We start from the raw sequence: 57671 nt of genomic DNA on the forward strand, positions 1-57671 counted from the left end.
GAATTTGGTGGTGCATTCATACCAGAATTGCTGTATCCAAATATTGAAGAACTACAGGAAAACTACCTGAAAATTGAGAAAAGTGAGGAGTTTCAGACGGAATTTCATCAGCTGCTCAAGGATTATGTAGGTCGTCCTACACCTCTTTTTTTAGCAAAAAGGCTATCGGCTAAATACGGTGCTGAAATATGGTTAAAGCGTGAAGACCTCTGCCACACTGGTGCTCACAAAGTGAACAATACTATCGGACAAATTCTACTTGCCGAAAAATTAGGTAAGAAAAGAATCATTGCCGAAACCGGCGCAGGCCAGCATGGCGTTGCTACAGCTACCGTTTGTGCCTTGAAAGGATTAAAATGTATCGTCTATATGGGCGAGAAAGACATCGAGCGTCAAGCGCCTAATGTTGCCCGCATGAAAATGTTGGGAGCGGAAGTTAGACCTGCGATGAGCGGTTCAAAAACGTTGAAGGATGCCACCAACGAAGCGATGCGTGACTGGATCAACAATCCTGAAGACACGCATTACATCATAGGATCTGTAGTTGGACCTCATCCATATCCAGATATGGTGGCGCGTTACCAATCTATTATTTCCAAAGAGATAAAAGAACAAATGCAAGGCCTGCCAGATTACGTTATCGCCTGTGTTGGCGGTGGATCAAACGCAATGGGTGCTTTTTATCACTTTCTGGACGATCCATCTGTCAAGCTAATTGGTGTTGAAGCTGCTGGTTTAGGAGTTGACACAGATAAAACGGCAGCTACTTTAACTCTGGGAACTCCAGGAGTTTTACACGCCAGTCGTTCTATTATGATGCAAGATAAAGATGGACAAGTTGTAGAGCCGCATAGTATTAGTGCTGGTCTGGATTATCCAGGTATAGGCCCAGCACACGCTTGGTTAAAAGTATCTGATCGTGCCCAATATATGGCGGTAACCGATGCAGATGCATTGAAAGCAGCAGTAGAATGCAGCCGACTAGAAGGTATCATTCCAGCATTAGAGACTGCTCATGCATTTTCGGTTTTGAAAGATCTAGATTTAAAACCTACCGATCGTGTGGTCATCAACCTTTCAGGTCGTGGCGATAAGGATATGGATACGTATATGAGAGAGCTGGATCTTTGAAAAACTTGAATCAGAACTTGAACTCGAAAGCGAAAAATTAATTATAACTACTGCTATTTTCCCCTTTGGGGAAATGTCCGCAGGACAATGGGGCTCACATGCAAAACAAACTAACCCAACTATTCAACAGCAAGCCTAAGAATTTGCTCAATATATTCTTTACGGCTGGCTATCCTAAACTGGAGGACACAACAGTGATTCTAAAAGCATTGGAAGATTCCAAAGTGGATCTGGTAGAAATCGGTATTCCATTTAGTGATCCACTAGCTGATGGACCAACGATACAAGAAAGCAGCAAAAAAGCACTGGAAAATGGGATGTCTATTGAAAAACTATTTACTCAGTTAGAAGAATTCAAATCTGCAAATCCAGACTTCAATACGCCGGTATTACTTATGGGTTACTTGAATCCCGTGATGCAGTTTGGTCTGGATAAATTTTGTGCGCGCTGCGCATCCGTTGGTGTGGACGGTTTGATCATTCCAGATTTACCCATGTACTCCTATCAAATGGAATTCAAGGAAACTTTTGAGAAGCACAATATTTCAAATGTATTCTTGGTCACACCACAAACCTCAGAAAAGCGCATACGGGAGATTGATGATAATTCTACCGGTTTTATATATGCGGTGAGTAGTGCAAGTACTACAGGCTCTAAAGCAGATTTTTCAGCAGCGGCAGATTATCTGGGTAGATTGCATAACATGAATTTGAACACTCCAGTATTGACTGGTTTCAACATCAAGAATGCGCAAAATTTCAAGGATGCATGTAATTACGTGGATGGAGCGATCATCGGTAGTGAATTTATACGTCAGATTTCTGCGTCTTCAGAAATTTCTAGCACGGTGCATGAGTTTGTAAAATCGGTTAAAGGTTAAAAAAACGTGATTATTTATGAGTTCGCTTTCGCGAAAGCGTAACTCCGCTTACATTTGCATTGCAATGAAATTAAACAACGTACATCACCATCATTTAAACACTTCCCGCAAGGCGAGCTAAAAATGTATTGATGTAACTCAACATATTTAAAAACCCGTCTTTTCTAGGCGGGTTTTTGCATTTCCATCAGGAACAAAAAGCGACCTAAAAGAGACTCAAAACGCTGAAAAGCACGAACAAATGATTAGAATAGCAGTACAAAAGTCAGGAAGATTATCAGATAAATCCCTTCAACTCTTAAAGGATTGTGGGATCAAGTTTGATAACGGCACACGCAAATTGAGCTCGAAGGCAAAGAATTTCCCTATCGAGATCTTGTTTTTACGTGATGATGACATCCCGCAATATGTAGCACAAGGTGTTGCAGATCTTGGGATTCTAGGATTGAACGAGGTGGAAGAAAAAGACCAGAAAGTAGATGTGATCAAGCAACTGGGTTTTGCTGGTTGCCGTTTAAGTCTCGCGGTTCAAAAAGATGTGGACTACACAGGTCTTGAATGGTTCAACGGTAAACGTGTAGCGAGTAGTTATACGACTATTGTCAAAAAGTTCTTTGCCGATAAAGGCATCAATGCCACCACCGAAGAAATAGGTGGATCTGTAGAGATTGCTCCAGGCATAGGCCTTGCAGAAGGTATTTGCGATATCGTGTCTACAGGCTCTACATTGATCATGAATGGCTTGAAAGAGGTAGAAACGGTAATGTATAGTGAAGCGGTTTTGATATCGAACCCATCATTAAACAGTGAGAAGAAAGAATTGCTGGACAAATTGATGTTCCGCATGGAGGCTGTGATGAACGCTGCTAAAAACAAATACATTTTGTTGAATGCGCCTAACGATAAGATCGATGAGATCTCAGCTTTATTGCCAGGAATGAAAAGCCCAACGGTACTTCCTTTGGCAGAAAAAGGTTGGTCGAGCTTACATAGCGTGATTGAAGAAAATGACTTTTGGAATGTCATCGATCAATTAAAAGATGCTGGTGCACAGGGAATTCTTGTAAGCCCAATAGAAAAATTAATCGTCTGATGGAACTCATTATCAACCCATCGCAAACCCACCAAGAGTCTTTGTTGGAACGACCGCTCAAGCAGCGTTCTGAAGTAGATCACGCGGTAAAGGAAATCATTCAACTCGTGCGCGAGAATGGTGACGATGCGCTTATTGCTTTTGCAAAGCAATTCGATGAAGCAGAATTGACTCAATTGAAAGTAACGCCTGCAGAAATTGCACAGGCATCTACTCAGGTTGATGGAAGCCTCAAAACTGCCATCCAAATAGCCTACGATAATATTTACAAATTCCACAAGGCATGTTATACGCAGGATTATCCTGTGGTAGAAACGATGCCGGGCATCACTTGCTGGAGAAAATCATTACCTATTCAAAAGGTAGGATTGTACATTCCAGGCGGCTCTGCTCCTCTTTTTTCAACAGTTTTGATGCTGGGTATTCCAGCAAAAATTGCTGGAAATAAGAAAGTAGTTTTATGTAGTCCAACAGATGCGCAAGGCAACATTAATCCAGTCGTATTACATACCGCAAACCTATGTGGTATTACCGAAATCTACAAAGTTGGTGGCGCTCAAGCCATCGCCGCAATGACTTATGGAACAGAAAGTGTTCCTAATGTCTACAAGATTTTTGGCCCTGGAAATGCATTTGTTACGAGAGCAAAAGAATTGGCACAACAAGAAGGTGTCGCGATCGATATGCCTGCTGGACCGTCAGAGGTTTTGATAATAGCAGACGCAAAAGCAAACCCTGCATTTGTAGCTTCAGATTTATTAGCTCAAGCAGAACATGGTCACGATTCGCAAGTAATATTGTTAACCGATTCTCAAGAACTTGCCAATGCCGTTAATGAACAACTAGAGATTCAATTAAATTCGCTTTCGCGAAAGCAAACTGCCGAGGCTGCCCTAGAAAATAGCAAGACCATCGTTTTAGAAAGTATTGATCAATGTGTGGAATGGTCTGATGTTTACGCGCCAGAACACTTGATTATAAATGCCATAAATTCTGATGAGGTTGCCAATCAAATTACCGTTGCTGGATCGATTTTTATAGGTTCTTATACCTGTGAAAGTCTAGGCGATTATGCGAGCGGTACCAACCATACGTTACCAACGTATGGCTATGCTCGCAATTACAGCGGCGTATCGGTAGATAGTTTTGTGAATAAGGTAACCTATCAAAAAGCAACCGCTCAAGGAATTCAAAATTTAGGCCCAGCCGTTGAAGCAATGGCTGCTGCAGAAGGGTTAGATGCGCATAAAAATGCAGTGAGCGTGAGGTTAAAAAGTTTAAATAATGATTAGATCGTACCTGAATGATTTTCCCCTTTGGGGAAATGTCCGCAGGACAAAGGGGCTTGGAGCATGAGTACATTCAATTTAGAACATATAGTTCGCAAGAACATTTGGAATTTGAAGCCTTACTCTAGTGCGCGTAGCGAATTCAAACTCTACGGCAAAACTGATGGAGCAGAGCTGACTTTGCTAGATGCTAATGAGAACCCAAACGATCCAGCTATTTTGGATATGGATTTACAAATCCGTAATCTGAACAGGTACCCTGATCCATTACAAAGTGATATCAAGGAAATCTTGAGTGAGCAAAAGGGGATTTCTACAGACCAAATTTTCGTGGGTAATGGCAGCGATGAAGCAATTGACTTGCTTTATCGCATTTTCTGTGAACCAGGAAAAGATCAAGTCATCACGTGCCCACCAACTTACGGAATGTATGAGGTGAGTGCTGCTATTAATGATGTTAGAAATATTGAAATACCGTTGACATCAAGTTTTGAATTAGATATCGAGCAGATCTTGAAACAAGTTCAGGATGACAAGTCGATCAAACTCCTGTGGATCTGTTCGCCTAATAACCCAACGGGAAATGCATTGCTAAAAGCCGACTTACAACACGACTGGCAAGCAGAGAATTATACTAAAGGCGGAATGATGGATATGCCGTATGCGCCAGAATTTGATCAAGAACTTAGAGAAAATAAAGAGAAACTTGATCGGTTAATTGGAGGGTTTAATGGAATTGTAGTGGTTGATGAGGCCTATCAAGACTTCACAGAAAACCAAAGCTTTATACGCAGGTTAGAAGATTATCCAAACCTTATAGTGTTACAAACCATGTCTAAAGCGCACGGTATGGCTGGTGCTCGCACTGGTTTTGCCTTTGCGTCTCCAGAGATTATTGCATTGTTCAATAAAACAAAGCCACCCTACAATGTCAACGAATTGTCGCAAAAAGCGGTGTTGAAAGCTTTGCAGCTTACCGATCAAACCGATCAGCAAATTGGCGAAATCAAGTCCAACAGAGAGATGTTAAGCACGATGCTGGAAGATCTGGATTATGTTGAAGAAGTGTATCCTAGCGAGGCTAACTTTATTCTAGCCAAAGTGAAAGATGCTGCTGGTGTTTATAATTACCTAAAAGATCAAGGCATTATCATACGCAATCGCAGCAGCCAGATACCAAATACATTAAGATTCACGGTGGGAACGACTCAGGAATGTGAGGTGTTGATGGAGACGTTGAAAAAATATAAAAGCATTTAGTTTAATTAAAAGCGAAGCCGTCCTACGACGGCTTGACTTATGAAAAAAGTACTATTTATAGATCGTGACGGGACCATCGTCAAGGAGCCACCGACAGATTATCAACTGGATAGTTTTGAAAAGCTGGAATTCTTACCTATGGCAATTACCCAGTTGCACCGCATTGCGAGAGAGTTGGATTATGAGCTGGTGATGGTGACCAATCAAGATGGTCTGGGAACAGATAGTTTTCCGGAAGACACCTTCTGGCCTGTCCATAACTTGATGATGAATGTGCTGGAGAATGAAGGCATTAATTTTAGTGAGGTATTGATCGATCGTTCTTTTCCAGAGCAAAATGCTCCAACCCGTAAACCTCAAACTGGTTTATTGACACATTACATTAAAGGCAATTATGACCTTGCTAATAGCTTTGTCATAGGCGATCGCAATAGCGATATGCAGTTGGCAAAAAACCTGGGTTGTAAAGGAATTCAGTTGCCGTCAATTACAGACGACTCCAATTTTGAAGATGAGTTGGTGGTTTTGAAAACCGACTCCTGGAAAGAAATCTTCCAATTCTTGAAAGGCCAACCGCGCAAGGTTTCGGTCAATAGAAAAACAAATGAGACTGATATTAAAATCACACTCGATCTGGACGGTTCTGGAAACGGGACGATCGATACCGGTTTGAAATTCTACGATCACATGCTCGAGCAATTGCAGCGCCATGGTTCGCTGGATTTGGATATCAATGTAAAAGGAGATCTAGAAATCGACGAGCACCACACGATTGAAGATACCGCTATTGCGCTGGGTGACGCTTTCGCGAAAGCGTTATCCACTAAAAAAGGAATTAATAGATATGGCTTTTTGCTACCTATGGACGATTCACTTGCGCAGGTTGCGGTGGACTTTGGAGGAAGACCGTGGATCGTTTGGGAAGCAGAATTTAAAAGAGAATATGTGGGCGATATGCCTACGGAATTGTTCTACCACTTCTTCAAATCCTTCAGTGATGCGGCAAAATGCAACTTGAACATGAAGGTAGAAGGTGACAATGAACACCACAAGATTGAGTCGCTGTTTAAAGCTTTCGCGAAAGCGATTAAAATGGCAGTCAAACAAACAGGCGACGGTAAGTTACCTAGCACCAAAGGCACGCTATGATTGCGATCGTAAAATATAATGCAGGAAACATAGGTAGTGTGACAAACGCGCTCAACCGATTAGGTATTGAAAATAAAGTTACCGACGATCCAGCAGAACTAAAAGCTGCCCACAAAGTGATTTTTCCAGGAGTAGGCGAGGCTGGAACGGCAATGAAATATTTGCGAGAACGTGAACTCGATCAAGTATTGATCAACTTGAAGAAGCCATTTCTAGGGATCTGTTTAGGAATGCAATTGATGTGCAATCACAGTGAGGAAGGCGATACAAAGTGTCTCGGAATTTTTGATACAGATGTGAAACTGTTTCAATCTAAGGACTTCAAGGTGCCGCATATGGGATGGAATTCTTTAAGTTATGAGTTAGGAGTTCAGAATTCAGAGTCACTCTTGACTAACATTGAGCGTAATAGTGACGTGTACTACGTCCACTCCTATTATGCGGAGGTTTGTGATGACACCGCAGCAGTTTGTGATTATCTTTTACCATTTAGCAGCGTGCTGCAAAAGAATAATTTTTATGCGACCCAGTTCCACCCAGAAAAGAGCGCTGGAGTTGGAGAGCAATTATTGAAGAACTTTATAGGCCTACCCTAAATCCCTTCCAAAAGAAGGGACTTTGACAGGTTTTTAGAACTAGCATTAGAAGTAAACGAATTTGCGGTATTGATTTTCCCCTTTGGGGAAATGTCCGCAGGACAATGGGGCTTACGCCCTGTGAGTATAACAAATAAATCAGTCGAAGGTGTTGGACTCACAGAGATCTCCGCCTTCGCGGAGAATTATGAGAATAATACCAGCAATAGATATTATCGACGGGAAATGTGTGAGGCTTTCACAAGGTGATTATAACCAAAAAACGGTTTACAATGAGGATCCGCTTGAGGTAGCAAAAGAATTTGAAGCCAATGGTATTCAATACTTGCACCTTGTGGATCTTGATGGCGCCAAAAGTGCTCATGTGGTAAATTGGAAAGTTTTGGAACGCATCGCAAGCCAGACGAGTTTAAAAGTAGATTTTGGCGGTGGCGTCAAAACCGATGAAGACATAAAGATGGTTTTTGAAAGCGGTGCCAAACAGGTTACTGGTGGAAGTATAGCCGTTAAGGATTCGGATACTTTTGAGGGTTGGATTGAGAAATATGGCAGCGATAATATCATTCTAGGCGCAGATGCTAAAGATGGAATGATCGCCACACACGGCTGGCTAGAAAGTAGCGAGCTTGAAGTGGTTCAGTTCATAAAACAATGGAACAAAAAAGGCATTCAATATGTTATTTGCACTGACATTGCAAAAGACGGAATGCTTCAAGGTCCCAGCTATAATTTATATAGAAGGATCCTTTCTATAGAAGCAGGGAAAGCGGCTGATCAAATCATACCGTCTGCAGTAGATAATGATATTAAATTAATTGCTTCTGGTGGTGTGGCCTCAGTAAAAGACCTGCATAGCTTGAGAGAAATAGGTTGTGAAGGGGCGATTGTGGGCAAAGCCTTTTATGAAGGCAGAATTAGTTTTAAGGAGTTGAGAGAATTTGTATGAGCCTGAAAAAAAGAATTATACCGTGCCTGGACATTAAGGATGGTCGCACCGTTAAAGGGATCAACTTTGTTGGTTTGCGCGATGCTGGCGATCCTGTGCAACTGGCACAGCAATATGCTGATCAAGGCGCTGACGAATTGTGTTTTTTAGACATTACAGCGACCGTTGAGAAAAGAGAAACATTAGTACCGCTTGTTCGCGAGATTGCTGCGGTATTGAACATTCCATTTACCGTTGGTGGTGGCATCAATGACGTGAAACTCGCCAAAGAAATCATCAAAGCTGGAGCCGATAAAATTGCAGTCAACAGTGCCGCAGTTCATAGACCAGAATTGATCAATGAGTTGGCAGCGGAACTGGGAAACCAATGTGTTGTAGTGGCGGTGGATACGAAACGAATCTCCTTAAACGACCAACAGATCCCGGATCAAGCCCGGGATGACAAGTTTATCAACAAGGTATTTGTGTCTGGTGGAAGAACGGAAACCGATAAAGAAACGATTGCCTGGTGTATAGAGTGTGAGCAGCGTGGCGCTGGAGAAATCTTGTTGACCAGTATGGATCACGACGGTACTAAAAATGGGTTTGCGCTGGAGATCACAGATACGCTTTCGCGAAAGCTGAACATTCCTATAATCGCCTCTGGTGGTGGTGGAACGGCTGCTCATTTTGAAGAATTATTCAAAGACACACATGCGAGTGCTGGTTTGGCGGCGAGTATTTTCCATTTTGGAGAATTACCCGTACCAGAATTGAAGAAGCAATTGGCTGAAGCTGGAATCGCCATCCGTATTCCTGCTAAAATAGGAGTCTAAATTTGAGTAAGTAAAATAGCGAGACCGTCCTGCGACGGCTTGACATATTAAAAACATTGTAGTCGGAACCAAAACATTTCCGCCTGCGCGGAAATTGGAGTTATGAAACTAGATTGGAATAAAGGAGAAAACGGATTACTACCTGTCATTGTTCAAGATGCAACCAGTAAACAAGTACTGATGCTGGGCTACATGAATGAAGAAGCGTTTGAAAAAACCACAACAGAAAAGCGTGTGACTTTCTACTCGCGTAGTAAAAAACGTCTGTGGACAAAAGGTGAATCTTCCGAAAATTATTTGGATGTTGTTAGTATATCTAATGACTGTGACAAAGACGCCATCCTCATCATGGCAAATGCTCATGGACCAACTTGTCACACAGGAGAAACTTCGTGTTTTGAAGCAGGAGATGAGATTCATTTTAAAGAAATCGATACACCATCAAGCTTTACTATAAACGATTTAGAAAAAACCATTCACCAAAGAATTGATGATAAAGTAGAAGGTTCTTATACGTATTCATTGATACAAAAAGGTATCAATAAAGTTGCCCAAAAGGTAGGTGAAGAAGCTGTTGAAACGGTTATCGATGCCATTAATGGAAAGGAAGAAGATTTCTTATACGAGGCTGGTGATTTAATGTATCACTATTTAGTACTGCTTAAAGCAAAAGGTTTTTCACTTGCTGATATCGAAAAAGAACTTGCTAAGCGACACAAAAAATAAGAGCCTCTACAGCCCTATTCTCTTAAAATCTGTCAATTAACGTCAGCTTAACCGCATTTAATTGTACATACAATAACTTTGATAAAAACAGAAAAATGAGCGATAAGCAAGAGTTATTACAACCTATAAAAATTGGAGCAGTACAACTAAAAAACCGTGTCATCATGGCGCCGTTAACAAGATGTAGAGCGACAAACGAACATCAAGCTCCAGATCAAAAACATATAGATTATTACACGCAACGTGCAGGTGCGGGATTGATAATTTCAGAAGGTAGCGAGGTATCTGAAAAAGCGAGAGGTTATCCTTTTGTAGCAGGAATTTTTAATGAGGCCCAAGTAGAAGGATGGAAAAAAGTAACCGAGAGCGTACACAACGCAGGCGGTAAAATCTTCTGCCAGTTATGGCATGTAGGAAGAACTTCTTTACCTGATTATCATGATGGACAATTACCATGGGCACCAAGTGCGGTTGATCCAGAAACCGAACTACGCAACGCCAAAGGCGAGAAAAAACAAACAGTTGCGCCACATGCAATGAGCAAGGAGGAAATCAAGCAAACGGTAGCAGAATTTGGCCATGCAGCGGCTAACGCTAAAAAAGCTGGTTTTGATGGAGTAGAAATCCATAGTTCTAATGGGTATTTGATTCACCAGTTCTTTAATAATAAGTCAAACGTGCGTACCGATGAATACGGCGGTACCAATGAAAACCGAGCTAGATTTTTCTTTGAAGTACTGGAGGCTGTTAAAGAAAGCTGGCCAGAGAATCACATAGGCTGTCGCTTGAATCCATCGCTACATGGCGTATTTGGAATTGAGGGAACACCAGATACGATTCCATTTTTTGATTATTTGGTGAGTCGCTTGAATGATCATGACTTGGCTTATGTTCATATGTCTGAGCCGTTTACAGATGTTAGTGACATCGACTTTTTAGAAAGCGATATTGCAAAACATTTCCGTCCTATTTATAAAGGTAATTTGATGATCAACAACGAGTTTGATCGTGAATCGGGAAACAAGGTAATTGCAAACGGTAATGCAGATTTGGTGGCTTTTGGAAAACTATTTATTTCTAATCCAGACCTACCACATCGTTTTGAATTAAAAGCCGAAACCGCAGACTGGAATCAGGATACGTTTTATTCCCAAGGTCGTGAAGGATACACAGATTATCCAACACTGGAAGAGGAAAAGGCCAACTAGGATCTAAGTCCCGTCAACAAAATATTGGGTAATTCCTTTTTAAGATCAGCTACTTCGGTAGCTGATTTTTTTGGTATCCACAGGTAGATGGATCGTAGTGTGCTCAATAGATTAAACAGCATGGTTTCCACACTCAAGTTTTTGAATTCGCCGCTGTTGATTCCTTCATGAAGGATTTGTTTAAAATCCAATTCGTATTTCTTGCGCGATGCGATGTATTCTTCATAGGCAGCTCCTTCTAGGTGCATCCAGTCTGTGTTTAAGACCGCGAGAGCATCGGTATTTTCGACAGCTATTTTTATGTGTAAGGCTATGAGTTTTTCCGCTTTCGCGAAAGCGGTACCACCATCAGTCTTTACCGCATCCATTCCAGCAGTAAACTTGCGAGCCACCTCTAGGATCAATTGCTCCAGTATTTCCTGCTTTCCCGAAATATGGTTGTATAGACTCGCCGCCTTTATATCCATGGCTGCGGCAAGATCACGCATGGTAACTGCGCTATAACCGCGAGCTTTAAAAAGTTGTGCGGCCGTCCTGACGATTTGTTTTTTACGGGTGGTCATGTCGCAAAGGTAGGCGATCAACATTTCTCGTTATGTGTTTAACGTGAGACAAACAATTTGGAAACAAGATAGATTCTGAAAGGTCTTCATGGCTTGATCAATGCATTTCGTTCATAGGTAATGCTTTGTAGAACATGATTTATGATTAATTGTATATAATTATTTACATGTTTTTCATCTGATTTGATGGATCTAATGACCATTCTGAGTATGAAATAATGAATCATTTACTTAGAAAATCTAGAGCTAATTTCTAATAAGTTTGATTTATTAGTTTCAATGAATTACTAGCGAAATTCAATCCTTTAACATATTTTTATAGTTAATAGTATTGAAATCTGATCTTCTTTGATTGAATATATTGTCAATCAACTACATTTAATCTTACGATATTTAAAAACTAGCATAGGTCTTATTTTCTGATTCTTAATGCTTTGAAATACTACTCTTTCAACGATTTCACATATGATAACCCGCTAATTCAATTAGAGGCTCACAAACTTGCATAACAAAAAGTTCGCAATTCCTAATTTAAAGGCTAAAATTAGATGTAATGAGTTTTTTGAATATGAATGAGGTCATTTAATTGGTGTTTAATCGGTTGTTATCGTGTTTCATCCTAATAATCTTAAACATCGGTTAAGTTTATTGGTATGAAATAGTTCTTTAATTAATAGTCACCGTATGAAAATTTATATCTCAATTGGAAGAAACTTGTGCATCGCAGCTTTTCTACTATTAAACTGCGGTGATGCAGTAGCACAAGTTGGAATAGGCACCTCTCAACCAGATGACTCCAGCATCTTAGATATATCATCTACTGATAAAGGCTTATTAATTCCGCGTGTATTTCTAACAGGTGCATTATCAAATAGTTTAGATGGAGTGAATCCAAGTCCTGTGGGACTTACCGTTTTCAATACCAATCCAAATGTGTCAGACGGCAATGGTATAGGATATTATTATTGGAACGCAACGAGATGGGATAAAGTAACTACAGACGCTTCCAATAATTCTTGGTCCAAAAACGGAAACACTTTATTAAGTACTGATTTTCTAGGATCACTAACGATCAACCCATTAATTTCAAGGTCAACAATATTGCCGCAGGCTCCATTGATTCGAACGGATCCATAAATCTAGGGATGAACTCTAGCACCACAGCTGCAAATGCGATTGCCGTTGGAAATACGGCACAGGCGCAGGCTTCAAATAGTGTTGCTATAGGCCAACTTGCGACAGCGACTCAGGAGAACACTATTATATTAGGAGATAATTCTGCAGTGAGTCCGTCAGTGAATGTGGGTATTGGAACAAATTCACCTACAGCCAAATTACAAATCAATGGAACGTTAAGGTTTGTTGACAGTTCCCCAGGAGATGATAATGGAAAAGTACTTACAGCAGATGCTAACGGAAATGCCACGTGGCAAGATTCTGGATCTAACAGAGCATTTGGCGAGATTTATAGAGACACAGATTTGACTCCAACTACTGGAGGCAATTTTGCCATTTCTAGCATGATCCATGAAACAAATACTTTACAAAATATTACTGCTCATCCTGAGTCCCTGCAGGTGAGCACATCAGGAGTTTACAAAGTAAGCTATGCAGCAACCTTAATAAGCACAACACTTCTAGATAGAAATATTCAAATGTTTATTGCTGCTGGGTCTACCATTGCTTCTGCGACTATACTAAATCGAAGTATTGGATATGCAGGAACTTCAAATGACGGTGTGAGCTCTCATGTAGCTAAAACCACGCTAGTTAGACTTAATGCTGGAGATATGGTTTATTTAGGGTACAACACCTCTAATAGCTCGATAAGACTAAGAGCTAACACAATTTCATTGCTAATTGAAAAAGTTGATTAAATGCGTCTTGGACCAAAGTTCAATATTTGGATCGAATTGATGGAATGACCTTTCTTAAATCTCTTAAATAATAAATTTGATCAAGTGACATTAGTTTTATCGATGAATGACACTATTCTTACAGAGTATTCCTACATTAAGTTTGTTAATTGTGTATTTCGTCGATATTATTGCGTTTAGTCGATTAAATTGACTTTATAACTACTCTTACCCTGTAGTATTGTACGAAATTACAGTTTAAATGCTCTACAATACTTATTTAAGAAACTATTACTTAACAGTACTTTTACTTATTCCAGCGTTTACGTTTTCGCAAGTGGGAATAGGCACCGTGTCGCCAGACCCATCTAGTATATTAGATCTGTCAGGCTCTAACAAAGGATTTCTAGGACCGAGAGTTGCTCTTACTGATGTAACAAATGCCTCTATTGATGACATAGTGCCCAACGCTGAAGGACTGATGGTCTACAATACAAACCCGTCCATTATTAACGGATCAGGTAAAGGATATTACGTTTGGGATGGAAACGCTTGGACCTCTTTAATAGCAACAGTGACCGCACAAACTTTAGCAGGTGATATAAAAAACGGTTTCCAACCTACTGATCACAATGGATGGTATTTATTAGACGGTAGACCTGTGACAAATTTGCCTAATGATGCACGGCTGTCTGCAGTGTCCTTAGGATTTGTGAACAACCTTCCTAACGCAACCAACAGAATATTAAAAGCAAGAAATACAGGAGAAACCCTAGGAGCAACATCAGGAAACTCTACTGGTAATGAGGTTACACTTACAGCAAATCAAATTCCTGCCTTGACCGGTTCTACCGATAATTCTGGAGCACATGATCATCAATATGGTGATGAAGCGGCAGACCTTTATAGAATGTGGTTTAGAAGTGGTAGTAATTTTAACGCGTTTGTTTCCAACGGTAACTACACAGACCTACCGAGAAACACTGAATCTTCAGGAGCTCATAATCATCAGGTGACTGTGAATTCTGGAACAAGCAACGCTGCCGTTTCCATTAGCCAAGCAAGCATTGTGACTAATGTATTTGTTTACTTAGGTTCATAAATACCAGCTATGTGAAATTAAAAGCGTCTTTGACATTCAAAACGCTTTTTTTCTTCTATGAAATTCCCATCACCTACTTCTGGTATTGAATTTGAAAATATGTTTGATAGATTCAAAGGTGTTAATTTGGTATTTTTAATTCATGAAACATGAATTTCGTGATGGCAGGCATGAAGGTCTCTTTGTACTTACAAACTTTCAACGTAAGCCATCGCTAGACCTTTTAGATCTTCAAAATCTTTACAAAATAATTTGGTGCACCTCAGGTGAGCAACACTTGATAGTTGATGGTTGTAGCATCATTCTCAAAAAAGACCAAGTTCTATTCAGCACACCTTCCAACCTTATTCAAATCCCAAAGGAAATTAGTAATCTGAGATCTTTTCTTTTTAGTCGGGAGTTCTTTTGTATTAGGGATCATGATGCTGAGGTCTCGTGCATGGGATTATTATTCTACGGCTCTTCAAGTATTCCAATAATTACTCTGGATGAAAATGATCAAAAATATTTTGAAGCCTTGTTTATTATTTTCAGAGAGGAATTCAATACCAACGACATGGTGAAGGGTGAAATGCTCCGCACCTTACTTAAACGCCTACTCATAACTTCTACCACGCTGGTTAAAAAGGATCAAGAGTTACATCAACTCTCTAGTAAGCAAGTGGACTTGATAAGAAAGTTTAATGTTCTGGTAGAGCAACATTTCAAAGAGAAACATCAAGTATCTGAGTATGCAGATTTGCTTTCTAAATCGCCCAAAACCCTTTCCAATTTTTTTAAAAAACACAAAGTTACCTCACCATTAAAAATTATCAACGAAAGAATAGCGCTAGAAGCAAAAAAACTGCTTCAATCCTCAAACCTTACAGCTGAAGAAATTGCTTATAAATTAGGATATAAAGAGCCCAGCCATTTTTCTAAATTCTTTAAAAAAAGACCGGTAGCTCACCTCTTCAATATAGAGATGAAACAGCTATAAGGCATTATAGCAATTCTCAGTAGTCACAAATTCTAAGTTACACATCATGCTTTTTAAAGATCAAAAAGACCTTATGGTTTAGCACTGTTTTTTGAAGTAATCATTCCAACTTGAGTATTTTCACCATCTATGAAAAACTACACCATTGCCATTCACGGTGGCGCAGGAACCTTGCTCAAGGAAAACATGACAACCGAAAAAGAAAACGCCTATAAACAAGCGTTGGATACGTCTATCGACGCAGCAGTCGAAATCCTAGAATCTGGTGGCAGTGCCATTGAAGCTGTAACGATTGCGGTCAAAAGCATGGAAGATTCACCACTATTTAACGCAGGAAAAGGTAGCGTGTTTACTGCCCAAGGGACACACGAGATGGACGCTGCCATTATGGATGGGAAAGATCTCAATGCCGGTGCAGTCTCTCTAATTACTGGAATCAAAAATCCTGTGGACCTAGCACGAGATGTGATGGAACACAGCGAGCATGTATTTCTAGCTGGTGATGGCGCCATGGAATTTGCAAAATCAAGGGATTACCAACTTGAAGATGCTGATTATTTCTTTGATCAATTACGATACGACCAGTGGCAAGAAATCAAGGGAAGCGACAGTTTCCAGCTGGACCACTCGGTGAAAAAGGATTCTAAATTTGGAACAGTTGGAGCTGTAGCCATGGATCAAAATGGGAATCTGGCAGCGGCTACTTCTACAGGCGGCATGACTAATAAAAAATGGGGACGCATAGGAGATTCACCTATGATAGGCGCTGGAAACTATGCCAACAACGACACCTGTGCAGTAAGTTGTACTGGCAGCGGTGAGTATTTTATTAGAGGCGTTGTTGCTTATGAAGTTAGCGCGCTCATGGAATTCAAAAACATGTCGCTGGAAGATGCTGCTCACGAGGTTATACAAAAACGTATCCTAAAATTAGGCGGCGATGGAGGTTTGATCGCAGTAGATGCTAAAGGAAACATCACGTTACCGTTTAATACAGCCGGAATGTATCGCGCTTTCGCAGGAGCAAAATTGCAGAAAACCATTTCTATCTATTCCGATCAAGACTAATTGTGAATTGAGATTAGTTGTGAGTTCGCTTTCGCGAAAGCGAACTCATATCAAAACATCATCAATAAGTAAGACTTGGTAGCATTTCATCAACTCAAGTGCAACTAGTCTTGAGCACTGACAACGTGAATATCTGCAGGAAGAATTTTTAGCTTTCTTTTCTTGATATTGAAAATATCGCCATTGGATAATACGTGGGTTCTCATGTTAGCAATAGAGAGATTGTCGCCACTGCCTATTAAGGAAAGGTTGTTATGACTCATTTTTCTAGGATCAAAAATGATGACCATACCAGAACCTATCACCTCGATCGTTTTTCCTTTCTTGATGACAAGACCCGTATCCTCTGCAAGTCCTACACCCAACAAGTTGGGGAATGTTGAAACACTTTCGGCAAGTCTTCCAAAACGACCACGACGTATAAAATGGGAGTCGATGATCAAGCTGGGAATAAATGACATCCCTTGACCTAGACCTACGGCGCCTTTTACAAAAGATTCTTTGGCACTGCCACCAGTAATCATTTCTTTAGACATACACATGGCACCTGCACTAGTTCCGGCAACTACAAAATTGGTGTTTTGGTACTTATCCATGATAATATCATGAAGCTCTGTATCACCTATTTTACGTGTAATTAGTGACTGATTACCACCGCTAAACATAACACAGTCTGCGCGACGCATCAATTCTAGGTTTTCTGGTTTGATACTGTCCTCACGGTCTCTAATATCCATGATGTGAACATTATCACATCCTAGGGTACCAAAGGCTTTTAAATAGTTCTTACTTACCTCAACTGGGATTTGACTCGCCGTAGGAATGACTACAATCGTAGCATCATTACCGCCAGCTTCTGCCACGACTCGTGAAAGAATTCCTTCTTGAATAAATTCCAGTGTATAGATCTCTAACTCCTCAATTCCCTTATCTTCATTTCCACCTATTGGTATAAGCGTTCCTTTGATATCCATTCTCATAAGCTTTTTTGCAGCTGCAAAAATACCATTTGTCTAGAGAAAGGCATATTTTTAAAGGCTTTACTCCACCCTAAATCCGATTATATGAATATCAGAGAGATCAACGCCATGCGCGGACCCAATTATTGGTCCATAAGAAGACATAAACTAATTGTCATGGTGCTGGATCTAGAAAAAATGGAAGAATTTCCTTCCAATAAGATTAATGGCTTCAGCGAGAGACTTGAGGCAATGTTTCCAGGTATGTATTCTCACAGATGTTCCAAAAGCTATGCCGGTGGATTTTTTGAAAGAGTCAAGGAAGGTACCTGGATGGGTCATATCATAGAACATATTGCATTGGAAATTCAAACCATGGCTGGAATGGATACTGGATTTGGTAGAACCAGAGGCTATGGTGAAGTAGGTGTTTACAATGTCGTTTTTTCTTATACTGAAGAAGAAGTTGGACGCTATGCCGCTGCCGCTGCCGTTAGAATTTGTGAAGCACTTATTAGTGCCAAAGATTATGACCTAGATCCCGACATTCTGGAAATGCGGGTACTACGAGAGGCCAATCGTCTAGGTCCAAGTACTGGATCTATTGTGGAAGAAGCAGAAAGTCGTGGAATTCCATGGATTAGATTGAATAAATATTCTTTGTGTCAATTAGGCTATGGTGCTAATCAAAAAAGAATTCAGGCGACCGTTACTAGTGAGACCAGTAGTATAGGAGTTGAATTAGCCTGCGATAAAGAAGACACAAAATACTTATTACAACAAGCAGAGGTTCCCGTTCCAAGAGGAGAAATAATTAGAAATGAAGAATCACTAGAAGGCACCTGTAACTATGTAGGCTTTCCATTAGTGATAAAACCTATTGATGGTAATCACGGTCGCGGAATCACTGTTGACATCAATAGTCTAGAAGAAGCTAAGGTTGCTTTCAACGAGGCCAAAGAGGTTTCTGATAGAATAATCGTAGAAAGCATGATCACTGGTGCAGACTACAGACTACTTGTAATCAATAATAAATTGGTCGCGGCTGCAAAACGATCTCCTGCTCACGTGATAGGAAACGGCAAAGACAGCGTTGAAGATTTGATTATCGAGGTCAATAAAGATCCACGTCGTGGTTATGGTCATGAAAAAGTACTAACTCAAATAACAGTAAATACACTTACTAAAACCATCATTAAGGATGCTGGATACACGCTAGAAAGTATTTTACCTGATGGTGAACGTCTGATCCTAAAAGACACAGCCAATTTAAGTACTGGTGGAACTGCAGAGGATGTTACACATATTGTACACCCAGCAAATGTCTCAATGGCAGAACGTATTTCTAAAATCATTGATCTAGACATTTGCGGTATTGATATCATGACCACAGATATAAGTCAGCCATTATCAGACACTAAAGGCGCCATACTGGAAGTAAACGCAGGTCCTGGTTTTAGAATGCACCTATCACCTACTACCGGATTGCCGCGTAATGTGGCCGCTCCAGTAGTTGATAAATTATTCCCATTGCACGGTGATACTGGACGTATTCCAATCATTGCTATCACTGGAACAAATGGTAAAACAACCACCAGCCGATTGATTGCCCACATGGCAAAATTCAAAGGTTACAGAGTTGGTTATACTACCAGCGACGGTGTATATATTCAGAATCGATTATTAATGCAAGGCGACTGTACCGGTCCTGGTAGTGCAGAATTTGTTTTGCGCGATCCAACGGTCAACTTTGCTGTGCTGGAATGTGCTCGTGGCGGTTTGCTGCGTGCAGGTCTCGGTTTTAAGAAATGTAACATCGGTATAGTTACTAATGTTAGTGCAGATCACTTGGGCCTAAAGGGAATCCATACTGTGGAACAACTCGCCAGAGTAAAAAGTGTCATTCCAGAAACAGTTTTACCAGACGGATATGCCATTCTAAATGCAGACGATGACCTTGTTTATGACATGCGCAAAAACGTCGATTGTAATGTTGCCCTTTTCTCAATGGATGAAGAAAATCCTAGAATCAAGGCACTACAAAAGTTGGGTGGCGTTACTGCAATCTATGAAAACGGGTACATTAGCATTTGTAAAGGAGAATGGAAAATGCGCATCATCAGGGCAGAAGATGTTCCTCTAACCTATGGCGGCAAAGCCCAGTTCATGATCAAAAACATTCTTCCAGCCGTTATTGCTGGTAATGTTCAGGGATTCAGTATTGAAGATATGCGAGCAGCGCTGGAGAGCTTTATTCCATCTGCACAGACAACGCCTGGAAGATTGAATATGTTCCGCTTCAAGAACTTCAACATGCTTCTAGATTATGCACACAATCCTGCAGGAATGAACGCGCTCAAGAATTTTACAGACACTTTTGAGGATGCCTATAAAGTAGGTATTATAGCAGGAATAGGCGATCGTCGTGAGCAAGACAATAGCGAGATGGGATCGATTGCAGCAACCATGTTTGATGAGATCATCATACGTCAGGACAAGCACCTACGCGGCAAGACAGAACAAGAGTTGATCAAAATGCTGCAAAGCGGCATCAAGGAAACAGATCCCAATATCAAAACCACGGTGATACCGTCAGAAATTGAGGCGATAATGTACGCGATTGAAAATGCCCGACCTGGCAGTCTGATCGTTTGCTGCAGCGATGTTGTAACAGAGGCTGTGAACCTTGTCACTAAATTAAAAGAGAAAGAATCCAGTGGCGAGGTCACCTTTGCCACTAAATGATTAAAAATAAAATCGAAACCATTCATATCAAATCTATCATACCTATGAAGTTTTATTATGCACTTGCGATCATTAGTTTTTTCGCTTTCGCGAAAGCGAACTCACAACAACTACCAGAGCCACCAGAGGCTCAGCAGTATTACGAATCCCAAGAATTCAGATTACTAGGTCCATTTCGTGGCGGTCGAAGTGCTGCGGTAACTGGCGTGCCTGGAAAACCCAACCTGTTCTACTTTGGAGGAACTGGTGGTGGCGTCTGGAAAACCATGGATGGCGGCCGTACGTGGAGCAATATATCTGATGGATATTTTGGCGGTAGTATAGGTGCGGTAAGCGTTGCGCCTAGTGATCACAATGTGATCTATGTTGGCGGTGGAGAAAAAACCGTGCGCGGTAACGTTTCCAGCGGTTATGGTATATGGAAATCGGTTGATGCTGGTAAGACGTGGACTCAAGCTGGATTACCAGAAAGTCGTCACGTCCCTAGAATTGTAATCGACCCAGACAATCCCAACATTGTCCATGCGGCCGTGCTTGGAAACATCTATACAGAATCTGAAGATCGAGGAGTTTATAAAACAACCGATGGCGGTAAGACTTGGAAAAAAACACTCTACACCAACGATCTAGCTGGTGCCGTTGATCTTATTATGGATCCTGGAAATTCACGCAATTTGTACGCTTCTACCTGGCGTGTACAGCGCACACCGTACAGTTTGAGTAGCGGTGGCGATGGAAGTGCACTGTGGAAAAGCACCGACTACGGAGAAACCTGGACTGAAATTTCAAATAACGAAGGTTTTGCAAAAGGAACGTTGGGAATCATGGGAATTACAGTTTCGGCAGTTAATTCTGATAGATTATATGCCATCGTAGAAAATAAAGATCAAGGTGGAGTTTATAGAAGTAATGATGCTGGGCTCACATGGACTAAAACCAACGATGATCGCAGCTTGAGACAACGTGCCTGGTACTACACCAGAATTTATGCTGATACCCAAGATGAAGATGTGGTATACGTCGTGAATGTTTCCTATCACAAAAGCACCGACGGTGGAAGAAGTTTTACCAGCGGCAGAGCACCTCACGGTGATCACCACGATTTATGGATTGCCCCAGAAGATCCTCAACGTATGATTATGGGAGACGATGGTGGCGCACAGGTCACTTATGATGGTGGAGAAACCTGGAGTACGTATCACAATCAACCTACCGCGCAGTATTATCGAGTCACAACGGACAATTCCTTTCCTTATAGAATCTATGTAGCACAACAAGATAATGGGACGATAAGAATTCCTCACCGTACAACTGGCGGCTCCATAACAGATACCGATTGGGAAGGAACTGCTGGTGGAGAAAGTGCGCACATAGCAGTAGACCCTAATAATAACGACATTGTTTATGGAGGTAGTTATGGTGGTTTTTTAACGCGTTACAATCATGCGACGAAGTCGCAGCGCGGCATCAATGTGTGGCCAGACAATCCTATGGGACACGGTGCAGAAGACATGAAATACAGGTTCCAATGGAACTTCCCTATTTTCATTTCCAAACATGGCGATAATAAGTTGTATGCATTTTCAAACAATGTTCATGTCACAAGTAATGAAGGCCAGAGTTGGGAGACGATCTCACCAGATCTAACGAGAAACGATCCAACTAAATTGGTTTCTAGTGGTGGTCCCATCACTCAGGATAATACTAGCGTGGAATATTACTGCACGATTTTCGCAGCAGCAGAATCACCTTTGAACCAAGGAGAACTTTGGGTTGGAAGTGATGATGGCTTGGTTCATATTTCCAAAGATGGCGGTAAGAACTGGAGCAATATTACACCTAAAGGTCTTCCAGAATGGTCGCAAATCAACAGCATTGAGCCCAGCAGTTTTGATCCTGCGGTTTGTTACATCGCAGCCACCAGATATAAATTGGGAGATTTTGAACCTTATCTCTATAAAACGAGTGACTACGGTAAATCGTGGACAAAGATTATAAGCGGTATTCCAGACGAGCATTTTACTCGCGTTGTTAGAGAAGACAAAGAACAAAAGGACTTACTCTATGCTGGTACTGAAACTGGTTTGTACATAAGTAGCGACAACGGTGAAAACTGGAAATCATTCCAAATGAATTTACCTATAGTTCCAGTAACAGATCTTGCCGTAAAAGATGATAACCTCATCATTGCAACTCAAGGTCGTAGTCTGTGGATTCACGATGACTTGAGTATGGTGCGTCAAGGACTTGAAATGGCTCCTATTTCAACCTCAAAATCAAGAAAGAAAGATGCCACCGAAAAATCGGTAAAGCTATTTAAGCCTAAAGCTTCCTACAGAATGGATGGTCGTGGTGGTCGCGGTTCACTAACTGCTGGAACCAATCATCCATCAGGAGTTCAAATCAATTACTACATTCCAGAGTTGAAAGAAAAAGATAGCGTCGCACTGCGTTTTATGGATTCTAACAAGAAGCTCATTAAAGAATATGCTACCTATTCCAAAAAAAATAAACTAAAGCCTGAATCAGGAGCCAACACTTTCAATTGGGATACTCAATACGATGGTGCAGAAGAATTGGATGGAATGATACTATGGTGGGCAGATCTTTCAGGCCCTAAAGCTGTTCCAGGTAATTATACGGTAGAGTTATCAGTTAATGGTGAGACACAAACCCAGCCTATAGAGATCATGAAAACTCCCGTCAGTGAGGCCAGCGTTGCAGATATGAAAGCGCAATTTGAATTTGTGAGTGAGGTGAACGAGACCGTTGACAAAGCACATAAATCGATTAAAAACATAAGAGCCTTTGACAAAAAGCTTTCTGCCTTCAAAACTGTTTATGGTGATAGAGAAGTCGACGGTATTAGAGAAATGTTGACTCTTGCAGATTCTATGAAAACCAAGTTTGAAGAAGTCGAAAAAGCGTTATACCAAACTCAAAATCGCAGCGGTCAGGATCCACTAAACTTTCCTATAAAATTGACAAACAAACTAGCTCACTTAAATGCCCTCGTTACTATGGGTGATTTTGCACCTACAGCTCAAGATATAGCGGTGAAGAATGAACTAAGCGCTCAAATTGAAACGGAATTGGTCAAGTTCAATGAAGTTCTAGATAATGACATCAAAGAATTCAATACAAAATTCAATGCTTTAAAACTAGATTATCTAGTTGTTGAGAAAGAGGATTAGAAAATAGAACCTATATAAAAGTCCGCTATCGATGATCGATAGCGGATTTTTTATTTCACGTACTTGAATGTTATTGGGTTTCCACGTTTTGCTCGTGGTATTCCAATACACGATCTGTCCAAATAAGACATTCCTTTAGGGTTTGAAAAACCCCAAATTGTTTCTTGTAAAAATTCTTTTCGAACTCTGCGTTTCTTTCGTGCTGGATATTATCTGTAATGATGGCAATGCCTACCAGGTTGTCAATCTTTGATATTTCCGGATATATGAGAGGATCGACGGAATACGATCCCACGCGATTGGATATGTAAACGATCTTACGATCACCGTAGATTTTTTTAATCGCTTTGCGCATCACCTCTACATGTTCGAAACTTACCGTCACACCATCACTGATTTGATTGATCACATAATTTTCAAAAATGAAAACTTCAGCATAACCTAGATTGGCATATCGTATTTTATCCATGAGGAAAAATTGCAATCAGCATTTGTTAATACTACAAACTGATTATCAATCTTAAATATATAGAAAATGATGTAGAATACGGTATAGGAATTCTCCTAATCCATCAGCTAATTTAGGTTCTCACCTTAAAAAGCTAATTTCAATCCATCGACAACCATGGTAGTTCCTATGATTGCGATTATAAGACCCATGATTTTACCTATCACGGTAATGACATTGTTCCCTATTTTGTCCACGATAAACGTACTGTAGTTGAACGCTAGGTAATTCATCCAGCAAATCAATGCTGCAATCGCTACCACGATTCCTATATAGAGATAAGAAGCATCAGTAACAAAGTTCATGGTCGTCACAATAGTTCCTGGCCCAGCAATCAATGGAATCGCCAGTGGTGATATGGCGATATTCTCATCAACATCTACTTGTTCCAATGTTTTGAGGTTGGACTTCTTTGATTGTAGCATTCTAAAACCTGCATAAAAAATGAGCAATCCACCAGTGATCTTAAATGCCGGTATTGTAATCCCAAAAAAGTCAAAAATAAATTTTCCCAACAAGGTGAATATTAGAATGATCATGAATGCCGTAAACGTAGCTTTCTTATTGATCCTGTGTTTCTCAATACGGCCAGCGCCTTCAGTCAGTCCCAGAAATACGGGAACGTTGGCGATCGGGTTTGTGATCGCAAAAAGTCCGGTGAAAACACTAATGGCAAAAGCCCAGATATCGAGTATAACAAATTCTCCCATAATGGCTGCAAATATAATTCGATTCCCATTCCTGACGTTCGCAGATTCGTTAATTGGATGCTAACAATTCAGTCCGTTTTTGATGGTGATGTGGTAGATGATTAGTTCGCTTTCGCGAAAGCGTAATTCTTCTAAAACCATTCAATAAAACATGATCTGTGGTCACTTAAAATCCGCTATTTGACACTTTATTTGTGGTATTAAATTTATCTTGGGAACATCAACCAAAATCTCAGAACAAAACCCGAATGAATCAAATTACAAGCAATAGCAATTCTGGAAGACTTCATCAAGCATTTAGTTACATCAAGAAGCATCCCTTCAAATCGATTGGATGGTTGGTGCTTGCTGGTTTTTCTTTTGTGGTTTTGCTATTTCTAGGGACTTGGGCTGGCGCATTTGGTCATGTTCCCAATAGCAGTGAACTCGCCAAACTGGAAAATCCGGTAACCTCAACGGTTTACGGCAGCGATAAGAAACCCATCGCCTATTTCTACCTGCAAAATCGCAGCAATATTGATTCTACACAACTCAACCCATATCTAGTGCAAGCGCTGGTAGCTACTGAAGATGTTAGATTCTACGAGCATTCTGGAATTGATTATAGGAGCTATGGCCGCGTGTTTGTCAAATCGATTCTCATGCAACAGGGAAAAGGCGGTGGTAGTACGGTAACGCAACAGATTGCAAAAAATGTTTTTGGCAGGAAGGAACTCTGGTTGCTTAGTACACCCATCAACAAAATGCGCGAGGTGATTATTGCTAAACGTCTAGAATCCATCTACTCAAAGGATGAGTTGCTCCTTCTCTACTTCAACACGGTTTCTTTTGGTGAGAATTTATATGGAATCGAGAAAGCAGCACAAAGGTTTTTTAGTAAGACACCAGCGCAGCTCAATCTTTCAGAATGTGCGACACTGGTAGGTGTTTTGAAAGCACCATCGTACTACAACCCGAGGAAGAATCCGCAGAATTCTACCAATCGCCGTAATGTCGTGCTGCAGCAAATGGTAAAGAATAATGCCATTAAACAAGAAGAGGCAGACGCTGCCAAAACAGAAATCACACTCAAGTATAGTCCTGCCGAGAAGAATTCATCGCTCTCTGGTTACTACAAAGAATACGTGCGAGCGGAATTTAACGCCTGGGCAGCAGAAAATCCAGATCCAGATGGTGCCATCTATGATTTAGAAGTCGACGGTCTCCAGGTTTATACCACGCTACAACCCAACATCCAGAAATATGCAGAACAGACGATGGAGCGCAACATGCAGCGCCTGCAAAAGTTGATGGATCAAAACTGGACCAGCAAAACAACTGAAGGCGGCAAAGAAGCGTTCATCGCCAGCATCATGGCTCTCCAGCCCAAAATCATCCAGATGAAGGAAAATGGGATGAGCGACGAAGAAATTCTTGAATATTGGAAGTCCACCAAAAGCAGAAAATATTGGGAAATAGGCAAAGGCTTTGAGCCACGCCAGCAAAGTGTTGAGGATAGCATTATAGGTTCCATCATCAGGTTGCATACCGGTATTCTGGCGATGAATTCTCGTAGTGGTGCGATTCTAGGTTATCTAGGCGGCATTGATTATGGTTTCTCGCAGATTGATAATATCAAGGCAAAAAACCAAGTAGGTTCTACCTTCAAGCCTATCACTTATCTGACGGCGCTGGATCAGGGCATTGATCCTTGTGACTACTATAACAACTCACTGCGCACCTACAGTAAATACGAAGACTGGCAGCCTAAAAACAGCAGCGGTGGTTATGGCGGTAGTTATAGTTTGCATGGAGCATTAGCTAATAGTGTGAACACGGTTTCTGCAGCATTGCAGCTACAGGTTGGAGTAGATAATACGATTGATAAAGCACGCAAAATGGGAATCACCTCTGACATTCCAGAAGTGCCGTCCATTGTGCTGGGAACCGCAAACATTAGCCTGATGGAGATGGTAACGGCTTATGCGAGCATTTCTAATGGAGGCAATAAAGTCAATCCGTATATGATCCAGCGCATTACTGAACAAGACGGTACCGTACTCTATGAGGCAAAACCTAAGTATGATGGCGGCGTTGCTTCTAGTGCGAGTATCAAGAAATTGCAACAAATGATGGGTGAAGTCCTGACTGAAGGTACTGGAGCGAGTTTTAGTCGTTATAATGTTCCCTATAATATTATTGGAAAAACTGGTACTACCCAAAACAACGGTGATGGCTGGTTTATCGCGGCCTCACCAGAAGTGGTCATAGGTTCATGGGTTGGTGCCCGCGACAAGCGCGTTCATTTTGAAAAAACCTATATGGGAAGTGGTGCTAATACCGCCATGCCTATGGTGGCGTCAATGTTTAAAAGCCTGAGCAGCTGGTCACGTCCTATGTTGACAAATTTTGCTTACGAGAGACCTTATTTCCCATGTCCAGCATTTACAGATCAAGTAGCTTCTGAAGCGACCAATTATTACAAAACCGACAGTACCTATCTAGAAGGTTTGAGGATCAAAGACAGTTTATTGCTTGCGCCAGTAATGGTCGTGGATAGTCTTGTGGTTGACAGTTTAGATATTCAAGTGCCCGTAGTGCAGGAAGAGCCGGTCGATAACCAGTGATATTTGGATTGATGAATTATTACCATTGAAAATATCCGCCATAAAACTGAATCCTATGAAACGTTTATTCATTATCTCACTATTAGTTCTCGCTGCCAGCTGCGAGCATATGGATCCCAACATATCTGCAGAACGTACCGTAGAGCAACAATCACTTTCTGAAGCTCAAATCAGGCCGCTTGATAGCACTATGGCTCGTCAAAAGGTATACGTTCCCATCTATTCTGACATCTATCAAAAAAGCCGCTATGATCGTACCTATCTCACGGCAACCTTTAGTATTCGTAATACCAGCGAGCGTGATTCCCTATTTTTGAATAGGGTGGATTATTTTGATACACGCGGTACAAAGGTGCGCGACTATATTGACAAAACGATTTATCTACAGCCTTTAGAAACTATTGAATTCATAATTGAAGAGAACGATACTTTGGGTGGATCTGGTGCCAACTTCATGCTGGAATGGTACGGCAAGAAAACCATGCGTCCCGTATTTCAGGCCGTTATGATTGGTGGACTGGGCAACAAGGTATTCTCCTTCACTACAGAAGGTGTTGCCGTGGATGAGTGATAGTTGTTCTAAGGTTTGAAATTAGTTCGCTTTCGCGAAAGCGGAAAAACCACAAACATGACTACATAAAAAAGGCTGGAAGTTGAATTCCAGCCTTTTGTATTTGTAATTATAATTTTAGAATCTGAAGCCTGCCGTGAATATGATACGGCTGTCTTCATCACTCACGTAATAACCTATGTTTGCAGTTATGGCCTGGAATCCGTTGATGAAAACAGATCCACCGTAACTGTTCTTCCACTTTTCTGAGGTGTCTAGATCATCCCAAACGCGACCGTAATCAAATCCAGCGGTCACACCTAAGCGAATAGGCACATATGAGGTGCGGAATTGAGTGATCCCGACTCTAAGGTCTGTGCTTTGGTAGAATGATGTTTGTCCCTGGAACCTGTCATTTCTATAACCTCTCAAACTGTTGTTTCCACCAACGGTTGCTGCATGGTAAAACTCATAGGTATTACCCAAAATAAAGTTTGCCTGTGCTTTTGTAGCAATAGCTGCGGCGCCACTCTCATGGATAGGATAAATGAATGATACTGTAGGTACCACATATGAAAATTCATTGTTGTATTCACTTTCCACATTGCGCTTATAACCTGCCACAAGACCTATTTCCATACCGCGACGAGGATAGCTTATCAATCCTTGTTTGTTGTTGTAGTTAAGTCCAACCTCACCACCAGCGTAAAGCTGTCTATCAAAAACATCGTTGTTAGGACTAAATGCTGTTTCAATGAATCCACCTTGATCGTCAAACACCTCATTAGACTCTAGTCTTGCCGCAATGTGTGCTGTAAAGTCATCGTATTTCTTGTATTTCAAGGACGGTTCAACATGCCATTGTTTGATTTGTGTACGATTGAAATCAAGATCAACTGCGTCATCATCATAGAACGTACCGTTTCCTATTCCAAAAAAGTTCATGGCGTAGTTCCCTGTAGTATAACGAGCATCCAGTCCTAAATTCCAATTGTAGAAAACGTGAGCAAACTCACCTGCATAATTGAACTCAAACCCTTGCGTTGCCGAGAAATACTGTGCGGATATGGAGTGCTGTGCAGTAAAAGGATTGCGCAGTAAACGATAAGTCGTATACGTATTATTCAAACCGAAATTCAAACCACTATCTGGATCAAAACCTAAACTAGGCAGAATCACATTAGTAGAATAAATACGTTTTGTAGGATCATAGTTGTTGAGATCATAAGAGTCTGTCAACATTTTATTTACCGGCGTATTGAACGTGTTGTTTTTAGAAGCATAATCAAACACTTTGACCTTGCGTCTATTATCAATGTTGTAGATGTCATTTTCTTCTCCACCAAAAATCTTTAGGTCGATATAATTATTTCCATCACCGGTTACATTGATGGTATCATCTCCATCTAATGCATACAACCATATTTCTTTAGTGAGATCCTTATTGTAGCTATTTTCAAAAATCACCTTATCCTTTTGGGTAATTTTGATGTCTGTGATTCCGTTAGGTTTGCGTTCTACATCAATAACGTTGTCCTTAGTGGTAGCCACTATGGTTTCATAGGTTTTGAAGTAGTTGTAATAATCTTCAGCTATTTGTAACAAGTTAGCTCTACGTAGTTTTAGAGTCTCCTTAATTTGATCTGTGTTCTCATCGATAGCATCTGGCAATAAGCTTGCAAATGCGTTGTCTATAACCTCATCTGTGAGATTATTTTGAAGGAATTCTGCTTGTGATTTCCAGTCATTCCAGCTTGCCTCGTTGATAAAAGTTTTATCCAGATAAAAACCTGCATTATTGAAGGTCTTTATGTTTTGGATTTCTGGTGCATAAGTCTGCATGTTACGCGCTAGTGGCGCACCAAATTTTAATATCGCTGGAAAAATACCATCGTATTTGGGGAATGCTTGATCACGGTCACGTGGAATAGGAACGTATACCTGAGTTCCATCTTCCTTTTCTGTCATTGCCCATCTCCATTGATCTTCATGACGATCCCAATCGCCTATCAACATATCAAAAAGTCTCGCTTTTATGTATGCCGACTCATCTACTTGAGTATCCTTGTCTTCACGTATTTCAATGAGTAAATCTGCGGTACTGATAATGTCATCTGGATTTCCGAAAATCCCTAGACCAATGTTTTCATCGCCCACATGCTCTTCAAACATGTACAGCTTATCGCCATAACTTTCGTTGAATCTTCCCAATCGGTTTTGCTTAGGTAAATACACCACTCGCGGATTTGCATGATAGATATCTGCAGCATCCATGAGTTCATTCACCGCAAACTGCGCATATGGATGGGCCGAAGTATAGTAATCCTGTACGATGTCTTCAGCTACGGTATTTTTCATATAATCCATTACATAATGATCGTCAATGGAGGATTGTATGAATCGCAAGGCACTTTTACGTAATTCCCTTACAGTAAATTCATTTTCATTATCGTCTATTAGACGAAGGCTTCTCGATTGGTTTCCACCACCTTCTGTGATGGCTCGAACGTTGTTCGGTAAATCTTCCAAGAATAAAACTGGTGCGGTGATGTCCTTAGAATAAACCTCACGATAGTGATCGCCCCAGAACCACTTGTATAGACCTGACTTATCTGTTTCTTCTTTGGAATAAATGGATGCGTCATACATATCGCCATATTCATCATTGGTATGGTATTCAAAATCTTCCAGACTACCTTTCTTAAGTTTGATTTGCGAGGTGTGTACCAATTGAACGTTAGATCCATCAACGGTAAATAATTCTACCTGTGAGCTTCCATCTTTATAAACAGTTAGCTTAGAAAATCCACGATCACTGGTAGAGAATATCTCTTTATCTGAATTGTTACGAGTCATTTCAGTACTCGCAGTGGCACCACTCACGACTTGTGGTATGCCATCATCCATCAAAAACTGTAGGTTCTCGTGGTTTCCTGATACAAAGACAACGTCTTGAAATTGGCTAGCAATAGTTTCCAATCTTCCTACTAGATATTGCATTTTGTTGCTGAAGTAAGATTGGTTTGAAAAACCACCCATGCGCTCAAAAAAGCCACGACGATTTGCACTTAACAATGGATGGTGAATTGCAACTATGACGGTCTTATTCTGTTCATCCTTCATTTCATCTTTAAACTGAGTGAAAAACTGCTCTCTTGTTTTGATCTCACAATCATTATTGATGTAAGGATATTGATCCCAATCTTCTAGATACCACTGGCTATCAATCATGACAAGTTCTACCTCATCACTCAAGGTTTCACGCTCGATGGGACATCCATCGTTAGGCCAGAATTTTCCCTTACTATTGTCTTGTAGAAAAGATTCTAGATCATCGATATTGTTGTGTCCGCCTTTGTTCCACTCGTTCTTTCCAGGAATGTATATCACCTCACCGTTGAAACCTTCCAGAGGATTCAATACGTTTTGAGTTAGAAAATCTTCTTCCTGCTTTCTTTGATTTTTATCTTTTGGGTAGCCGTTCTTTCTGGTGGTATTACCTAAAGCCACAAATGCAGCATTACTGTCATTCTTTGATGCATTGACAATGGCTTGTAGAATCTCTGCAGACTTACTGTTTTTATCATCACCTAGATTAGCGGTGAGATAAATGCTTTTAGAAACTTCTTTACTATTTGTTGCATCCTGCGCGGTAACATTCGTAAAAAACAAAAGAAAAAAAGCAGAAAAAAATAGGGATGATCTTAAGGGTAGGTAATCTAAAATTGACTTCATAAATAGGTTTAAACAACGAAAGTCTTAAATCCATTGGTTTTGACTCAAGTGATTAACATATAACATACCAAAATTTATGAAAATTGGTTGATTAATTGCCTGTCAACAGATTTATGGACCACCAATACTGGTTGCAAACTGGATTGGTGGTTTTTACGCTTTCGCGAAAGCTAACTTCCAATAAACATCTAGATCTTTTAATGAGGCAACTTACTTTTTAATAATCCGTAGAGGAAGGTTCCCAGCAAGGCTCCAAAGATTACAAGTAGTATCGCAGGAAAACCTGCGCCCAATAAAACGTACATAGGTCCTGGACATGCACCGGCAAGCGCCCAACCCAAGCCAAAAATTATCCCGCCAATTAAGTATCTGGCGATACCCATATTCTTGGGTTTCAAGCTCATGTCAGTACCATCAATGGTTTTAATGTTTTTCCGTTTGATGATCTGGATACCTACTGCTCCTATAACCAGAGCAGATCCTATGATACCGTACATGTGGAAACTCCCAAACTTGAACATTTCATAAATGCGGAACCATGATGCAGCCTCTGACTTGAACATGACGATTCCAAAGAAAATCCCGATAGCTAAATATGTGATGTATCTCATGTCTTAAAAAATTAAAGGATAAATAATATGGATCATTACCAGACCACCTATGAAAAAGCCTATCACAGCGATCAATGATGGTACTTGCAGATTACTCAATCCAGAGATAGCATGCCCAGAAGTACATCCACCGGCATATCGAGCACCGAATCCTACTAGAATCCCACCAATCAACAAGATGGCCAGATTGCCAGGGTTCATGAAATTTTCCAAACCAAATATTTCTGTGGGCAAATACGCCTCACCAGCACTTTCAATCCCATAGTCTTGAGAAAGTTGCTGTGCTATTTCAGGGTTGATCTCAACCGTATTGTCGCTCATGAAATTAGAAGAAATAAAACCACCAATAATAGCTCCCAAAACCACCATAAGATTCCAACGCTGTGCGCGCCAGTCAAACTTGAAAAAATCTGCCGCCTTACCAGCTCCCAGAGCAGAACAAGTGGTTCGTAGTGCCGACGACATACCAAATTGCTTGCCAACAAATAGAAGTAAAAACATCGTTAACGCAATGAGCGGCCCAGCAACGTACCACGGCCATGGATCATATATCCAGTTCATATTTTTAGATTTTGGACAAAATTAGTGTACTTGAAGCTTTATGAGTGTAACCTATGTTACTTCCCTCAATTATTTGATGGTTGATGAGTTCGCTTTCGCGAAAGCGAACTTATTCACCAACCAATCAGACTTGAATAATAAATATTTATTTTTTAATAATATCCACAATACGGCTATACATCACCTCAGACATGCTCCAGTTATAACCTTCAAAGTCTACGGTATTGGTAAACTGAATCACGACAGCGTCGATGTCCTTATGATATTTTGCAATGGTTTGGTAGCCAGGAACAAGACCTGTGTGGTCATAAACATAGATGGAAGAATAAATTTCCTGCTCTTCTTTATCGGTAAAAACCGTTCCCTCGTTTAAAGCTCTGATAAATTTCCCGAGATCTTGCGCTGTCGCGAGCATGCCCACATCATCATTCTTGAGATCACCTTCATAACCAACGTAATAACCGCTCATCACTCGATCCATGTCCACATCTTGAACGGAACCATAAGTATCATTCAGATTCAATGGATCTAAGATTTCTTCTTTCATATACTGGAATACTTCATAGCCTACGACTTTTCTTATAATCATATGAAGCAGTAGGTAATTAGTATTGCTATAGGCGTAATCCTTATCAGGATCAAAATCTGCGGGCTTGTCTAGAATTAGGGCGAGATTTCCTTCTTCGTTTTCTTTAGGTTGTGCCCAATAATTTTCAACGTCTGTGTAATTGGGAATACCACTACGGTGTTGCACCATCATCCTGATGGTGATGTCGTCTGCATTTTCAATTCTGCCCTTTAATTGTGGCAGATAAAAAGCGAGACTTTTATCTAGCGATAGTTTGCCTTGGTGGGCAAGCCTTGCTACAGAAACAGCATGGTACAATTTTGATACACTAGCAATTTTAAAAAACGATTGAGGGTCTGCAGGAATTTTATTTTCTGTGTTTTTATATCCTGATGTGTAATGCCTTGATGGTTTTCCTTTCTGATCTACGTAAACGATAATCCCATCAAATCCATAATCTGCAGCTAAATCCATTTGTTCTTGAACGGTAGCAGGCAACGGCTTTATCCAGGCAAACACGATAGGCCACGGTACAAAGTATAGTGATATCGCCGTACCAGTAAGCAGTATGACCTGAAATATTCTTTTGGATCGAGATGTTTTTTTGGCGGTCAAATTGAATGGTTCTTGGATGGTTGTAAAATGGTAAAATCTTAATTGGGTCTTACTTATTTATCATTGACAAGAGAAACACATTTTCAAAATGCGCTACATAACATTCACATTAAACAGATAACCAATGATCGCCGTAATTCCCATGGCTAGGGTTCCCCAAAAGGTAATGCGCAATATAGGTCTAAGTATACTTGAGCCACCAGCTCTAGCCGATATAGCTCCCAAAAGAGCCAAAAACAAAATCGCAAAACCATATTGAATATACTCCATGGTATCCAGAGGTGCGAGATATGCCACAACTACTGGCAAAAACCCACCAACGGTAAAAGCAACGCCAGATGAAAAAGCTGCTTGCAGCGGCTTTGCCTCGGTCATTTCCATAATTCCTAGCTCATCCCGAGCGTGAGCCTCCAGTGCATTGTGCGAGGTAAGTTGCTTGGCTACTTCTAATGCCGTTTCTTTATTAAGACCTCTAGTTTCATAGATTTTGGCAAGTTCTATGAGTTCCTGTTCTGGTGTGTCCTGAAGTTCTTTTAATTCTCGAGCGAGATCAGATTTTTGGATATCAGTTTGAGAACTAACGGAAACGTATTCTCCAGCTGCCATTGAAAGTGCCCCTGCAACAAGTCCTGCTACACCAGCAACGATAATGGCATCTTTCGAGCCACTCGCAGCGGCAACACCTATGATAATACTCGCCGTTGATAGAATACCATCATTTGCTCCCAACACGCCAGCGCGCAACCAGGCGCTTCTGTTGATATAATGCCTTTCTTTATTTTGCAACCCTACTCCTTTATTTAAACTTTTCCACATCATCGCTCAAGTCATAAACTTGAACGCCATTAATTTTCTTCTCTAAGATACTACTTCCAGCAGCACTACGGTAACCACCTGCACAATGAACTACTATGGGTTTATCTGTTGGGATTTGATTTGCAGCATCTCGTAATTCATGTAATGGGTGTGCTAACGCGCTATCAAAAAACTTCCCCTGCTCGACCTCACTAGTGTTACGTATATCTACAATCGTATAATTATCTGGATTCTGTGAAAAGTCTTCCAAATCAAGTGCTGGAGTTGATTGTAAATTATCTCCAGAAATGGTGATTACTTTTTCTACTTGTTGCTCGTAACCAATTTTGGCAATGCGCTGCAATAATTTCTCTTTGTTCTCTTTGAAGTCTATTACTAAGGTGAATTTCTCCTTCGGTTCTACAATCGACCCTAACCAAGTTTCAAATTTTGCATTATCAGAAACTGCCTGGATATTGAAACTTCCCTTCAGGTGACCTTTTTTAAAGCTCTGCTCATCGCGCATATCCACAATCAAGCCGGTAGCTGTAGATCCATCTTCAAAGTTTACTTTTTCCACTGCAGGCTGTACATCTACAGCACCTGTTTTATTGATATCGACATCATAACCAAAGTACGCTGGAATAAACGGCTGCCCATCCAGCAACGTGTCCATGAATTCTTCTTTTGATTGTTTTTTAAACGCCCAATTGTTCTCTCTTTCATCGCCTAACGTACTACTAGCCGCATCGCTCATCCCTTTACCGCACAGAGATCCTGCGCCATGTGCTGGATAAACTAATGCATCGTCAGGTAGATCACTGTATTTGTTTTGCATGGTGTCGTACATCATCTCTGCAAGCTCCTCTCTTTTGGCCTTCATATTTCCAGCTTTTTCTCGTAAATCTGGACGTCCTACATCACCTATAAACAACGTATCTCCCGTAAAAAGTGCAGTATCATCACCTTCCTTAGCTACAATCGTAATACTATCTGGTGAATGGCCTGGTGTGTTGATCGACTTTAAAACAGCTTTACCCAACTCGATTTGATCGCCGTCATCAAATGCCTTGTGCGGATAATCTGCTCCTGTTTTTGCGCTATTATATATTGTTGCTCCAGTTTCTTTGTGAATTTCAAGATGTGAACTCACAAAGTCTGCATGCGGATGCGTTTCAATGACTGCAATGATTGTGGCGTTGTTCGCTTTCGCGAAAGCGTAATATATCTCTGGATTTCTCTCTGGATCGATCACCGCCATTTTTCCGTCGCTTATGATCGCATAGGAATATTGAGACAACGGCTTATATTCAAATTGTTTGATATTCATAATTCTAATTTTCTACTCAAAAATAAAAAAGGTTGCAACATCTAGCTGTAACCTATGATACATAAGCTGATTTTTGATATCTACATATCTACTTTTTGCGTGATTTTGTTCTACTATAAATAAGGTGATAATTTCTTGAGCATTTACAGACGCTATTGACCGTTTGATCTTTCAGAAATAAATTGATCTTTGGCTATTTCTAGTCATGATCAGCCCAAGCTGTATAACCACCTTGTAATTCATAAATCTCATTAAAACCCAAGGTATCAAGAATCACCGAAGATTTCTGGCTGCGGTTTCCTGATTTGCAATAGATGTAAATAGGTTTTGTTTTGTCTAGTTTCTCAAACTCTTTTTCAAAAGTTTCTTGTTGGAAATAATCAATATTTATTGCACCATCTATAGCTCCTTCTTTGAATTCTTCAGGAGTTCTCACGTCCACCAATTGAACATTTTCTATTGCAATGGCTTCTTTGAATTCATCAATACTCAACGTGATTACTGGACTCGATGTTTGGGCGCTCAACTGGTAAAAACTGATAAATACGGTTAGAATAAATAAGAATCTTTTCATCAAGGTTGCTTTGGTGTTAAAGTTAATCCACTTGCTCGATACAAGTCGTGGTAGTTGGTTGTAATTATAGTTGGAGGTTTAGTTTCGCTTTCGCGAAAGCGAAATTGTTACATCCATCACCACGTATCAGTAAGCTTCTACATGGTTAGCTCTTTATAAATGATGTAGATCCCCATGATCAACACAAAATAACCGAAAGCTTTTTTCAGTTTTTTGCCATCAATAAATTTGTTGAGCCAGATTCCAATGAATATCCCCAAAATTGATAATGCGGTGAATTTTAAAAGGAAAGCCCAGTCAATTTCAAGATTCTGAACATCTCCCAAGAAGCCTATCAATGATTTAATGGCGATAATGAATAAAGATGTTGCTACTGCTTTTTTCATAGGCAATTTCGCTAGTAAAACCAGTGCTGGAATAATCAAAAAACCACCGCCAGCACCAACAATTCCAGTAATTGTTCCTACTACCAGTCCTTCAATAATTATCAGCGGGTAGTTGTATTGAATGGGCACATCTTCATCAATCGCAGCTCCTTTATTTCTTATCATTGAAACTGAAGCAAGGAGCATGATGATTGCAAAAAACAACATGATGGCTAGATTCTTTGTTACCATAACGTCGCCAACTTTGAAAAGATCGACGGGTATCGCTGGTATCAAAAAGGCTCTGGTCAAATAAACCGCTATAAATGCTGGAATAGCAAAAATGATAGCCGTTTTGAAATCCACCATTCCTTTAGACATATTTTTTGCCGCACCTACTAACGAGGTGGCTCCTACCACAAATAAGGAATAAGCAGTTGCTATCACTGGATTAAGCGCTAGCGCATAAACTAGTATGGGAACCGTCAGAATGGATCCGCCGCCGCCTATAAGTCCTAATACGACTCCTATAAGTAATGCGCCTAAATAACCTAGTACCTCAATAAATTCCATGATCTACTTAATCTAGTGCGAAAGTAGACGGCTTCTAGCGTATAGTTTGTAACCCTTGTTACAGGACTTCAATAAAGCTACGATGCAATTTGATCTTGTGATCGTTTTCCATTCTTTTGAGCAATCTGGAAATGACTACACGACTGGTGTGTAGGTCTTGGGAGATCTCTTTGTGTGTTATGTAAATGTGTTTGCTATTTAAGATCTCGATTTTGTCATTAAGATAATTTTCCAATCTCTCGTCCATACGATTAAAGGCAATGTTATCGATACTTTCTAGCATCTCCATCATTCTTGTATGGTAGCTATTAAATACGAAATTGCGCCAACTCTTGTATTTACTAGACCATTCCTCCATTTTCCCTATAGGAATCATGATAAGTTTTGCTGCCGTTTCAGTGACTGCGTGTATTTCGCTTTTTGTATTTCCCATGCAGCAGGTAAGTGTCATTGCACAAGTATCCCCTTTCTCCAGATGATAGAGCAGCAATTCATTTCCATCTTCATCAGCTCTCATAATCTTAATACTTCCGGATAATAGCAAAGGCATCGATTTGATAAATTGTCCAGGCCTTATAAGATCTATACCTGCATCGACTTCTTTGAAAGTGGCTACATCATTGATTTCAGCGAGTAGTTCTGGTTCGAAAAAAGTTTTATAGTTGGCTTGAAGTTCTGGTATCATTTCTAAGGTCAATTCTTAATTAAGTAAACCTCTAAGTTAAACGTTACTTGAGATAGTTAACTTCAATTTTTGAAAGCTATTACCAATTTATTCTCGTAGATATTGTGATTGTCATGACATCTTCAATCATTGAGATGTTTTTATTTTTATCACAAAAGAATCGCATCAAGGCCTTATTTTAATTTTCCTTATCTAATTTGCGCTTCCTATTTTACATTATCTATGCTCAAAAATCCAAAGTCCTACGTATTACTAGTTCTCTTTATTGTTGGGCTTATTCATATTCCAAATGCGAATGCTCAGTTTGAGGAACTTCAAGAGTTATTTACTTTTTACCCTAATAGAAAAGCGGTAGAACAAGATTCAACCTTGTATCCATCAAAGTTCATCGCAGCGCCAGTCATGAGCTATTCTCCTGAAACCAATTTTGCATTCGGTGTTGGAGCAAAATACCTTTTCAAATTTGCAGGAAGTGGTGAAGAAACTAGGGTTTCTAATATGCCTATTACATTTCAGTACACATTGAACAGTCAGTTTTTTCTATTTTCTGGTTTTGAGATCTTTACCAATCAGGAAAAATGGGTCATTGAAGGTAATTTCCTTTTTCAAAATTATCCACGATTGTATTATGGAATAGGTAATAATACACCAGAATCAGCTGAGGAGGTTTATGACTATAATCAACTACTTATCGAACCTATCTTCTTGAAGCAGGCATTTGTGAAGCATTTGTTTGTAGGTGCAGGAATACGATACAATCACATCTACAATACAGATTTTGAAGAAGATGGACTGATAGCCAATGAACAATTGGACGGTTTTGATGGTTCTACATCAGTAGGTGTGGAAGCTGCAGCTCTATACGACAGTCGTGATGTTATATTAAATGCATCCAGCGGTTGGTATCTTGAACTTACTCATGGAGAATATGGTGAGTTTTTAGGTGGTACCAATAAATTTCACCTAACTAGAGTCGATCTGCGTCACTTTTTAAAAGTATCCAAAAAAATAATGATGTTTTAGGGTTCCAATTTGTAGGCCGCACGGTTAGAGATAATCAGCCATTTTCTGAATATTCATTCTTGGGAAGTAGTGAGATCATGCGTGGCTACCGTGAAGGTCGTTTTATAGATCGCGATCTTGTTGCCGCTCAGGCCGAATACCGCAAGACATTTAAGGACTCAAGAATCGGTGCCGTGGCATTTATCGGAACTGGAAATGTCTATAGAAATATCGATGAATTCCAATTCAAGGATCTAAAACCTAATTATGGTTTTGGAGTTCGTTACAAGCTGGACGAGTCAGAAAACTTAAACATTAGACTAGATTGGGGCTTCGGTCGTGGTACGAACGAAATCTACTTAGGTATTGCAGAGGCATTCTAGCCATCTGTTCAAACCTTATAATCTTAGGATCTACGACTAACGACGTTTCTAAAAAAGGTACTGCTTTAGTTGGTATAACGTAAGCTATATCATCAAATCCATAGAGAACCGTTTAGAATCTGAATGTTCTATCCAGAAATACGCCCATAGTTAGAAGGACTTCATAGCGCTCATTAGACAATCCATCATCTTCTCTGAAGATATCCAAACCATTTTGTGCTGTCAGATACCTCGCTTCTCCACGGATGTAAGCATTTTCTGTTGGCTTGTATTCTGCGCCTACGGTTAGACCCGTTAGATCCAGACCTTCAGTAATTCCTTGATTATTCGTGAAAGTGCCGCTTATGAATCCGCTGGAATCTCTATACATCTCACCGCGGCCTGTGATGCTAAATGCATCGCTAAATTGGTATCGCAACGTTGCCAGTGCCGTATACAATGTAGCAGTATCGTTGGAATCGTCTAAATCACTATTGGATTGCAACCCAAGATCTGCTCCTAAAATCAAGAAAATCTTATCATTCCAGTTCGTCGACATGTAAAGGTTCTGATAAAAACGTCTTTGTTTTGGACTCATATCATCAGCACTCTCGCGTCCATAATTGTTGGTGTACGTGATACTAGTTCGGTCATTTATTTGATAGCTTATGAGAGCTCCAACACTTTTTGCATCATTATTATCCACAAAACCGTTGTAACTATTGATCACCCATAATTCAAAATTCCAATCGCTAATAGCCTCATAACTCAAACTCGCTCCAGATTGGAAAAACGGCTCGTTAAAAGTGATTACACTCGTACTGCTCAGCAAATTCTCTTTTGGTAAGAAACTCTCAGTCCCTACATGCGTTTTGAAAAAACCAGCATCAAGCCATAAGCCATCGATAATCTTCACGCCAACGTTAGCCTCTTGGATTTCGTTGAAGGTATCACTCCATATCGCTTGCGGTATATCACCATATTGAAAAGTCACATTTGCTCGAACCTTATCATGCCTGTATGCCATACCTAGCTGGGCAATGTTCAGTCCAAAAGTATCATCCCTTGCTCCTACCGTGGTGTACCGCTGGAACTGATCATTATCTAATTCTGTGGAGTATCCTGATAAGTATCCATCGACATAACCGCTTACTGTTATCTCGTGATTGTTATTGTCAGATGATGATTGGGAATACGCTTTCGCGAAAGCAAAAAACACACCAACCCCAAACCATATAGTAATCTTTCTCATACCTAATCTTCTTTTCAAACAAGCTAGTAATTGCTGTTCAAAGTGAATATCTATTTAAGAAAACTAAAGGAAAATACCTACAAGGAGACATAATATAATTTGCAATCAACAGCTCTGGAAACATAACTGCCAGCAAATTGCTTGAGCGAACTTCATAGTTTTGACATACCCACAATCTGGATTACGTAGCGGTGATCTAGACAACGCTCCGCGTTGAAAATGGAAACGTCCAGAAAATGCTTGAGCGAGCTCTTAGATTTGAGGCACAAAAGATCTGGATTACCTAGCGGTGATCCTGACAACGCTCCGCGTTGAAAATGGAAAATCCCAGCTTTCAAGTTCAAGCGAGATTTTAAATTTGTTATTAGCATAACCTTGATTACCTAGCGGTGACCCTGACAACGCTCCGCGTTGAAAATGGAAACGTCCAGAAAATGCTTGAGCGAGCTCTTAGATTTGAGCTACAAAGATCTGGATTACCGAACGGTGATCCTGAAAACGCTACGCGTTGAAAATGGAAACGTCCACAAAATGCTTGAGCAAGCTCATAGATTTGGATTACCTAGCGGTGATCCTGACAACGCTCCGCGTTGAAAATGGAAAATCCCAGCTTTCAAATTCAAGCGAGCTTGATTTGACGCTGGGATTTTCCATTTATTCGTGACCGCGACAGGATTCAAACCTGTAACCGCTGGAGCCGAAATCCAGTGCGCTATTCAGTTGCGCCACGCGGCCTAATATTAATTGTCTACCTTGATAAAATCATCTTCTAATTGATCAGAGTACTTAAATCCAATAAGAACCCACCCTTTTTTAGAATTATGAAACTCAAAATTTAAACGGAGTGCAAAGTAATCATATCTCAGATAATAAATGATTCTTCTTCTAATATTTGACACATCGTACACAGCTCCTTTTTCCACAGATAGCATCGTGCCATAGCTCTTCTGTAACTGGTCGATTTCCAATTTAAATTTTCCGGCTAAATTTTGAAGATCACCCTTATTGAATGGAAAGTAAAGAGCAAGTAGATTAAATGCCTCGTCAAACTCTTCCTCAAACATTAATTCGGTCACCTCAAGAGATAACTGATCCGCTTCCTCAAGATCGACCAGAATCTTTTCTTGTGCGAAGGCCCATGACGAAAATAATATTAATAAAATCAAAGATATTCTGTTCATCGTCCTGTGTATCCTACTGTGCTAATTTTGCCTTTACAATACTGCTTATTGTTCTTCCATCTGCCTTTCCTGCAAGTTGGGTATTTGCCATTCCCATGACTTTTCCCATGTCCTTCATTCCGCTGGCATTGGTACGCACAATAATTTCTGAAACTACGGCTTCAATGGCTTCTTCACTCAATTGCTCTGGTAAGAATTTTTCTAGAACTGCGGCTTGAGCTAGTTCTGGTTCTGCGAGGTCTTCTCTATTTTGCTCTGAGTAAATACGGGCGCTATCCTTTCTTTGCTTCACGAGCTTTTGAACTAGTTTAATTTCTTCATCCTCGCTCAAACCATCTGAATCGCCTGATGTTTTTGCTAATAAAATCTCGCTCTTCACGGCTCTCAGCGCCGCAAGTGCGGTTTGATCTTTTGCTTTCATTGCCTCCTTCATAGAGGTCATAATCTCTTTCTCTAAACTCATAATTCAAAATTGAACTACAAAAATAGGGATTACAAATTGAAGAATTCTTTGATCACCACCTATTAAAAATGACACCAATAAAAAACCCGAATCCAACTTGGGATTCGGGCTTTAGGGTAGATTGGTTTAGGGATTAATCTACGTTGTCGTGTAGAAAAGAATTATTGTTTCCTCTAAGTTGGATATCATTATTCTCATCAGTATTCAAAGTCGTTCTAGAACGATCACTTTTAGTAGGAGTTTCATCCAGCTCGATACCATGTCTTAGATAGGCTGGTTTTTTTTCTATTTCTTCCAGTCTGTGACTGCTTTTGAACTTGAAATTATAAGCGTGCATCTTACGTTTACGCTCTTCTGCGCGCAGTTTCAATACCTCATTGATGGGTAGATCTGTTGGATCTAGATCTTCCAACAATTCCTTTTTAATGGTTACTGGTGCTTGGTCAACAGGAACCTCAACTGTTCTGATGTTTATACGTTCTGTTTTGGTTTCTGCCTTTGGTTGCTCCTTTGATTTGGTTGCATTATTTAAGTTTTTCTCAACCTCCATGTAATCATCGAGAGAATACTTTCTTATACCTTCATCAGAAACTTCTGTAATTGGAATAATTTCAACAGGATCATTAACCTCAATTTCCTCTAGGTTATATGTGATCTGCTCTTCATTAGGTTCTTCCTTTTCACTTAATGGCAAGTCAAAATCCAGCAAAAACTGATCTTCTTCATCTTCAATTTCTTCCAGCTTATATACCACTGGTTGTTCCTCAACAACCTCTTCTTTAATCACTAGCTGTGGCTCCTGATCCAAAACTTCTTCATAAACAACATTCAAATTCTTAATGAATTCCGTTGTTGGTATTAACGGATTTTCATTTTTAGGCACGATAGTTTCCTCTGGCTCTTCATCGCCCAGTTCATGCATGATGATTACTGGCTCGTTGGAATCTTTAGAAATTGATGGAGCTGGTTGGGATTCCGCTTTCGCGAAAGCGGACTCTTTATCATCCTCTTTCTTTTCCTCAACTTCTTCATCCATAATAAGCGTTCCTGCAACAACTCGCTCGTTTGTCTCTTCCAAAACCTGAATGGCTCGCTGTTCCTCTTCCAAAGTATGGATGATGCGCGTGCCCTCAGTATTTGAGATCTCGTTTTGTTGCTCTGCATTAAAACCCGTTGCGATCACGGTAACCGCAATGGCGTCGCCCAAGGACTCGTCCTCGCCTACACCCATGATGATGTTAGCGCCACCGCCAGCCTCATTCTGGATGTGCTCGTTGATCTCACCTATCTCGTCAATGGTGATCTCTTCAGTCCCAGAAACGATGAGTAGCAACACGTTTTTAGCACCTGTAATCTTGTTATCGTTAAGCAATGGAGAATCCAATGCCTTGAGAATTCCTTCCTGAGCACGGTTGGATCCAGTGGCTTGAGCGCTACCCATAATCGCAGTACCAGAATTGGATAATACGGTTTTTGCATCGCGCAGGTCAATGTTTTGTGTGTAGTGGTTTGTAATTACCTCTGCAATACCACGTGAGGCTGTAGCAAGCACCTCGTCTGCCTTAGAGAATCCAGCTTTGAAACCTAGATTTCCATAGACGTCACGCAGTTTGTTATTATTGATAATCACCAGAGAATCCACATTCTTGCGGAATTTCTCAATACCCTTTTGGGCTTGTTCATTACGAACCTTGCCTTCAAAATGGAACGGTGTCGTAACGATACCAACGGTTAAAATATCCATTTCACGTGCCACTTGAGCAATGATTGGAGCTGCACCAGTACCGGTACCGCCGCCCATTCCAGCTGTGATAAAGACCATTTTTGTACGTGAGTCCATCATGGCGCGCACATCTTCTATACTTTCTTGTGCGGCACGCTCACCTACTTCTGGATTTGCGCCAGCACCTAAACCTTCAGTCAAGGTTACACCCAACTGAATTTTGTTGGGAACTGGACTGTTTTCCAAGGCTTGGGAATCTGTATTACAGATCACAAAATCCACACCTATGATGCCCTGCTGGAACATGTGTTTGATGGCATTGCTACCACCACCACCTACACCTATCACCTTGATCACGTTGGATTGGTTCTTGGGTAGATCAAATGCGATGCTATTAAAATCGTCGTTGCTCATATCTTGCTACTTTTTTTACTTCTTGCTTTATTCTAAAAACCTTTTCTCGGCTCTCGCTCAAAACAGGTTTTCACTATCTATATTCTTGTTTCTTTACTCTTTGTATTTCCAGCCTTATTCTGCTTTATCCAGAAAATCCTTAAACTTATTAGCCCAATTCTCAAAGATGCCTTTACTCTTTCTAGGCTGTGTCACCGTAGGTTGTTCTTCAGTTAAGGTTGTTTTATTTTGATCTTCAATGATTGGATTGTTTCCATTATTGGCATTGGTAACTGCCGCTTCCTTATGCTCACTTTTTGAGGTTTGGAACTCGTTTGATTCTAACCCTTTCAGCACTAAACCAACTGCGGTAGCAAATAGCGGACTCGTACTTTCTATATCGCTATCACCAGCTAGATGTTCGTTAGGGTAACCTATTCTACTAGGCATTCCCGTAACATATTCTGCTAGTTGCTTAATGTGTTTGAGTTGGCTACCACCACCGGTTAATACTACACCAGCGATCAGCTGCTTTTTAGGCTCGTCGTGACCGTAGTTTTTGATCTCTACAAATACTGTCTCCAAAATCTCAATGACACGAGCGTGAATAATCTTGCTCAGATTCTTGAGCGTAATTTCTTTAGGCTCGCGACCGCGTAATCCTGGAATAGATACGATCTCATTCTCTTTATTCTCGCCAGGCCATGCACTACCAAATTTGGTCTTAAGCAACTCTGCCTGCTTTTCTATAATCGAGCAGCCTTCTTTAATATCTTGAGTAATGATATTACCACCTTGTGGTATCACTGCTGTATGGCGAATGATTCCATCCTTGAAAATCGCAAGATCTGTGGTTCCACCACCTATATCGATCAATGCAACTCCAGCTTCTTTTTCTTCCTGGCTAAGAACTGCATCTGCACTGGCAAGTGGCTCCAGCGTAATATCTGAAAGCTCAAGGTCTGCGCTCTTTACACAACGTCCTATGTTGCGAATGGAGGCTACTTGACCTACCACTACATGGAAATTAGCTTCAAGTCTGCCACCATACATCCCAATAGGCTCCTTAATTTCAGACTGACCATCAATTTTATATTCCTGCGGCAATACATGAATGATTTCCTCACCTGGCAGCATAACCAATTTAAAAACCTGGTTACACAATTTTGTGATGTCTTCCTGATTAATGACCGTCTCACTGTCGCCACGAGTGATGTAATCGCTGTGCTGCAGACTACGTATATGCTGCCCTGCTATACCAACAGTTACATCCTTGATCTGTATGCCACTCACGGCTTCCGCTTGCGATACAGCCTGCTGTATAGATGTGATGGTTTGTGTGATGTTATTGACGACTCCACGATGGACGCCTAGACTTTTTGACCTTCCTACACCTAGGATCTCAAGTTTGCCGTACTCATTTTTGCGACCTATCATAGCAACGATCTTTGTCGTTCCAATATCTAGTCCTACTGCAAATTCTTGTGGTTCCATTATTCTTCATTTTTAACTAGTACAACCTGATCTTCAAATCTTAGATCCATGGCCTCGATTTGATCCACTGTTTTATCTTTTTCAACTTTGGCAAGCATTGCTTTAAAGTTGGTCATCTTACTTTGCAACTTATCCAACTTGCCCAGCTTTAATCTCATTTGATTAGAACGCAACATCAAAGTTGCATTTCCTTTACTATCAAGAACTATTTGAGTAACAGCCGCATTCAACAACTCATCATCTCCCAAATAGATCAAAAACTCATACAATTCATCCTGAAATTCAGGCTTAAAACCCATTACCACAGGTACGAGTGCTGTATGTTCACCAGACAACGGCATGATCTCATTATCACCATCCAGATAGACATTGGGACTTCCCATCAATCTTGCTAGTGGCTCACGTTGCTCCACCACGACATTAAGCCTACCATTGAGATCTACAGAAACCTCTGCGGCTCTGATCATTGGGTCAGCAACAAGTCTGGTCTCGCTCCTATTCAAATCTAATTTTTCTACCAGCCGATTATCGACACTATCTTCTTTTTGTATCAACAGTTTATTAACGTTATCTTCAGATATAAACGGGTCACTGTAATCTGTAAATGAGATCTTTATATCCTGTATTTCTCTATTATTATGTCGCTTGTTAGCAAAAGAATACATCGCTAAAATCCCAGCGATAATTACAGGTAAAATCAAGAGTTTTAGAATCCTTTTCATACGGCCAATTCTTTTACCACTCGATCCACTTCTGCGCCTATATCTCCAGCTCCCAACAACAGGACAATTCGATTGTCCATTTCTTTGATAAACTCTGCCATATCCTCTTTTTCCAGCAGCGTGGTCATGTGAGGTGATGTTTCTTGATTACGGATTCTTTCACACAACACTGCAGAGTGAACTCCTTCCATAGGCTCTTCTCTTGCAGCATAGATATTGAGCATGCCTACCTTGTGAAATTGGCTCAAACTTGTCGCAAAATCATCCATGAAATCTTTCGTCCTTGAATAGAGATGCGGCTGGAAAATAACCGTGTACTTCTCATCAGGATACATTTCTTTGACAGCTTGATAGACGGCATTGATTTCCGTTGGGTGATGTGCGTAATCATCGATTACTACAAATTTCTCAGTATTCATCTTATACGAGAATCTGCGTTCAACTCCCTTGAAAGAAGCCAGGGCGTTTTTAAGTTTTTCTACATTTGCACCGTAATTGATAGCTATAGATAATGCTAGAATAGCATTTGCAAGATTATGTTGTCCCGGCAATCTCAGACTCCAGTCCTTCAATGTTCCTGAAGGTGTTTCAAGATTGAAGTAGTACGTACCGTCCACAATAGTCAAATGACTGGCATGGTAGTCACCAGTGTCAATCCCGATTTTATTTCCAGCTAGTTTGACAGATTCATTGACAAACAAGGAATCTTGTGGAACCAGTGCTCCAAATTCTTCAAAAGCCTTCTCAAATTCTTCCTCACTTCCATAAATATCCAAGTGATCAGGATCAATCGCTGTGATTCCAGCATAGTCAGGCTCTAGTTGCAAGAACGAACGATCAAATTCATCTGCCTCAACGACCATGACATCGGTACCGCTGTTGAGATAATTTGTATTGTAACCTTCCAGAATCCCGCCTAGGAAAGCTGTAGTTTTAATGTCGCTTTGGTACAACAAATGCCCAAGTATCGCACTAGTGGTTGTTTTTCCGTGCGTTCCAGCGATCGCTAGACAAGTCATGGTTTTTGAAATCGCACCTAGTAGTTTTGCACGTTTGACGATGGGAATATCGCTTTCGCGAAAGCGAACTAGTTCTCCGAAATCCTGCTTCACAGCTGGAGTATAGACCACCAATGCCTTCTCTGGATTTTTGAATTCATCAGGAATAAAATCGTAGGCATCATTGTAGTGAATGGAGATCCCTTCAACAACCAACTGATTAGTCAAAGTGGTGGCAACGCGGTCATAACCGGCAACTTGCTTGCCTTGCTCATGGAGATAGCGGGCAAGCGCACTCATCCCAATTCCACCAATGCCGATGAAGTAAATATGTGATATATCTTTTAAATCACGCATCCATTAATTCTTTTATCTGGTCCATAATATCGCTAGTAGCTTGAGGTCTAGCGATATTTTTAAAATTGGCTGAAAGCCTTTTCTGTAATTCGTGATCACTCATAAGCTTATTCCAGAAAATTGGAAAATTGCTCTCGAGTTCCTTTTCTCTAATCATCAATGCGGCATCCTGATCCTGGATAGCGATCGCATTTTTTGTCTGGTGATCTTCTGCCACATGCGGTGACGGAATGAAAATCACGGGCTTTCCAACTAACGCTAGTTCAGAAATAGTTCCTGCACCCGCGCGCGAGATGATGACATCTGCCGCGGCGTATGCTAAATCCATTCTATCGAGGAAGGCGCTGACCTTAACAGTAGCACTATTGTGTTTTTTATACTGATCGAAGTAGAGCTTTCCACATTGCCAAATGATTTGCACGTCTTGTTGTAATAAATCCAATTGGTTTTCAACCAACTGATTGATTCTACGTGCTCCAAGACTACCGCCTAAAACCAACAATATTTTTTTATCTGTATCCTCAAAACCAAAATGCTTTATAGCTTCTGGCTTAGATGTTGCTCGATCCACCAAATCCTGTCGTACCGGATTACCAGTAAAAACAATCTTTTCTTTAGGAAAGAAGCGATCCATGTTCTCACTCGCGACACAAACTTTGTCCACCTTTTTTGCAAGCAGCTTGTTTGTAATTCCAGCGTATGAATTTTGCTCCTGGATTAAGGTTGGAATACCTTTTCTATGTGCCATAAATAACAAAGGCCCGCTGGCATAACCACCAGTACCTATCGCAACATCGGGCTGGAAATCTTTAATGATTTTACTTGCATCGATAAGGCTTTTAGCGACTTTAAATGGAAAAGAAAGATTCTTTGCCGATAACTTTCTTTGAAGACCACTGATCCACAATCCTTTGATCTCATAACCGGCAGCAGGAACTTTTTCCATTTCCATACGGTCATTAGCACCAACAAATAATATCTCACAATCAGGCCATCTACGACGGCACTCGTTTGCAATCGAGATCGCTGGGAAGATGTGGCCTCCAGTACCACCGCCAGATATGATGATTCTATAAGGCTTCACTAAGTACATCTAAAGGGTTCAACTCTTCCTCAGGAGTTTCCTGAGCTTTTATGGCTTGTCGTTTTGCACTCACGCTTAATATGATACCTATCGCCATGCATGTCATCCAGATGGATGTTCCACCGCTGGAAATAAGTGGTAGGGTCTGTCCTGTTACTGGAAATAGATTCACGGCTACCGCCATATTGATCAAAGCCTGTAATACAATCGGGAATCCAACGCCAATGACGAGCAAAGTACCAAAAATTGTGTCTGCCTTGTTTGCTATCACTACTAGTCTAAAAAGCACCAGCATATACACTAACAAGACTACAGCGCCACCTATCAATCCAAATTCTTCAATAATTATGGCATAAATAAAGTCACTGCTGGATTGTGGTAAAAAGTGTTTTTGTTGACTCTTTCCTGGACCTTGTCCCCAAACGTAACCTGTTGCTATGGCAGTTTTGGCTTTATCTACTTGATATTCAGAATCTGATGTTCCATCGCCAGAGAAACTCTCGATACGGCTTACCCAAGTATCAACACGATTGGGAAATGCATCTGGAAATGCCTTTGCGGTAAGTATAAATAATATTAGAACCACTAATCCAGTTCCCACAATTCCCAATAAATACTTCCAAGGATAGCCGCCTATGAAGCAGACTAACAAAACCATTAAAAATAAGATTGCCGTAGTGGAGAAATTAGATGGTAAAATGAGTGCCAGAATCAATCCAACGGGCAGCCACAAAGGCAATAGTGATTTTTTGAACTCAATGACTTTATCACGCATCGAATTAAGATAACGAGCTACCCAAACCATGAGTACCACGGCAGCCAACGTACTGGTCTGGAATCCAACTCCAACTATGGGAATCTGAATCCAGCGACTGGCATTAGCGCCATCCATCTCAGTGCCTTGAAATGCCGTGAAAATGAGTAGCAAAATCACGATAGGCAGCATGATAAAACTTAATCCCTTGAAGTAATTGTAGGGGATTTTATGAAACGTGTACGCAATTCCCAATCCCAGAATTAAGTGCGCAAAATGCTTCACCACATATTGGAGTGTATTTCCTTCACCGCCATTTAAATAAGCCAAATTACTACTGGCACTATATACCGGTAAAAACGAAAATATCGCCAGTATCAGCACCAAAGCCCATAAAAAGGAATCACCAGATATGTAGTCTCTTATTCTCAAATTATAATCCTCTTACAGCTTTTTTGAATTGGCGACCACGGTCTTCATAATTGTCAAATAAATCAAAACTTGCGCACGCGGGACTCAACAACACATTATCACCTGCATCGGCTAGTTTGTAGGCAACTCTGACGGCATCTTCCATGGAGCCAGTCTCTACCATTTGTTCTACACAGCCACTAAATGCTTCTACTATTTTAGAATTATCAACACCTAGGCAAACGATAGCTTTAACATGCTTGTTTACTAAATGAAATAACTGTGAGTAATCGTTACCCTTATCCACGCCACCAACAATCCAGACGGTAGGTTGCTCCATACTGTCCAATGCATAAAAAGTAGCATTGACATTAGTTGCTTTTGAATCGTTGATATATTGAACCTTATTAATCTTTAGTACCTGCTCAAGTCTGTGCTCCACACCTTGAAAGGATTGCATACTTTGTCTGATCGTCTCTTTACGAATCTTTAAAAGTTTTGCAGTGGTAGCAGCCGCCATGGCGTTTGCAGTGTTGTGTTGTCCCTTGAGGGAAAGTTGTTCTAATGGCATAGTAAATGGGGTTTGGTCAATAGCGACCTTGATTGTGTTGTTTATGAGTGATGCACCATATTCCAATTCTTTGGTCATTGAGAATGGAACTAGTGTGGATTTTATAGGAGTGGATTGAAGCGCACTAGTGATGGCTTCGTCGTCAGCGTTGTACACCAGATAATCAGTTGAATCCTGATTCATGGCAATGCGCATTTTTGAGGCTAGGTAATTTTCAAATTTGTAATCGTATCGATCCAGATGATCTGGCGTTACGTTGAGTAATACCGCTACCTTAGGTTTGAAATTATTAATACCATCTAGCTGGAAACTACTTACTTCCAGTAAACGAACCTCAGCTGGAGATTCGGCGACTTGTTGGGCAAAACTCTTGCCTATATTACCGCCCATAGTGTGATCTATTCCAGCTTCGGTTAAAAGATGTCCCAGTAAACTGGTGACTGTCGTTTTACCGTTGCTTCCTGTTACTGCAATGATGGTTTCGTTCGAGTGCTCTGCAGCAAATTCAATTTCTGATATTACTGGAATTCCATCATCAATAGCTTCTTTAATAATTCCTGCAGTATCTGGAATGCCTGGACTTTTCACGATCAGACTTGCAGCTAGGATGGTTTCTACCGTATGAGATCCTGACTCGTAGGGAATGTTGTGGGTTTGTAACGCTTTCGCGAAAGCGTCACTCAATTCATCTCTATTGCTTAAAAACACCTTGTAGCCACGATCTGCAGCCAGCATTGCTGCGCCCATACCGCTGATGCCACCGCCAAGAATGACGACGTTAGAAAAATTATATGTGGAATTTTTCTGTGTCATTAACGTACCTTGAGTGTGACGATGGATATGATGGCGAGAAGGATCCCAACGATCCAGAATCTTACGACGATTTTGGACTCATGGAAACCTCTTTTTTGATAATGATGGTGCAATGGCGACATCAAAAAGATGCGACGGCCTTCACCAAATTTCTGACGCGTGTACTTGAACCAACTGACCTGCATGACTACAGACAGGTTCTCCATGATGAAGACACCACAAAGTATCGGGATCAATAGTTCCTTGCGGGTTGCAATCGCTAATACAGCGATAATACCGCCTATGGTAAGACTTCCCGTATCACCCATAAACACCTGGGCGGGAAATGTATTGTACCATAAAAATCCAACGAGTGCTCCAGCAAAAGCAGTGATAAATACCACCATTTCACCCGAATCAGGGATGTACATCACGTTGAGATAATCTGCAAATATGATATTACCTGATATCCAGGCAAATAATGCTAGCGTGATTACTACAATAACACTTGTTCCTGCCGCGAGGCCGTCAATACCGTCGGTAAGATTGGCACCATTAGAGACTGCGGTGACGATGAAAATAACAATGGGAATAAAGATTAACCAGGCAAACGGAGCTAGATCTGGATCGATCCATGTTACTAAAGATTCATAATCAAATTCGTTTTCCTTCACAAAAGGAATCGTTGTTTTAGTAGAATGCTCTGCTGGACCGAATTCCGCTAGCGAGTTTTCATATACCAACTCTTGCGTGTTGTTAGGGTTGGCCAGTTCTTCCTTTATGGTGATGTCATCATTGAAGAACATGATGGCTCCTATGATTAGTCCCAAACCAACTTGTCCAATTACCTTGAACCAACCTTTGAGACCACCTTTATCTTTTTTGAAAATCTTGATGTAGTCATCTGTAAATCCTATACAACCCATCCATACCGTAGTGATGAGCAACATGATTACGTAAATATTATCTAGCTGGCACAGCAACAATGCAGGAATAAGAGTTCCCAGAATAATGATAACGCCACCCATGGTAGGTGTTCCCGCCTTTTGAGCCTGACCTTCCAGCCCTAAATCGCGAACGCTCTCACCTACTTGTTTTCTTTGTAGATAATTGATAATGCGCTTACCGTAAATAGTGGAGAATCCCAAAGAGAAAACAAACGCCAATGCAGCTCTGAATGTAATGAATTCAAACAATGACGCACCAGGAACCTGAAATTCACTCTCTAAATATTTAAATAGATAGTATAGCATTATTTGTCGAGGTTTTTGAGGATGGTTGTTATCTTGAGACGGTCGTCAAAATCATGGCGCACACCATTAATTTCCTGATATGTTTCGTGTCCTTTTCCAGCAATCAATATGATATCTTGTGGATTTGCCATATTTGCCGCGGTTTTGATCGCCTGCTCGCGGTCTGCTATGGTTACCGACTTTTTATAATTCTGTGGTTCCACGCCAGCTTCCATTTCCTTCAAAATCACTTGTGGATCTTCCGTTCTGGGATTGTCGCTCGTTAAGATGACCATGTCACTTAAAGTCGTTGCTACATTTGCCATGATAGGTCGTTTTGTACGATCCCTATCGCCACCGCAACCAACTACCGTAATGACTTTTTCGTTTTTGGTACGTATGCTATTTATGGTTTCCAGCACATTTTTCAATGCATCTGGTGTATGTGCATAATCTACAATAGCGGTAATTCTATCTTTTACGGTTGTGAAGTATTGAAATCTGCCAGAGACACCATCCAGTTTTGAAATGGCTTCCAAAACTTCCAATTCTTCCAGTCCCAATTCAATGGCACAGGCATAAATCGCCAATACATTATAGGCATTGAACTCACCAATCATCTTAGTCCACAATTCGTGTCCATTGACTTTCAACAACAAACCACCGAATTGATTTTCCAAAACATTGGCTTGATAATCGGTATAGGTTTTTAAGGCGTAACCCAGTTTTTTGGCTTTTGTATTTTGAACCATGACCGGTCCATTCTTATCATCCTTATTGTATAAAGCAAATGCCGCAGCAGGCAATCCATCAAAAAACCGCTTTTTGACATCACGATACTCTGCAAACGTGTCGTGGTAATCTAAATGATCATGAGAAAGATTAGTGAAAATCCCGCCAGCAAAATGCAATCCTGCAACACGTTCTTGCGCAATCCCATGACTACTCACTTCCATAAAACAATAGTCAACACCTGCATAACGCATAGCAGCAAGGTGATCATTGATCGTCAACGGATCTGGAGTCGTATGTTTTGTTGGAATTGATTTGCCATTGATCAATATCTCCACCGTGGAAATCAGTCCGGTTTTGTAGCCCAGGTTTTTGAACAATTGATACAGTAAACTTGTTGTTGTTGTTTTGCCGTTAGTTCCAGTAACACCAATTAGTTTCAAATCCTTGGATGGATTCTCATAGTAGTTTGCTGCCATTAAAGCGAGCGCCTCATGAGAGTATTCAACCACTATGTATGTGATATTCTCCTTTTGATCCTGAGGTAAAGTTTCAACCACGATCGCTGTAGCTCCTAAGTCAATGGCTTTCGTAATGAAATCATGACCATCACTGACCACTCCTTTGAGGGCGACAAAAACATCTCCGTTTTTTATTTGTCGGGAATCAAAATGAATGTGGTTCACCTTGACATCTGTGGAACCTATAACTGTATCCAGCCTAACCTTATATAGTATGTCTCTTAAGATCATCATGATAGCGTCAGGATTACTTGGTGAGATGTATTGAGTTTTGTTCCAGGCTTAATGCTTTGGGTTTTTACTTTACCAGATCCTACTATCTTGACTTGCGCTCCCATGTTTTCAATGATCGCAATGGCATCCATCGCGTCCATACCTCTTAAATCTGGAAGATCCTTTAAAGTTTTTTGAGCTTTAGTATAATAGGATTTTAAGCTTTTTTGAATCTCAGTAGGAACCTCATTAGGCAATTCTACCTCATCTGCCTGCGGATTGCTGGCATAGATCTTTTGTGCTATTTTTTTGAAAACAGGTCCAGCGACGATGTTACCATAATAGCCTTTGGCTGTATTCGGTTTATGGATAACTACGATGCAGCTGTACTTAGGTTTATCTGCTGGGAAGTATCCTGCAAAAGAAGCAATATAATTACCAGCGCCTTTCCAGTATTCCGTTTGACAGGTTCCTGTTTTTCCTGCCATTGAGAAACGGCTGCTGTAAAGGTTATCCGCAGTTCCTCGCTTAACAACATTTTCCATCATAACTTTTACCTTGTCGATGGTTTCCTGACTACAAATCGATGGGTTAATAATCTCACGGTCATATTTCTCGATCATCTTGTCCTTGGAACGAACTTCCTTTATCAGCCTAGGCTTTACCATGACGCCATTGTTAGCGACCGCATTATAAAATGTCAAGGTCTGCAGAGGCGTCAATCGAACTCCATAACCAAATCCCATCCATGGCAGCGACAAGCCGCTCCAGTTCTCATCATCAGGATGCGGTATCATAGGCTTGCCTTCACCTATAATGGGCAAGTTGAGCTTGTCATTCAGGTTCATGTTATAAAGCCGATCCACATACTTTTCTGGATCACTACCATAATTGTCTTGAACCATTTGAACCAAAGCAGTATTGGAACTCAGCTCAAAAGCTTTTGCTACGCTAATCTTACCGTAGCCGCCATATTTAGAATCACGCACATTGCGGCCGTAATAGGAAATCTTCCCGTTTTGCGTGTCAAAAACAGTACTGGTATCTACCACTTTATCTTCCAGCGCCGCAATCACACTCATCAATTTGAATGTGGAACCAGGCTCGTGGGATTCCCACAAAGCATAATTGCGTTTCTCAAAATATTTCCCGTCTGATGATCTTCCTAAATTAGAAAGCGCCTTAATCTCTCCAGTAGCTGTCTCCATGACCACGGCTGTTCCATGGTCTGCTTCAAAATATTCCAGTTGTTCTAGCAAAGCATGGTGAGCAACGTCCTGCATGTTCACATCAATGGTTGTGTAGACATCAAGACCATCTTTAGGCTCAATTTCATTGACGTTATTTATAGGTTTCCATTGATTTCCTGATATCTTTTGTTCTAATCTGGAACCATTTTCACCTTTCAAGAAATTGCGATAAGCACCTTCCAACCCAACTCTAGGTTTACCAACCTCATCATAGCCGACAAGACGTTCTGCCATTTTCCCTAAAGGGTACTCACGCTCTACATGAGGTTCCACGATCAAACCGCCACGATTGGCGCCACGCTTGAATAACGGGAAGCTTTTCAGTTCCATCAATGTGGTATAATTGATATCATCTGCGATGTGCAGGTATCGGGAATTGTTGGTCCTAGCTTTACGAAACTTATTCAGGAAATAAGCTTTTGGTTTATTCAGCTTTCGCGAAAGCGAACTCGCCAATGGCTCTATCTCTGCATTAAAATCTTTTTGACTAGGAGCTACTGCATCAAAACGTATGTCGTATTTGGTGATTGATGTTGCGAGAAGCTGACCATTGGAATCATAAAGATTGCCGCGATTTGCCTCAACCATCTGATTGCGGAAGATGCGATCCTCAGCTTTGGCGCGGTATTCATCGCCCTCAACAAACTGGATACGGACAATCTGTACTACAATAGCGACTGCCACCAAAGCAAAGAAAATGCTCACGGCATACACACGGTGCAATATGTTCTTATCAGTCGTTGGCATCCTGCTTATTTATAATCAATTTATATGGCGGCTCTTTTGCTGGGGCAATGCCAGTTTCCTTCAATCTACTCGCGACGGTACTTTCCATTTGCAGAAACATCAACTGGCGCTGACCATCAACATACTGGCTGCGCAACTCGCTCACATCATCATTGAGCTGTCCTATATAGTGGACCTTGCTCTCAAAGTTGTGACCTGTAAAAATCATAATCAGCGCGAGTCCAGTCACGAACAGGATGAATTTCCAGTTCTTGAGCGCATCCCTGTTTGTCAGGAAGTTTCCTCGCAATATGTCATAGAATTTTGCTGCCATATTATTCTTGATCAATTCTTTCTGCAATTCGCAATTTTGCACTGCGCGCTCTGCTATTCTGCTTCAATTCTTGTTTGCTGGGCACGATCAAACCACCTACTTTTTTGAAAGGAACACTTACCCGACCAAACACATCCTTTTCTGGTTCGCCTTCAAACAAGCCATTGCGTATGTATCTTTTTACTGGTCTGTCTTCTAGTGAGTGATAAGAAATCACGCTCAACCTGCCACCTGGCTCCAATAACTCTTTGCACTGTTCCAGAAATTCATGAAGCACATCCATTTCCTGATTGACCTCAATTCTTATGGCCTGAAATACCTGAGCCATTTGTTTGTTCTCAATTCTTGCAGGAACTAGTGGTGCACATATATCTTTTAAGTCTTGAACCGTTTCAATGGTCTTTTCTCTGCGAGCAGCTACAATTTCTCTCGCTATGCGCGGCGCGTTGCGCAACTCGCCATATTCCTTTAAGATGCGGCGCAGTTCAGATTCCTCATAATCATTGACGATACCTACCGCATCAAGCGTCGCTTTTTGATTCATGCGCATATCGAGACGTGCGTCAAAACGTGTGGAAAAACCACGAGAGGCTTCATTGAACTGGTGTGAACTCACGCCTAGATCTGCTAGAATACCGTCCACTTTTTTATGACCATAAAGCCTTAGAAATCTTTTGATATATCTAAAGTTCTCTGGAATAAGATTAAACCTATCGTCATCAATGATATTTGCCTGCGCGTCTGGATCTTGGTCAAAG

51 protein-coding genes and 1 tRNA gene (2 of these 52 only partly in view) are annotated in these 57671 nt (G+C 40.8%); 23 read left to right on the forward strand and 29 right to left on the reverse strand.

The genetic code is table 11. The annotated features are described in order from the left end of the window. From trpB to BLO34_RS08725, 11 genes are all read left to right on the forward strand, one after another. A protein-coding gene (trpB, locus tag BLO34_RS08675; RefSeq protein ID WP_090754498.1) for a tryptophan synthase subunit beta crosses the window boundary here: on the forward strand, positions 1–1131 show its 3' portion. The gene continues 36 nt to the left of window position 1, outside the view; the window shows 1131 of its 1167 coding nt (coding positions 37–1167); its start codon lies beyond the left edge, outside the window; it ends in the stop codon at positions 1129–1131. 98 nt (positions 1132–1229) lie between these two features. Further along, positions 1230–2012, forward strand: coding sequence for a tryptophan synthase subunit alpha (gene trpA, locus BLO34_RS08680; protein ID WP_090754500.1), 783 nt, complete (start codon positions 1230–1232; stop codon positions 2010–2012). 241 nt (positions 2013–2253) lie between these two features. Further along, positions 2254–3105 carry an ATP phosphoribosyltransferase gene (hisG, locus tag BLO34_RS08685; protein WP_090754502.1) on the forward strand — a complete coding sequence of 284 codons (852 nt, stop codon included), beginning with the start codon at positions 2254–2256 and terminating at the stop codon, positions 3103–3105. Further along, positions 3105–4397: a histidinol dehydrogenase gene (hisD, locus tag BLO34_RS08690; protein WP_090754504.1), complete on the forward strand. Its 1293-nt coding sequence runs from the start codon at positions 3105–3107 to the stop codon at positions 4395–4397. The genes hisG and hisD overlap by 1 nt, the downstream gene beginning before the upstream one ends. Before the next feature lie 60 nt (positions 4398–4457). Beyond that, positions 4458–5654, forward strand: coding sequence for a pyridoxal phosphate-dependent aminotransferase (locus tag BLO34_RS08695; protein WP_090754506.1), 1197 nt, complete (start codon positions 4458–4460; stop codon positions 5652–5654). 39 nt (positions 5655–5693) lie between these two features. Next, positions 5694–6803 carry a bifunctional histidinol-phosphatase/imidazoleglycerol-phosphate dehydratase HisB gene (gene hisB, locus BLO34_RS08700; protein WP_090754508.1) on the forward strand — a complete coding sequence of 370 codons (1110 nt, stop codon included), beginning with the start codon at positions 5694–5696 and terminating at the stop codon, positions 6801–6803. Further along, positions 6800–7399: an imidazole glycerol phosphate synthase subunit HisH gene (gene hisH / locus BLO34_RS08705; RefSeq protein WP_090754510.1), complete on the forward strand. Its 600-nt coding sequence runs from the start codon at positions 6800–6802 to the stop codon at positions 7397–7399. Before hisB ends, hisH begins: the two co-directional genes overlap by 4 nt. A 187-nt stretch (positions 7400–7586) precedes the next feature. Continuing rightward, a complete protein-coding gene (gene hisA, locus BLO34_RS08710) occupies positions 7587–8345 on the forward strand; it encodes a 1-(5-phosphoribosyl)-5-[(5-phosphoribosylamino)methylideneamino]imidazole-4-carboxamide isomerase (RefSeq protein ID WP_090754512.1) in 759 nt (252 codons plus the stop codon). Then, on the forward strand, positions 8342–9160 hold the full coding sequence (gene hisF, locus BLO34_RS08715) for an imidazole glycerol phosphate synthase subunit HisF (protein ID WP_090754514.1): 819 nt from the start codon (positions 8342–8344) through the stop codon (positions 9158–9160). Before hisA ends, hisF begins: the two co-directional genes overlap by 4 nt. A gap of 102 nt (positions 9161–9262) precedes the next feature. Beyond that, complete coding sequence (hisIE, locus tag BLO34_RS08720) at positions 9263–9886, forward strand: bifunctional phosphoribosyl-AMP cyclohydrolase/phosphoribosyl-ATP diphosphatase HisIE (protein ID WP_090754516.1); 624 nt, start codon at positions 9263–9265, stop codon at positions 9884–9886. Between the two features lie 95 nt (positions 9887–9981). Beyond that, positions 9982–11094 (forward strand): alkene reductase, encoded by a 1113-nt coding sequence (locus tag BLO34_RS08725; protein ID WP_090754518.1) that lies wholly within the window; start codon positions 9982–9984, stop codon positions 11092–11094. Here BLO34_RS08725 and BLO34_RS08730 read toward each other — a convergent pair. Then, positions 11091–11657: a TetR/AcrR family transcriptional regulator gene (locus BLO34_RS08730; RefSeq protein WP_090754521.1), complete on the reverse strand. Its 567-nt coding sequence runs from the start codon at positions 11655–11657 to the stop codon at positions 11091–11093. The two genes, BLO34_RS08725 and BLO34_RS08730, sit on opposite strands and share 4 nt — an antisense overlap. 684 nt (positions 11658–12341) lie before the next feature. Here BLO34_RS08730 and BLO34_RS08735 point away from each other — a divergent pair. From BLO34_RS08735 to BLO34_RS08755, 5 genes are all read left to right on the forward strand, one after another. Then, complete coding sequence (locus BLO34_RS08735) at positions 12342–12794, forward strand: hypothetical protein (RefSeq protein ID WP_090754522.1); 453 nt, start codon at positions 12342–12344, stop codon at positions 12792–12794. Positions 12795–12802: 8 nt separating this feature from the next. Then, positions 12803–13534, forward strand: a complete 732-nt coding sequence (locus BLO34_RS08740) for a hypothetical protein (protein WP_090754525.1) — start codon at positions 12803–12805, stop codon at positions 13532–13534. Between the two features lie 241 nt (positions 13535–13775). Continuing rightward, positions 13776–14615: a hypothetical protein gene (locus BLO34_RS08745; RefSeq protein WP_090754527.1), complete on the forward strand. Its 840-nt coding sequence runs from the start codon at positions 13776–13778 to the stop codon at positions 14613–14615. Positions 14616–14757: 142 nt separating this feature from the next. After that, entirely contained in the window at positions 14758–15594 is an 837-nt protein-coding gene (locus BLO34_RS08750; RefSeq protein ID WP_197672884.1) for a helix-turn-helix domain-containing protein, read from the forward strand. Positions 15595–15723: 129 nt separating this feature from the next. Then, entirely contained in the window at positions 15724–16662 is a 939-nt protein-coding gene (locus tag BLO34_RS08755; protein WP_090754529.1) for an isoaspartyl peptidase/L-asparaginase family protein, read from the forward strand. A gap of 104 nt (positions 16663–16766) precedes the next feature. On the opposite strand, the gene BLO34_RS08760 is transcribed toward BLO34_RS08755, so the two are convergent. Further along, positions 16767–17642 carry a cyanophycinase gene (locus BLO34_RS08760; protein WP_317039224.1) on the reverse strand — a complete coding sequence of 292 codons (876 nt, stop codon included), beginning with the start codon at positions 17640–17642 and terminating at the stop codon, positions 16767–16769. Positions 17643–17726: 84 nt separating this feature from the next. On the opposite strand from BLO34_RS08760, the gene cphA reads away from it, so the two are divergent. Both cphA and BLO34_RS08770 read left to right on the forward strand, forming a co-directional pair. Further along, positions 17727–20366 carry a cyanophycin synthetase gene (cphA, locus tag BLO34_RS08765; protein ID WP_090754531.1) on the forward strand — a complete coding sequence of 880 codons (2640 nt, stop codon included), beginning with the start codon at positions 17727–17729 and terminating at the stop codon, positions 20364–20366. A gap of 44 nt (positions 20367–20410) precedes the next feature. Next, positions 20411–23560 (forward strand): VPS10 domain-containing protein, encoded by a 3150-nt coding sequence (locus BLO34_RS08770; RefSeq protein WP_090756566.1) that lies wholly within the window; start codon positions 20411–20413, stop codon positions 23558–23560. A gap of 70 nt (positions 23561–23630) precedes the next feature. On the opposite strand, the gene BLO34_RS08775 is transcribed toward BLO34_RS08770, so the two are convergent. Further along, complete coding sequence (locus tag BLO34_RS08775; RefSeq protein ID WP_090754533.1) at positions 23631–24029, reverse strand: hypothetical protein; 399 nt, start codon at positions 24027–24029, stop codon at positions 23631–23633. 125 nt (positions 24030–24154) lie between these two features. Continuing rightward, entirely contained in the window at positions 24155–24778 is a 624-nt protein-coding gene (locus BLO34_RS08780) for a MarC family protein (protein ID WP_231959444.1), read from the reverse strand. A gap of 248 nt (positions 24779–25026) precedes the next feature. On the opposite strand from BLO34_RS08780, the gene BLO34_RS08785 reads away from it, so the two are divergent. Together BLO34_RS08785 and BLO34_RS08790 are read left to right on the forward strand one after the other, a co-directional pair. After that, positions 25027–27384: a transglycosylase domain-containing protein gene (locus BLO34_RS08785; RefSeq protein WP_090756570.1), complete on the forward strand. Its 2358-nt coding sequence runs from the start codon at positions 25027–25029 to the stop codon at positions 27382–27384. A 55-nt stretch (positions 27385–27439) separates the two neighbouring features. Next, the gene (locus BLO34_RS08790) at positions 27440–27955 is read left to right on the forward strand and encodes a DUF3124 domain-containing protein (RefSeq protein WP_090754535.1); all 516 of its coding nucleotides are present in this window, start codon (positions 27440–27442) and stop codon (positions 27953–27955) included. 117 nt (positions 27956–28072) lie between these two features. On the opposite strand, the gene BLO34_RS08795 is transcribed toward BLO34_RS08790, so the two are convergent. The 9 genes from BLO34_RS08795 to BLO34_RS08835 form a co-directional block, all read right to left on the reverse strand. Next, positions 28073–31669, reverse strand: a complete 3597-nt coding sequence (locus BLO34_RS08795) for a metallophosphatase (protein WP_090754537.1) — start codon at positions 31667–31669, stop codon at positions 28073–28075. A 197-nt stretch (positions 31670–31866) separates the two neighbouring features. Further along, entirely contained in the window at positions 31867–32280 is a 414-nt protein-coding gene (locus BLO34_RS08800) for a DUF6691 family protein (protein ID WP_090754539.1), read from the reverse strand. A 3-nt stretch (positions 32281–32283) separates the two neighbouring features. Beyond that, the gene (locus BLO34_RS08805; protein ID WP_090754541.1) at positions 32284–32841 is read right to left on the reverse strand and encodes a YeeE/YedE family protein; all 558 of its coding nucleotides are present in this window, start codon (positions 32839–32841) and stop codon (positions 32284–32286) included. Between the two features lie 145 nt (positions 32842–32986). After that, positions 32987–34024 carry a serine hydrolase domain-containing protein gene (locus tag BLO34_RS08810; RefSeq protein WP_090754543.1) on the reverse strand — a complete coding sequence of 346 codons (1038 nt, stop codon included), beginning with the start codon at positions 34022–34024 and terminating at the stop codon, positions 32987–32989. A gap of 93 nt (positions 34025–34117) precedes the next feature. Further along, positions 34118–34840, reverse strand: coding sequence for a VIT family protein (locus BLO34_RS08815; RefSeq protein ID WP_410503917.1), 723 nt, complete (start codon positions 34838–34840; stop codon positions 34118–34120). After that, positions 34821–36149: an MBL fold metallo-hydrolase gene (locus BLO34_RS08820; protein ID WP_090754547.1), complete on the reverse strand. Its 1329-nt coding sequence runs from the start codon at positions 36147–36149 to the stop codon at positions 34821–34823. Before BLO34_RS08820 ends, BLO34_RS08815 begins: the two co-directional genes overlap by 20 nt. A 199-nt stretch (positions 36150–36348) precedes the next feature. Next, entirely contained in the window at positions 36349–36723 is a 375-nt protein-coding gene (locus BLO34_RS08825) for a rhodanese-like domain-containing protein (RefSeq protein WP_090754550.1), read from the reverse strand. Between the two features lie 137 nt (positions 36724–36860). After that, positions 36861–37661: a sulfite exporter TauE/SafE family protein gene (locus tag BLO34_RS08830; protein ID WP_090754552.1), complete on the reverse strand. Its 801-nt coding sequence runs from the start codon at positions 37659–37661 to the stop codon at positions 36861–36863. A gap of 58 nt (positions 37662–37719) precedes the next feature. Beyond that, positions 37720–38346, reverse strand: a complete 627-nt coding sequence (locus tag BLO34_RS08835) for a Crp/Fnr family transcriptional regulator (protein WP_090754553.1) — start codon at positions 38344–38346, stop codon at positions 37720–37722. Between the two features lie 222 nt (positions 38347–38568). On the opposite strand from BLO34_RS08835, the gene BLO34_RS08840 reads away from it, so the two are divergent. Continuing rightward, positions 38569–39369 carry a BamA/TamA family outer membrane protein gene (locus BLO34_RS08840; protein WP_231959446.1) on the forward strand — a complete coding sequence of 267 codons (801 nt, stop codon included), beginning with the start codon at positions 38569–38571 and terminating at the stop codon, positions 39367–39369. Between the two features lie 59 nt (positions 39370–39428). Then, positions 39429–39731, forward strand: coding sequence for a hypothetical protein (locus BLO34_RS14720; protein ID WP_231959448.1), 303 nt, complete (start codon positions 39429–39431; stop codon positions 39729–39731). 112 nt (positions 39732–39843) lie between these two features. On the opposite strand, the gene BLO34_RS08845 is transcribed toward BLO34_RS14720, so the two are convergent. Further along, on the reverse strand, positions 39844–40962 hold the full coding sequence (locus BLO34_RS08845; protein WP_090754555.1) for an outer membrane beta-barrel protein: 1119 nt from the start codon (positions 40960–40962) through the stop codon (positions 39844–39846). Between the two features lie 438 nt (positions 40963–41400). Between BLO34_RS08845 and BLO34_RS14565 the strand changes: the two genes are divergently transcribed. Then, positions 41401–41556, forward strand: a complete 156-nt coding sequence (locus tag BLO34_RS14565) for a hypothetical protein (RefSeq protein ID WP_157686748.1) — start codon at positions 41401–41403, stop codon at positions 41554–41556. Between the two features lie 67 nt (positions 41557–41623). On the opposite strand, the gene BLO34_RS08850 is transcribed toward BLO34_RS14565, so the two are convergent. The 15 genes from BLO34_RS08850 to rsmH all read right to left on the reverse strand — a co-directional run. Next, positions 41624–41697, reverse strand: a tRNA-Arg gene (locus BLO34_RS08850). Between the two features lie 5 nt (positions 41698–41702). Further along, on the reverse strand, positions 41703–42143 hold the full coding sequence (locus BLO34_RS08855; protein WP_090754557.1) for a hypothetical protein: 441 nt from the start codon (positions 42141–42143) through the stop codon (positions 41703–41705). Between the two features lie 13 nt (positions 42144–42156). After that, complete coding sequence (locus BLO34_RS08860) at positions 42157–42606, reverse strand: GatB/YqeY domain-containing protein (RefSeq protein WP_090754558.1); 450 nt, start codon at positions 42604–42606, stop codon at positions 42157–42159. 133 nt (positions 42607–42739) lie between these two features. Continuing rightward, positions 42740–44743, reverse strand: a complete 2004-nt coding sequence (gene ftsZ / locus BLO34_RS08865; RefSeq protein WP_090754560.1) for a cell division protein FtsZ — start codon at positions 44741–44743, stop codon at positions 42740–42742. Positions 44744–44857: 114 nt separating this feature from the next. Further along, a complete protein-coding gene (ftsA, locus tag BLO34_RS08870) occupies positions 44858–46216 on the reverse strand; it encodes a cell division protein FtsA (RefSeq protein ID WP_090754562.1) in 1359 nt (452 codons plus the stop codon). Then, positions 46216–46938, reverse strand: coding sequence for a cell division protein FtsQ/DivIB (locus tag BLO34_RS08875; RefSeq protein ID WP_090754564.1), 723 nt, complete (start codon positions 46936–46938; stop codon positions 46216–46218). The genes ftsA and BLO34_RS08875 overlap by 1 nt, the downstream gene beginning before the upstream one ends. Further along, positions 46935–48293: a UDP-N-acetylmuramate--L-alanine ligase gene (murC, locus tag BLO34_RS08880; protein WP_090754565.1), complete on the reverse strand. Its 1359-nt coding sequence runs from the start codon at positions 48291–48293 to the stop codon at positions 46935–46937. The genes BLO34_RS08875 and murC overlap by 4 nt, the downstream gene beginning before the upstream one ends. Then, a complete protein-coding gene (gene murG / locus BLO34_RS08885; protein WP_090756572.1) occupies positions 48286–49377 on the reverse strand; it encodes an undecaprenyldiphospho-muramoylpentapeptide beta-N-acetylglucosaminyltransferase in 1092 nt (363 codons plus the stop codon). Before murG ends, murC begins: the two co-directional genes overlap by 8 nt. Further along, positions 49364–50563, reverse strand: coding sequence for an FtsW/RodA/SpoVE family cell cycle protein (locus BLO34_RS08890; protein ID WP_090754567.1), 1200 nt, complete (start codon positions 50561–50563; stop codon positions 49364–49366). Before BLO34_RS08890 ends, murG begins: the two co-directional genes overlap by 14 nt. A 1-nt stretch (position 50564) precedes the next feature. Further along, positions 50565–51926: a UDP-N-acetylmuramoyl-L-alanine--D-glutamate ligase gene (gene murD, locus BLO34_RS08895; RefSeq protein WP_090754569.1), complete on the reverse strand. Its 1362-nt coding sequence runs from the start codon at positions 51924–51926 to the stop codon at positions 50565–50567. Beyond that, a complete protein-coding gene (mraY, locus tag BLO34_RS08900) occupies positions 51926–53158 on the reverse strand; it encodes a phospho-N-acetylmuramoyl-pentapeptide-transferase (protein ID WP_090754570.1) in 1233 nt (410 codons plus the stop codon). The genes murD and mraY overlap by 1 nt, the downstream gene beginning before the upstream one ends. Beyond that, positions 53158–54624 carry a UDP-N-acetylmuramoyl-L-alanyl-D-glutamate--2,6-diaminopimelate ligase gene (locus tag BLO34_RS08905; protein ID WP_090754572.1) on the reverse strand — a complete coding sequence of 489 codons (1467 nt, stop codon included), beginning with the start codon at positions 54622–54624 and terminating at the stop codon, positions 53158–53160. The genes mraY and BLO34_RS08905 overlap by 1 nt, the downstream gene beginning before the upstream one ends. Continuing rightward, positions 54621–56600 carry a penicillin-binding protein gene (locus BLO34_RS08910; RefSeq protein ID WP_090754574.1) on the reverse strand — a complete coding sequence of 660 codons (1980 nt, stop codon included), beginning with the start codon at positions 56598–56600 and terminating at the stop codon, positions 54621–54623. Before BLO34_RS08910 ends, BLO34_RS08905 begins: the two co-directional genes overlap by 4 nt. Beyond that, positions 56587–56940 (reverse strand): FtsL-like putative cell division protein, encoded by a 354-nt coding sequence (locus tag BLO34_RS08915; RefSeq protein ID WP_231959450.1) that lies wholly within the window; start codon positions 56938–56940, stop codon positions 56587–56589. Before BLO34_RS08915 ends, BLO34_RS08910 begins: the two co-directional genes overlap by 14 nt. Then, on the reverse strand, positions 56915–57671 hold the 3' portion of the coding sequence (rsmH, locus tag BLO34_RS08920) for a 16S rRNA (cytosine(1402)-N(4))-methyltransferase RsmH (protein ID WP_090754578.1). It continues 161 nt past the right edge of the window; only the last 757 of its 918 coding nucleotides appear in the window; its start codon lies beyond the right edge, outside the window; the stop codon is at positions 56915–56917. The genes BLO34_RS08915 and rsmH overlap by 26 nt, the downstream gene beginning before the upstream one ends.

The organism is Nonlabens sp. Hel1_33_55, assembly GCF_900101765.1.
Taxonomy (GTDB): domain Bacteria; phylum Bacteroidota; class Bacteroidia; order Flavobacteriales; family Flavobacteriaceae; genus Nonlabens.

Excerpts from the sequence above, each read along its gene's own strand:
- BLO34_RS08845 (WP_090754555.1), bottom strand. The coding sequence starts at position 40,962 with ATGAGAAAGATTACTATATGGTTTGGGGTTGGTGTGTTTTTTGCTTTC.
- BLO34_RS08860 (WP_090754558.1), bottom strand. The coding sequence starts at position 42,606 with ATGAGTTTAGAGAAAGAGATTATGACCTCTATGAAGGAGGCAATGAAA.
- BLO34_RS08725 (WP_090754518.1), top strand. The coding sequence starts at position 9,982 with ATGAGCGATAAGCAAGAGTTATTACAACCTATAAAAATTGGAGCAGTA.
- BLO34_RS08840 (WP_231959446.1), top strand. The coding sequence starts at position 38,569 with ATGCTCAAAAATCCAAAGTCCTACGTATTACTAGTTCTCTTTATTGTT.
- BLO34_RS08750 (WP_197672884.1), top strand. The coding sequence starts at position 14,758 with ATGAAACATGAATTTCGTGATGGCAGGCATGAAGGTCTCTTTGTACTT.
- BLO34_RS08795 (WP_090754537.1), bottom strand. The coding sequence starts at position 31,669 with ATGAAGTCAATTTTAGATTACCTACCCTTAAGATCATCCCTATTTTTT.
- BLO34_RS08775 (WP_090754533.1), bottom strand. The coding sequence starts at position 24,029 with ATGGATAAAATACGATATGCCAATCTAGGTTATGCTGAAGTTTTCATT.
- trpA (WP_090754500.1), top strand. The coding sequence starts at position 1,230 with ATGCAAAACAAACTAACCCAACTATTCAACAGCAAGCCTAAGAATTTG.
- BLO34_RS08755 (WP_090754529.1), top strand. The coding sequence starts at position 15,724 with ATGAAAAACTACACCATTGCCATTCACGGTGGCGCAGGAACCTTGCTC.
- BLO34_RS08910 (WP_090754574.1), bottom strand. The coding sequence starts at position 56,600 with ATGCCAACGACTGATAAGAACATATTGCACCGTGTGTATGCCGTGAGC.
- BLO34_RS08730 (WP_090754521.1), bottom strand. The coding sequence starts at position 11,657 with ATGACCACCCGTAAAAAACAAATCGTCAGGACGGCCGCACAACTTTTT.
- BLO34_RS08735 (WP_090754522.1), top strand. The coding sequence starts at position 12,342 with ATGAAAATTTATATCTCAATTGGAAGAAACTTGTGCATCGCAGCTTTT.
- BLO34_RS08770 (WP_090756566.1), top strand. The coding sequence starts at position 20,411 with ATGAAGTTTTATTATGCACTTGCGATCATTAGTTTTTTCGCTTTCGCG.
- BLO34_RS08800 (WP_090754539.1), bottom strand. The coding sequence starts at position 32,280 with ATGAGATACATCACATATTTAGCTATCGGGATTTTCTTTGGAATCGTC.
- BLO34_RS08875 (WP_090754564.1), bottom strand. The coding sequence starts at position 46,938 with ATGAAAAGGATTCTAAAACTCTTGATTTTACCTGTAATTATCGCTGGG.
- BLO34_RS08790 (WP_090754535.1), top strand. The coding sequence starts at position 27,440 with ATGAAACGTTTATTCATTATCTCACTATTAGTTCTCGCTGCCAGCTGC.
- hisG (WP_090754502.1), top strand. The coding sequence starts at position 2,254 with ATGATTAGAATAGCAGTACAAAAGTCAGGAAGATTATCAGATAAATCC.
- ftsA (WP_090754562.1), bottom strand. The coding sequence starts at position 46,216 with ATGGAACCACAAGAATTTGCAGTAGGACTAGATATTGGAACGACAAAG.
- hisA (WP_090754512.1), top strand. The coding sequence starts at position 7,587 with ATGAGAATAATACCAGCAATAGATATTATCGACGGGAAATGTGTGAGG.
- ftsZ (WP_090754560.1), bottom strand. The coding sequence starts at position 44,743 with ATGAGCAACGACGATTTTAATAGCATCGCATTTGATCTACCCAAGAAC.
- BLO34_RS08695 (WP_090754506.1), top strand. The coding sequence starts at position 4,458 with ATGAGTACATTCAATTTAGAACATATAGTTCGCAAGAACATTTGGAAT.
- cphA (WP_090754531.1), top strand. The coding sequence starts at position 17,727 with ATGAATATCAGAGAGATCAACGCCATGCGCGGACCCAATTATTGGTCC.
- BLO34_RS08825 (WP_090754550.1), bottom strand. The coding sequence starts at position 36,723 with ATGAAAAGATTCTTATTTATTCTAACCGTATTTATCAGTTTTTACCAG.
- hisF (WP_090754514.1), top strand. The coding sequence starts at position 8,342 with ATGAGCCTGAAAAAAAGAATTATACCGTGCCTGGACATTAAGGATGGT.
- hisB (WP_090754508.1), top strand. The coding sequence starts at position 5,694 with ATGAAAAAAGTACTATTTATAGATCGTGACGGGACCATCGTCAAGGAG.
- BLO34_RS08740 (WP_090754525.1), top strand. The coding sequence starts at position 12,803 with ATGAACTCTAGCACCACAGCTGCAAATGCGATTGCCGTTGGAAATACG.
- BLO34_RS08785 (WP_090756570.1), top strand. The coding sequence starts at position 25,027 with ATGAATCAAATTACAAGCAATAGCAATTCTGGAAGACTTCATCAAGCA.
- murC (WP_090754565.1), bottom strand. The coding sequence starts at position 48,293 with ATGCGTGATTTAAAAGATATATCACATATTTACTTCATCGGCATTGGT.
- BLO34_RS08780 (WP_231959444.1), bottom strand. The coding sequence starts at position 24,778 with ATGGGAGAATTTGTTATACTCGATATCTGGGCTTTTGCCATTAGTGTT.
- hisD (WP_090754504.1), top strand. The coding sequence starts at position 3,105 with ATGGAACTCATTATCAACCCATCGCAAACCCACCAAGAGTCTTTGTTG.
- hisIE (WP_090754516.1), top strand. The coding sequence starts at position 9,263 with ATGAAACTAGATTGGAATAAAGGAGAAAACGGATTACTACCTGTCATT.
- BLO34_RS08745 (WP_090754527.1), top strand. The coding sequence starts at position 13,776 with ATGCTCTACAATACTTATTTAAGAAACTATTACTTAACAGTACTTTTA.
- hisH (WP_090754510.1), top strand. The coding sequence starts at position 6,800 with ATGATTGCGATCGTAAAATATAATGCAGGAAACATAGGTAGTGTGACA.
- BLO34_RS08835 (WP_090754553.1), bottom strand. The coding sequence starts at position 38,346 with ATGATACCAGAACTTCAAGCCAACTATAAAACTTTTTTCGAACCAGAA.
- BLO34_RS08830 (WP_090754552.1), bottom strand. The coding sequence starts at position 37,661 with ATGGAATTTATTGAGGTACTAGGTTATTTAGGCGCATTACTTATAGGA.
- BLO34_RS08905 (WP_090754572.1), bottom strand. The coding sequence starts at position 54,624 with ATGATGATCTTAAGAGACATACTATATAAGGTTAGGCTGGATACAGTT.
- mraY (WP_090754570.1), bottom strand. The coding sequence starts at position 53,158 with ATGCTATACTATCTATTTAAATATTTAGAGAGTGAATTTCAGGTTCCT.
- BLO34_RS08760 (WP_317039224.1), bottom strand. The coding sequence starts at position 17,642 with ATGAGAATGGATATCAAAGGAACGCTTATACCAATAGGTGGAAATGAA.
- murD (WP_090754569.1), bottom strand. The coding sequence starts at position 51,926 with ATGACACAGAAAAATTCCACATATAATTTTTCTAACGTCGTCATTCTT.
- BLO34_RS08820 (WP_090754547.1), bottom strand. The coding sequence starts at position 36,149 with ATGAATATCAAACAATTTGAATATAAGCCGTTGTCTCAATATTCCTAT.
- BLO34_RS08815 (WP_410503917.1), bottom strand. The coding sequence starts at position 34,840 with ATGTGGAAAAGTTTAAATAAAGGAGTAGGGTTGCAAAATAAAGAAAGG.
- BLO34_RS08805 (WP_090754541.1), bottom strand. The coding sequence starts at position 32,841 with ATGAACTGGATATATGATCCATGGCCGTGGTACGTTGCTGGGCCGCTC.
- BLO34_RS08855 (WP_090754557.1), bottom strand. The coding sequence starts at position 42,143 with ATGAACAGAATATCTTTGATTTTATTAATATTATTTTCGTCATGGGCC.